Genomic DNA, 57,671 nt, shown 5'->3' on the forward strand with positions numbered 1-57,671 from the left:
ATGAATGGTTTAATTAGGCAATATTTACCTAAAGGGATTGATTTAAATCAGGCAGATCAGCATTATTTAAATCAAGTTGCCATGTCACTGAATACTCGTCCTAGAAAAGCGTTAGATTGGCTTACACCATTAGAGAAATTTGCTCAGCTTGTTGATTATCATAAGACTTTTCAAACTGTCGCACCTCATGTTTGAATTCGCCCTATTTTTAATTCGTTAAATTGATATATATGATTGATTTTATTGGTTTATAAGCTTGAGTATTTTTTGATATTACCTAATTTTAAAAAAGAAAAACATAGGATCTTTTAAAGTATGCATAAAAAATAATTTGTTTGCTGATATTTTTATAAGACATTAATTTACTAAATACTCATTTTATTAGTATTAATTATTAAAATATCTAAAATATTAGAAATAGCGATAAGATAAAAATATAGAACTTATTCAGCTATTTTTAGAGAGTTATGCCAAATTCCAGAAGTGAGTCAAGTAAAGTGACTAAAAATCAGATAGAGAAACGTCCTCTTTATGTACCATACGCAGGATATACGTTACTTGAGCTGCCTCTTCTAAACAAAGGTTCTGCTTTTACCGAAGAAGAAAGAAAGAATTTTAATTTACATGGGCTTATCCCGCATGTCATTGAGTCTATTGAAGAACAAAGTCAGCGTTCTTATCAGCAATACTGTTCTTTTAATGATGATATTAATAAGCACATCTACCTGCGTAACATTCAGGATACCAATGAAACGCTGTTTTATCATTTAATTGAAAATCATTTAAGTGAAATGATGCCCATCATTTATACCCCAACGGTAGGCGAGGCATGTCAGCGCTTTTCAGATATCTATCGTCGGCATCGTGGGATATTTATTTCCTATGCTGACCGTGAGGGCATTGATCAGATTTTACATAACGTCAATCGCAGAAATGTCAAAGTCGTGGTGATTACAGATGGTGAGCGGATTTTAGGTTTGGGTGATCAAGGGATCGGAGGAATGGGCATTCCGATTGGAAAATTAGCCTTATATACTGCATGTGGGGGAATCAGTCCGGCTTATACATTGCCAATTACGCTGGATGTAGGAACCAATAATCAACAGCTCTTAAATGATCCGATCTATATGGGCTGGCGTAAACCGCGTATTAGTGGCGATGAGTATTTCAATTTTGTTGATCAGGTCATTCATGCCGTTCAAAAAAGATGGCCAAATGTCCTGATTCAATTTGAAGATTTTGCTCAACATCATGCGATGCCACTATTAGAAAAATATCGTGATCAAGCATGCTGTTTCAATGATGATATTCAAGGGACGGCTGCAGTTGCAGTGGGTAGCCTGATTGCAGCATCACATGCTTCTAATAAACAACTGAAAGACCAAACCGTAGCTTTCCTCGGAGCAGGTTCTGCAGGATGTGGTATTGCGGAGCAGATTGTTGCCCAGATGGTGGCGGAAGGATTAACAGATGCTCAGGCACGTAAACGTGTTTTCATGGTAGATCGTTTTGGTCTGATTACTGAAAATCAGCCAAATCTTTTAGATTTCCAGCGAAAATTAGCTCAGGATCCAAAAAATATCGCCAAATGGGCAGATGCGGAAAGTACGATTTCATTACTTGATGTAGTGAAATTTGTGAAACCTACAGTTCTTATTGGTGTATCTGGACAGCCGGGCTTATTCAGTAAAGATGTCATTACAGCGATGGCTGAGCACTGTGAGCATCCGATTATTTTCCCATTATCTAATCCAACTTCCAAAGTGGAAGCGGTTCCTTCAGATATTATCCAGTGGACAGATGGGAAAGCATTAATTGCCACAGGTAGCCCATTTACACCCGTCAATTATCAGGGAGAGATTTATAACATTTCGCAATGTAATAACTCCTATATTTTCCCTGGGATTGGATTGGGTGTAATTGCATCTGGAGCGAAGCGAGTGACCAATAATATGTTAATGGCCTCAAGCAATGCATTAGCTGAATGCTCACCAAAATTGAAAGATCCCAAAGCCGATTTGTTGCCTGAATTGGATCAGATTCAGCAAATTTCCAAGGTGATTGCATTAAGAGTTGCGCAAGCGGCAATACAAGATGGGGTGGCTCCTCAGGCAACTATAGAAACGTTGAAAGAAGCAATTGAAGCGAATTTCTGGAAACCTGAATATCGTCGATATGAGCGGGTTACATTTTAATAGGTGATCAGATCACAGGATCTAGGCGCAAGGGTTTATAAGTAATATACTTATAAACCCTTTTTTGAGTAGCTAAGACGATGATCTTCATGAGTAACATTTTCTGGATTTATAACATCTGATACAAAAATGAATCTAGGCGGATTCAAAAGGAATAATTTTACAGTTTAATTGAAACTATTAAAGAATGTTGAATAAACTGGTATATGAAATCATCATAAAAACTTGTTATAAATTAAAGATTACGAAACAACTAAATACTTCTATACCTTTTTAATTGAATATGCAGTTAAAAATCCTCGGAGATGTCCATGTGCGTGCTGCCCGCTATAAAATTCTGATTGTTATATTACTGATCCTAATCGTGGGTTTTGTACTTTTTCGCTGATGGAAAGGACCGGAACTGCCGAGCTATACCTTAAAGGCGATGCCATTAGTACAAAATGTGGTAGCAACAGGACGTGTGGCAACGGTATCCCGTGCTGACATTGGCAGTGAGCTTGCTGGTGTTGTGCTGGAACGACGCGTTCAGGAAGGTGATCAAGTTAAACCAGGCGATCTGCTGGTCGTACTGAAATCAGATGAATTGGCTGCCCAGGTGCGTCAGGCAGAAGTTGCATTAACCGAATTGGCTACAAGCCGACGTCCACAGGCCGCAGCGGAGTTAGCCTCCGCCAAAGCTCAACTTGAGCAGGCCAGCCGTGAAGCCAACCGTCGACGTAATGCCGAACCAGGTATTCTTTCAGCTGAAGAAATTGAACAGGCTGTCGAAGCGGAAAGGGTCGCACGCAATAATTTTGAAACCGCACGACTCAAGGCAGCTGCATTGGCACAAGGACAGGTTGAAGAAGCCTCATTGCGCGAGCAGCTTGCAGTTACTCAGGCTCAACTGGACAAAACCAAAATTCGTGCAACGGTCGCAGGCACAGTACTGACTCGCGATGTAGAGCCGGGTGATCTGGTTCAGCCGGGACAGACCTTATTTACTATTGCCATTAATGGCAATACTGAAATTCGCGTTCCATTGGATGAACGTAATTTATCGCGATTGGCGTTACAGCAAAAAGCAACGGTGATTGCTGATGCCTATCCGGAGTACACTTTCCCTGCATGGATTAGCTTTATTGCCCCAAGTATCGATCCGCAACGTGGCACAGTTGAGCTTAAACTTACTGTAGATCCGGTACCTGATTTTCTACGTCAGGATATGACGGTTTCAGTCAATGTCGAAACGGGTCGTCGCGAGCGAGCTTTAGCCATACCTAATGATGCGCTTACCGGTCTCAAAGGAGATAAAGCGACGGTACTACTGGTACGCAATGGTAAGGTTCAACGTCAACAAGTCACATTAGGCTTGCGTGGTCTGGATCGTGCTGAAGTAATTTCAGGTTTGAAGGAAGGGGATCAGGTACTGGCTAATCCGGACGCTTCTTTAGAAAATGGCGCACGAGTGTGGATAAAACCGCAAAATATCCTAACTGAAAATCCTGCCAATCAAAGCAATACTAAAAACGAAATACCGGTGAAACTCGATTGAAAAACTTTTTCGGACGGCTATGGACCGAATGGACAATTGCGGTCAGTTTCTTACGTGAAGGCCGATCACAATCCATCATGATCACTGTCGGAGTTGCAGTGGGCGTGGCTGTGATTGTATTTATTACAGCATTGATTCAAGGTCTGCAATCCAATCTGATTGACCGGACTTTAGGGACCCAGGCACATATCCGTTTATTGTCTCCAGATGAAGTCAATCAGGTCGCACCGACCAAAAAAAGGTATTATTCAGCTTGTATTGGAAGATAAAAGTGCGCAACGCTTACGTTCCATCAATAACTGGCAGCAAATTGTAACGACACTGGATCAATTGCCCGTTCTGACTGCAGTATCACCTGTTGTTTCTGGACCGGCTCTGGTCCAGCGTGGGGATGCGATCGAATCTGTTGCACTGGTTGGGATTGATCTGGAACGTTATCAGCAGATTATTCCTTTAAAAGAATACTTACAGAGTGGTCAGTTAAGGATTGGTGCGGATGATGTCGTGATTGGCAGTGAATTGGCTAAAGATCTTGGTGTGCAGGAAGGGAGTAAATTACGGCTGGATACCGGGCAGCAAGAAAGTACCTTGGTAAATATTGCCGGGATTTTTGAGCTAGGGGTGCGTGAGCTGGATGCACGCTACGTGTATCTGGATTTGAAACAGGCACAGTCTTTGTTGCTGCTGCCGGGTGGGGTAACAGTGATTGATCTGCGGGTAACGGACCTTTTTCAGGCAGACCAGATTGCGGATCAGGTAGGACGCCTGACGTCCTTGCAGGCTGAAAGCTGGATTGAAACCAATGCTCAGTTGATGAATGCGATTTCATCACAAAGTCTCTCGACCAATATGATTATTATTTTCGTCGCCGTTTCAGTTGCGTTTGGTATTGCCAGTGTCATGTCAGTTAGCGTGGTGCAACGAACCCGGGAAATTGGAATCTTACGCGCGACTGGTGCAACCCAAACACAAATTTTAAGAGTATTCCTGTTTCAGGGGGCGATTTTTGGGCTTATCGGTTCGGCTATTGGAAGCTCTGCCAGTTATGGTCTGGTATGGATTTTTAATAATTTTGGACCAGGTCTGTTTTATATTCCAGTACCTATTGAACTGGTACTTCTCGCGCTGTTATTAGCAACTTTGACCGGTGTACTGGCAGCCGCTATACCAGCACGTCGTGCAGCAGCCTTGGACCCAGTGGAGGCCATACGTCATGTCTGAGCAGTTTCAGAAAGTTTTGCGTTTAGAGGCGCTGCGAAAATCCTATAACATCGGTCAGCCAAATGAAGTGGAAGTTTTGCACGGCATTGATCTGTGTATTGAACGTCAGGATTTTGCTGCGTTGATTGGTCCTTCAGGTTCAGGAAAAAGTACCTTATTGAATATTCTGGGCTTGCTGGATCAACCGAGCAGTGGTGAATTATATCTGCTGGGCCAGCCGACCAGTAAAATGACAGATACACAACGGACTGCATTACGAGGCAACAGTATTGGCTTTGTTTTCCAGTTTCACCATCTGATTCAGGCACTTACTGCACTTAATAATATTTTAATACCATTAATGTTGACCCACGGCAGACCCGATCAACAGTCAATTAATCGGGCACGTGAATTACTGGCAGCAGTTGGACTGGAAAAGTTTGCTGATCGTAAACCGAATGAGCTGTCTGGTGGACAGCAACAGCGTGTTGCGATTGCTCGTGCATTAATTACCAATACAGCTTTATTGCTGGCGGATGAACCCACTGGAAATCTGGATACACAAACTGCGGAAGAAATGTTTGCGCTATTTCGTAAGGTGCATCAGGAACGGGATTGTGCCGTACTTTTAGTCATCCATGATCCGCGTTTATCAGCCACCTGTGATCGTACCATCTGGTCGATGGCCTGATTCAAAGTGATACCAGAATACAAAGGGTTGAGAAAGAAGCGAAGGAATGACTCATTCATCATTATAAGAACATGACTATTCTGATTTTGATCATGTCGCTCATGTTCTAATAAGATTAGTTTTTCAAAAAGTATCCAAAGCAGAGGGACAGACCTGTATTTTCAGGATTTTTCAGGGGGTAGGGTAGTTCAAGCCAAATATAATGCTAAAGGCCTGCAATACCATAAAGATGATTAGCTAGGGATTCTCATCTTCTTCATCCTCATGTCTTTGACGGATCTGGTCGCGTTTAACTTGGGGATCTTTATCTATACCTAATTGACCACGTTGAATTTCCCGATCCTGCTTTTCTTGCGGGTCTAATTCCTCCTCAGGAAATTCTTCGTTCAATGCTTCCTCAAGTTCTTTGTTTTCATCTGGATTTGCCATAAGAGTTTACCTACTTCTTCATGAATCACGTTATTGGATATTTTTTCTATTATAAAAACCCAACCTCCCAAGTCTGTTGTATTTATAGCTCGGCTGATTTAAAAAATTGTTGCCGATGTAAGTGGTTTTAATGACTCGCTAATAACCCTAATAAGTGCTTTATAAATGTTAATGCTTGTTTAGAAGCATTAGTTCACAATTTCTTTTTCTCCTGGACAGATCAATGTATTAATCTAAGTCTAGTACCAAATATCTTTTGACATAGAGAATGATAAATTTTATATAAAAATCAGTTTTTGGTGCCTGTTGCTGGCAAGCAAATTGCAATAACAACATACCGTCAGGTTCTGTGCCAGAAGTGCAGAGCCTAAATTAAACCCTCGGCTTCGCCACAAGCGAAAAAGAGTTTTAAAGGTTAGCGTATATGGCAATTCAATCTAATCCTCGGGTGATTTACCCCACGCGTCATCCTGCACCGCAGGAGACCAGAAAACATACTTTTTTTGAAGACCTACAGGCCTTATTTTCAGGTTCTCTGTTTGTCAGTATCTGTATGACCATGTTTGCTCAGGCGGGCTTATTGACCGGCAGTACCGCAGGGCTTGCCTTTGTGCTGCATTACGCCACAGGCTGGTCTTTCAGTCTAATCTATTTTGTGATCAATATCCCTTTTTACTGGTTCGCCTGGAAATATATTGGCAGGGAATTTACGCTTAAGACTTTTATTTCTGTCGCTTTACTCTCTCTGATTACCTTTATTGCACCTCGGTATTTGCATATTGATTATTTGCATCCAGCTTTTGCCGCGATTGCAGGTGGCTTTCTGATGGGAACCGGTGTGCTGTTCTTGGCCCGACATAAATCCAGTCTCGGTGGTGCAACCATCATTTCCCTATATGCACAGGAAAAGTGGGGTATGAAAGCAGGCAATGTACAGATGGTAATTGACTGTATTGTGGTGCTACTTGCACTCTGGATTGTGCCATTTGATAAAGTGCTTTGGTCAATTCTGGCAGCAGTGATCATGGGAAGTTTTCTGGCGATTAATCATCGACCGGGACGCTATAAAGGGCATTGAATAAAAGACAGGATTGGAAAATAGCCTAAGCATTAACACTGATTCATAAATCTAGAAAAGAGCAATGAATAACAAGGCCTGTTGCTCTTTAATATTGAATCAAACCACGTCCATCAGAACATGATCGCTAGGATGTGTACTGATAGCTAACTATATTTAACTTTACTTGAATTGCTTTAATTTGCTATCTAAATGCCTTTCTTTTACTGACTTCTTTCCACCTTCAGTTTTGTAGCCGACGGCTTTTTTATAACAAATATCTACAATAATTTATTGTGTTAAAAGTAGAGCAACACCCCTTATGAACATCTCAAAATTACAATCCTAGAGTAGATTAGTGATAAATAAAAAAAGTATATTTTTTAACTTAAATTTGCCGATTTATCCATCTAAAACACTATGATCAGAATAAAATTAAAAACAGTAAAATCATCATTTTTGCTAACATATTCAGATTTTGTTTAAATTGACCAAGATGTTTTAAGTAGTCTGTCATTAAGTCCAACACTGAACAAAACTATTCATCGTTTTTTTGTCTCTTTTAATAGTTAAAAACTTTGATCGCCCTGAAATAGTGCTAAAAATGATGATGATGAATAGTCTATTTGGCTTTTTAAAGTAAAGGTATTTATAAAAAAGCTATTTTCTATACGGTGAATAACCTGAGTAAACCTAAGGATTCATTAGAACTTATCAGCTCTAAAAAAACTATATATTAGAAAAACTGCTAAATATTCTTTAGAAATAGGCAGAATAAGAATAATAGATTTTTTGTATATGAAAGATGAGGAAATTGATTGGATTATAATCAATAGAAAATTGCAACAAATTGTATAATTTTTCAGCAAAATCACAACTTGAAATGATATTTCGTTGACTGTAAAGCAAGGAGATACGATACTCTCAAGGTTTAATGCAAACATATCGGTTCACAGGGTCTGAGTCAAAAGCTTGATCCTCAAAACTCTATCAAACGCAAGGGGCTATATATGGCTGGTGGAAAGTCAACAATCATTTACACACTGACCGACGAGGCGCCATTGTTGGCGACCTACTCGCTACTGCCGATCATTGAGACCTTTACTAAGCCTGCTGGCGTTGAGATTGTCAAAACTGACATCTCTGTTGCAGCACGCGTGCTCGCAGAATTCTCAGACTACCTGACTGAAGAACAGAAAGTAGCTGACAACCTTGCTGAGCTAGGCCGTCTTACACAAGATCCAAGCACAAATATTATTAAACTACCTAATATCAGTGCTTCTGTAGCTCAGTTAACAGCATGTATTAAAGAGCTTCAGTCTAAGGGCTATGCAATTCCTGATTACCCAGAAAACCCAACTACTGAAGAAGAAAAAGCACTTAAAGCACGTTTCGGTAAATGCCTCGGTTCTGCTGTAAACCCGGTATTACGTGAAGGTAACTCTGACCGTCGTGCCCCAACTGCCGTTAAAAACTACGCGAAAAAACACCCGCACTCTATGAGCGAGTGGAAACAGTGGTCACAAACTCACGTTTCACATATGGATGAAGGTGACTTCTACCACGGTGAAAAGTCGATGACTTTAGATCGCGCACGTAACGTGAAAATGGAATTGATCACTAAGTCTGGTGAAACCATTGTTCTTAAGCCAAAAGTTGCGCTTCAAGACGGCGAAATCATTGACTCCATGTTCATGAGCAAAAAAGCGCTTTGTGACTTCTATGAAAAAGAATTAGATGACTGTAAAGAAGCAGGCATCCTGTTCTCTCTACACGTTAAAGCGACCATGATGAAAGTGTCACACCCGATCGTATTCGGTCACTGTGTGCGCATTTACTACAAAGAAGCGTTTGAGAAACACGGTAAACTGTTTGATGAGCTAGGCATTAACGTAAACAACGGTATGGCTGGACTTTACGAAAAGATTGAAACACTTCCGACTTCTTTACGTGAAGAAATCATCCGTGACTTACATGCTTGTCAAGAACACCGTCCAGCGCTTGCAATGGTTGATTCTGCGAAAGGTATCACTAACTTCCATTCTCCAAACGACGTTATTGTAGATGCTTCTATGCCTGCAATGATCCGTGGTGGTGGTAAAATGTGGGGTGCTGACGGCAAACCTTACGACTGTAAAGCGGTAATGCCTGAATCTACTTTCGCACGTATTTACCAGGAAATGATCAACTTCTGTAAATGGAATGGTAACTTCGATCCACGTACAATGGGTACTGTACCTAACGTTGGTTTGATGGCGCAAAAAGCTGAAGAATACGGTTCACACGACAAGACTTTCGAAATTCCTGAAGCAGGTATTGCGAACATCACTGATCTGGAAACAGGTGAAGTGTTGATGTCTCAGAACGTGGAAGAAGGCGATATCTGGCGTATGTGTCAGGTGAAAGACGCACCGATCCGCGACTGGGTAAAACTTGCTGTAACGCGTGCACGTAACTCTGGCATGCCTGCAATCTTCTGGCTTGACCCGTACCGTCCACACGAAAACGAACTGATCAAGAAAGTTCAAACTTATTTGAAAGATCATGATACTGACGGTCTAGACATCCAGATCATGTCTCAAGTACGTGCGATGCGTTATACGCTTGAACGTGTTGCTCGTGGCCTGGATACTATTTCAGTAACTGGTAACATCCTGCGTGACTACCTGACTGACTTGTTCCCAATCATGGAACTGGGTACTTCTGCGAAAATGCTTTCTATCGTGCCATTAATGGCGGGTGGCGGCATGTACGAAACTGGTGCGGGCGGTTCTGCACCTAAGCATGTACAACAGCTGGTAGAAGAAAACCACTTACGTTGGGATTCTTTAGGCGAGTTCCTGGCACTTGCTGTTTCTCTAGAAGAAATGGGTATTAAAGAAAATAATCCACGTGCGAAACTACTTGCAAACACACTTGATGCTGCGACTGGTAAATTGCTTGACAATGACAAGTCTCCATCACGTCGTACTGGCGAGTTAGACAACCGTGGTAGCCACTTCTACCTGGCTAAATTCTGGGCTGAAGAGCTTGCTACACAAGATCAAGATGCAGAATTGAAAGCGAAATTCGCGCCTATCGCACAAGCCTTGGCTGAAAACGAAGCGAAAATCGTTGAAGAACTGAATACTGTTCAAGGTAAAACTGTAGACATCGGTGGTTACTACGCAGTTGATCCTGCGAAAGTAAATGCTGTAATGCGTCCAAGTGCGACATTGAACCAGATCATTGAATCACTACAGGCTTAATTAGAAGCTGCACTGACTATCAGCTTAGTGAACTGAAATAAAAACCGGTGCTTAGGCACCGGTTTTTATTTACCATGATGAAAACTAAAGGGATGCTTTATTGTCGAAGCATCAGCCTTTAGAGCTATAGGTGAAATGAATAAACAGCCATTTCATATAGATAAGAAGATGGTTCGTTTTGAACGCCCCAAAAATTTAGCTTGAACACCCGATTAAAGGTATAGACAATATAATGAATATATTGAAAGAATTAGATTAATACTCAGTCTGAGTAATTGCAGGACTCAAATGTCGAGGAGGTGTCTGAATGTCATATCAGTTCATCCAGCCTATTCAGGGAGATCGGTTCGACATTGTGGGTGATATTCATGGTGAGATCGACGCCTTAAACAGTCTCTTACATGTCATGGGCTATAATCTTAAAGGTGAGCATCCAGAACAGCGTAAGCTGATCTTTGTGGGTGATCTTTGTGACCGTGGGCAAAACAGCGTCGCGGTAATTCAGCAAGTGAAGATTCTAATGGAGCGGGGCCATGCCTACTGTGTGCTGGGTAACCATGAGCTGAACCTGCTAAATCAATCCTATCGTGAAGGCAATGGCTGGTATTTTGGCTCACCCCATATGGATGACCATAAATCTTTTTACTCTGTACCTGCTACGCCAGAAGACCAGCAGTGGATTCTACAATTTCTGCAAACTTTACCCATTGCACTGGAATCAGATCAAATTCGGGTTGTGCATGCCTGCTGGGATACACACTCCATTCAACAACTAAAAGCACTGGACAAGCTGCATTTACTTGAAGCCTATGAACATTTTGTCCAGCAGACCCAGCAACACATTAATGATGCAGGTATTACAGAACAGGCATGCCAAGAAGCAGAGCAGTTTCGTGAAGCGCTCACTGATCCGAATAGCGATATTCCCTGGCTGAAATATCTGGCACAAAAGGAATGGATTGAGCAGATGTATAATCCAATCAAAGTATTGACCTCTGGTGCCGAATATATGACAGATAAGCCCATTTATGCCGGCGGCAAATGGCGTATGAAAGACCGTCTGCCTTGGTGGGAGGATTATCAGGAGGATATTCCCGTCATTATTGGTCATTACTGGCGTAAATTTGACTTGGCTGAAGTGAAAGCTGGCCTGTTTCAGCAGATTGATCCGCTACAGTGGTTTGGGCATAAGCAAAATGTGTTCTGTGTGGATTATTCAGTCGGGAAACGCTATCTGGATCGGCAGCAGCAACGAGAATTTTCAAGCAAATTAGCGGCTCTTAGATGGCCTGAAAAGCAGGTGATTTTTGAGGATGGTTCGACTTATTCGACCTCTCAATCTGTCTAAATGGTGTTGGTCTGATATCAAAGAACAGATAAAGAAAAAGCGGTCTGAGGGACCGCTTTTATAACTAGATCAGCCAGATTATTCAGCTTCAATAATTTCAAAATCGTGCGTAATTTCCACACCGCCATCAGACAGCATTCTGCTGGCTGAGCAGTATTTTTCGGCAGAAAGCTCGACAGCCTTAGCCACTTGTTTCTCTTTAATGCCTTTACCTGTCACCACAAAATGCAGGTGAATCTTCGTAAATACTGCAGGAATCGCGTCGGCACGTTCTGCATTGAGTTCACAGCGAACATCAGTAATGTCCTGACGCGCTTTCTTTAAAATGGTGACAATATCAAACGAAGCACAACCACCCAAACCGGTTAATAGAAGTTCCATTGGGCGAGGACCACGGTTCTCACCACCGTATTCTGGCGATCCGTCCATGACGATACTGTGACCACTTTGCGTTTTTGCTTCAAAAGCAACATTCTCTAACCAATGAACGCTTGTTTGCATTGCAACTACCTAAAAAAAGCTATAAATTTACGAAGTAACTGTACACTAACATAAATTGGGTTGATAAGGAATTTCATTCCCACTGTGTGACAAGTTCACATTAGGTCTTGTGCGATCTAAAAATTATCCTTATTTGGAACTGCTAGCATGACTTCAAACTTTTCACAATTAAGCACAGATGCACTTTCTCCGGGACAATTGCCAGAATCCGTGAAGGCATTATTAAAACGTGCATATATCAACCGTTACCCAAAACGTACAACGATCGTTGATGCAGGAACAGAATCTAAATCTTTATATTTGATTCTGAAGGGGTCTGTATCGATCATTCTTCGTGAAGATGATGAGCGTGAAATTGTCGTGGCATATTTGAACGCGGGTGACTTTTTTGGGGAAATGGGCTTATTCGAAGCAAATCCACAACGTACTGCAGAAGTGCGTACGCGTGACGTTTGTGAAATTGCAGAGATTAGCTACGAAAACTTCCATGAACTGAGCAAACAATATCCTGACTTGAGTTATGCGGTCTTTGCCCAACTGGTTCGCCGTCTGAAGAATACGACACGTAAAGTAACTGACCTGGCATTTATTGATGTTTCTGGTCGTATCGCACGTTGTCTGATCGATCTTTCAGCTCAGCCTGAAGCGATGATCTTGCCAAATGGCCGTCAGATCCGTATTACCCGTCAGGAAATTGGCCGTATTGTAGGTTGTTCCCGTGAAATGGTCGGTCGCGTACTGAAAACCCTTGAAGAGCAAGGCATGATCGAAACAGATGGTAAAGCAATTCTGATCTTTGATGCCTCACTGGAACAGAACGAAGTACCAGCTGAAGATGATTCAGAAGAATAAGCTGCAATTTTGAGAAAAGGGCAAACCTTCGGGTTTGCTTTTTTTATAGCTGCGGAAAATCCAACATCACAAATAAGAACAAACTTCTTAGAAAAGATGATTTCAGCCCGTCGCTTTCCTTCTATACTCTATGTGTACTTTATTATGATAAGTCAAACCTAGAATAGACAGGGAATTATTCATGCAATTCAAACCACTTGCAGATACCGGCATTTTACTTCCAGAAATCTGTTTAGGCACCATGACCTTTGGTGAACAAAATACCCAGGAAGAAGCTTTTGAGCAGCTCGATTATGCACGGGATCAAGGACTGTATTTCTGGGATACCGCAGAAATGTACCCGGTACCGCCAAAACTGGAAACTCAAGGTGCGACAGAACGCATTATCGGGAACTGGATTGCATCACGTGGCGGTCGTGACAAACTGTTTTTAGCATCCAAAATCGCTGGTCCATCACAAGGTGGTAGTCATATCCGTGATGGACAGACCCGTTTTGGGGCAGATGAAATTTCAGCGGCCATAGACCAGTCATTGTCACGTCTGCAAACCGATTATATCGACTTATACCAGTTGCACTGGCCGCAACGCCCAACGAATTTCTTTGGTAAACTCGGTTATGGCAATGCTGAAGCGGCCGAAGACCGTGCAGTGACGGATCTCGAAGAAACCCTGACCGCCTTGCAATATGAAATTAAAAATGGCCGTATCCGTTATATCGGTCTGTCGAATGAGACCCCATGGGGGACGATGAAGTTCCTGCATCTGGCCGAGAAACTGGGATTATCAAAATTTGTCAGCGTACAGAATCCATATAACCTGCTGAATCGCACCTATGAAATCGGTATGTCAGAAATTGCCAAATACGAAGGTGTTGGCTTGCTAGCATATTCACCACTGGCATTCGGATATCTGACGGGTAAACTCCGCAATGGTGCACGTCCGGCGAAGGCTCGTGTCACCTTATTCTCGCGTTTTAGCCGTTATAGCAATCCGGAAAGTGAATGGGCGGTGGAGCAATATGCACAACTGGCAGAGCAGCATGGTCTGACCTTGACTCAATTGGCATTGGCATTTATTAAGCAGCAGTTCTTTGTAACCAGCACGATTATTGGTGCAACTAATCTGGATCAGCTAAAAGAAAATATTCAGGCTTTTGAAGTCAACCTGTCTGAAGAAGTACTGAAAGGCATTGAAGCGATTCATCGTCAGCAGCCGAATCCGGCACCATAATTTTTATAATTTATTCCGGAAAAGCCTTTATTGATAAAGGCTTTTTTTATTTCACATAATTAAGTTTGTGGCTGAATAAAAATTCTTCTTTGTTCACTTGAAATATGATTTGACTATACCAATATTATTATTGAAGACTGCCTGATATTTATTTTAAGTTTTTGAAAAATATATATAAATTTATTTGAAATTTATGTGCGTGCTCCCATATATGAATTAAGTTAAAAATTTGTTGTGAGGAAGAACAATAATGCGCTTTGAAAAATTTACAAATCGCCTGCAGCAAACCCTTTCAGATGCACAATCCTTGGCAATGGGTAAGGACCATGCTTCTATCGACGGTATTCACATTCTGGCAACCTTGTTAGATGAGTCATCCAATGTCAGTCTGCTGCAACAGGCAGGTGCGAACTTACGTGATTTGCAGACTAAACTGCAAACCGCGCTGAGTAATGCACCGACTTTAAGCCAGTCCACCGGTGATATTAACCTTAGTCCTGAAGCAGCGAAAGTCCTGCATCTGGCAGATAGTTTTGCCCAAAAAGCAGGGGATGAGTTCCTTTCTACTGACTGGGTATTGTTAGCATTAGCGGAAACAGGCAAAACCAAATCACTTTTAAGTGAAGTAGGTGTTAAAGCCGAGACCTTAAAACAAGTCATTCATCAAATTCGAGGCAATGAAAAAGTCATGAGCAATAATCATGAAGATCAGCGTGACTCTTTAAATAAATACACCATTGACCTGACTGAACGCGCATTACAAGGCAAGCTGGATCCAGTGATTGGTCGTGATGATGAAATTCGCCGTACCATTCAGGTCTTGTCACGCCGTACCAAAAATAACCCGGTACTAATCGGTGAGCCTGGTGTCGGTAAAACTGCGATTGTAGAAGGTCTGGCACAGCGTATAGTGAATGGTGAAGTTCCAGAAGGTCTGAAAGGTAAACGCGTTCTGTCACTGGATTTAGGTTCATTGCTGGCTGGTGCCAAATACCGTGGCGAATTTGAAGAACGTCTAAAAGCTGTTCTGAAAGACCTGGCCAAACATGAAGGCGAAATTATTCTGTTCATCGACGAGCTGCATACCCTGGTGGGCGCAGGTAAGGGCGATGGTGCCATGGATGCCGGTAACATGCTGAAACCAGCATTGGCACGTGGTGAGCTGCGTTGTGTGGGTGCAACGACCCTGGACGAATACCGCCAGTACATCGAAAAAGATGCAGCTTTGGAACGTCGTTTCCAGAAAGTATTGGTGGATGAACCAAGTGTAGAAGATACCATTGCAATTTTGCGTGGTCTGAAAGACCGTTATGCGACTCACCATGGTGTACAGATTCTGGATTCTGCGATTATCGCTGCGGCTAAAATGTCACACCGTTACATCACTGACCGTCAGTTGCCAGACAAAGCGATTGACCTGATTGATGAAGCAGCATCTCGTATCAAAATGGAGCTGGACTCTAAGCCAGAAGCTTTGGATAAACTTGAACGCCGTTTAATTCAGCTGAAAATGCAACTGGAAGCGGTGAAAAAAGATGAAGATTCGGGTGCCAAGTCTGAAGTGAAATATCTGGAAGATCAGATTGCTACAGTTGAGAAAGAGTATAGCGAGCTGGAAGAAATCTGGCGTGCAGACAAAGCGCTGGTTGCGGGCAATAAAGACATTCAGGTGAAACTAGATCAAGCCCGTATTGCGCTAGAAAAAGCGCAGCGTGAGGGTGATCTGGCAGAAGCGGCACGTTATCAGTATGGCGTAATTCCTGAGTTACAGAAGCAACTGGAACGTATTGAAGCAGCTGAAGAAAGTGAAGCGCCAAAACTATTGCGTGACAAAGTTACTGACAATGAGATTGCTGAAGTGGTCAGTGCTGCAACTGGTATTCCAGTGGCAAAAATGCTGCAAGGTGAGCGTGACAAACTGCTACATATGGAAGAATTCCTGCATAAACGTGTCGTCGGTCAGGAAGAAGCTGTCGTGGCAGTGTCGAATGCAGTCCGTCGTTCTCGTGCCGGATTGTCTGATCCAAACCGTCCAAGTGGTTCATTCCTATTCTTGGGTCCAACCGGGGTGGGTAAGACTGAGTTGACCAAAGCTTTGGCGAACTTCCTGTTTGACAGTGATGATGCAATGATCCGTATCGACATGTCGGAATTTATGGAAAAACATTCTGTCAGCCGTCTGGTTGGTGCGCCTCCGGGCTATGTTGGCTATGAAGAAGGTGGTGTGCTGACTGAAGCGGTACGTCGTAAACCCTATAGCGTGGTGCTGTTTGATGAAGTTGAGAAAGCGCATCCGGATGTATTTAATATCTTGCTGCAAGTACTGGATGATGGCCGCTTAACGGATTCACAAGGCCGTGTGGTGGACTTTAAAAATACCGTGATCGTGATGACTTCTAACCTAGGTTCAAGTGATGTGCGTGAACTGGGTGGTGGTGCGACCCGAGATGAGGTACGTAGTGTAGTGATGAATGCAGTGTCGGAACACTTCCGTCCTGAGTTTATTAATCGTATCGATGAGATTGTGGTGTTCCATTCACTGGAAAAAGCCCAGATTCGTGGTATTGCCGATATCCAGTTGAACCGTTTACGTCAACGTCTGGCAGAGCGCGACTTGCGCTTATCCGTGGAAGACAGTGCTTTTGATCAGCTAATTGATGTAGGCTTTGATCCTCTATATGGTGCGCGTCCATTGAAACGTGCAATCCAGCAACGTATAGAAAATGGTCTGGCGCAAAACATTCTTGAAGGAAAATTCAATCCGGGCGATACCATTGTGGTTAGCGCTGAAAATGGTGAACTGGTCTTTGATAAAATGAAGCTCAACTAATCTAAACTGATCGGAAAAGAAAAACCCAGCCTAGGCTGGGTTTTTCTTTATGGCATTTACTTCTTTCATTGCACTACTTTTCATTTCTCCCTCTGCGAGAAAAAGAAAGAGGGTGTAAAGCCTGATGAAAGAAATTAATTCATTATCAAATTACATTTTTGGATGAGTGATTTTCCATGCACGGTGAATTTTCTGATTACGCTTGAAATCAGGGCCGATGGTTTCATGGGTGATTTCTTCCACATCAAAGAATGCCAAGATTTCTGCATCCATTTCAAAGCCACGATAATTATTTGAGAAGTAGAGTGTACCTTCAGTGGTTAAACGATTCATGGCACGTTTAATCAAAGATAAGTGGTCACGTTGTACGTCAAAAGTACCGTAGAATTTCTTCGAGTTAGAGAATGTTGGTGGATCGATAAAGATCAGTTCATATTGCTCATGACCTTCTTTCAGCCATTCGAAACAGTCAGATGCAAAGAACTGATGTTGCTCATCAGCATGATCTACAGTCAGGCCGTTCAAGACGAAGTTTTCTTTCGACCAGTTCAAATAGGTATTGGACAAATCCACGCTCGTCGTACTGGCTGCACCACCCAGTGCTGCATGTAAACTTGCCGTAGAGGTATAGCTATACAGATTCAGGAAATGCTTGCCTTTAGCTTCACGGGCAATGCGTAAACGCATCTGACGGTGATCCAGGAACAGGCCCGTATCCAGATAATCGGTCAGGTTGACCAGAATCTTGGCCTGACCTTCCTGCACGATAAAACGTTTAGACGCCGTACTTTGTTTGGTATACTGGTTTTTGCCTTCCTGACGGGCACGGGTCTTGATAAAGATCGCATCACGACCTAAACCCGTCACAGCACGAATCGCCTGCAAAGCCAGGTTAAAACGTTTTTTAGCTTTTTCAGGATCAATTTTTTTCGGTGGGGCATATTCCTGAACGTGTAGACGCTCGCCATACAGGTCTACCGCCACATTAAAGTCAGGCAGGTCTGCATCATACAAACGTAGACAGTGAATATTTTCTTTCACCGCCCATTTTTTCAGAGTTTGCATATTCTTGGTCAGACGGTTGGCAAATTCCATGGCACCTTCGATTGGCTCGAATTGCTGTGGTTGCCAGCTTTCCAGGAATGGACGTACCACTGCAGCCGGTTTAACTGTACCGAAACGGATATAGATCGGTAATTTACCGTTCATCAGGCGTAGAATTTGCGGATCATTGAACGCCAAGACATCTGCCTGTTCAACTTGGGATGCAATCACTGCTGCTTTCTGATTCGGGAAATTCTTTTGCAGCAGATTAGACACACCTAAGTACAACGCACGGTTAGAAGCCTTGTCACCTAAACGCTCACCATAAGGCGGGTTGGTCACGAAGAATACTTTCTTGCCTTCAGCCTGGAAATCAGGCCAGTCATTTAAGGTACGTTCTTCGATCATAATCTGGTCAAGCGCTGATTCAAAACCTGCCGCAATGATATTTTGCTTGGTGGCTTTTACCGCTTCCCAGTCAGCATCGAAGGCATAAAATTTTGGTAATGGATTTTCCAGCGCAGCTTTATGACGTTCAGCAGCTTCGGCTTTAATACCCATCCACAATTCATGATCATGACCATTCCAGCCGTTAAAGCCGAAACGACGTACCAGGCCTGGTGCACGATCAGTCAGAATCATTAAAGATTCAATAATAAAGGTACCTGAACCACACATAGGATCAACCACGATATCCGGGTTGATGTCTTTCAGGCCACCTTTTTGCAGGATCGCTGCTGCCAGGTTTTCCTTGATTGGTGCTTCAGTCATAAAGCGACGATAGCCACGTTTATGCAGCGAATCACCAGAAAGGTCCAGGCAGTAGGTATGAGCTTTTTTACCAGCCAGAATATACATAGTGATTTCTGGCTGTTTGGTATCAATACTTGGACGTTTACCCACGGCTTCCATAAAGGAATCCACGACACCATCTTTAGCACGCAAAGTGGCAAATTGGGTATTGACTTTGATATCACGTTCGACATGCAGACGAATTGCGAAGGTACTTTGTGGTGCAAAAATTAGTGACCAGTCAAAGCTGATTGCACCTTCATAAAGCTCTTCAGCCACATCACGCGCATCATGGGAGAATTCAATTTCATGTGTGTGGATTGGCATCAGGACACGTGAAGCCAGACGCGACCACATGCAGATGCGGTATGCATTTTCAAGTGTGCCTTTAAAGGTCAGACGCCCCGGGAAACGTTCAATATCCTGAACACCTAAACCTTTGATTTCTTCTTCTAATAAGGTTTCCAGACCATCGGCACAGGTGACCCAATAATTGCTTAAACGTGAAGAGGTATTCATAAAATAGAGAGACCGGAAAAGAATAAATAAAAACTGCGCTCAGTTTACCGTATTTTGCCTTTTAAAGCTTTTGAAATTGTTTCGATTGGCTTTGAAATTTCACCTGAACAAGTGCGCTACAATGAAATAAATATTAAATACATGATAAGTGAATCAAATTGGTATGGAAATTGCTCCTTATACAAAATGAGACTGTAACCACTGGGGAGGGGTTACAGTCTCATTTTTTAAAATAATTGGGAGTTTAAAATGGTAAATGGGGATAGCTTTTCAATTGCAACTTTAATTTATGCGCGTTTAAGACGCGTTTCCGGTCGTGTAATTGATGCAATCTATCTGTCTGAAAATAAAGACTATGCAAAGCATGTGATTGAGCTGGCTATAGCAACTCAAGATGAGGAGTTATCACGACTGGTAGAAAAATTAAGACAGGTTTTCGATCTGTCTATGGATCAGGATGAATCTCTAACAGATACAACTCAGCATGTTCAGGATGACTTGATTGTTGTGGAACCGACACAAGAAGATATTCATCGCGCCCAAGTTGCCCATCGTTATATTGGCGCATTGCGCTAAGCTGGTTATGAGTGCAGATGCTCCAGACTGATGCACTCAGTTTTTGCATGTAAAAACAGCAATCTGAGAAAAAGGTTAAATTATCTTATTGAAAAAATACATAGGAATTTCAAAATCAATTTTTATTATCAAGTCGGTTTTTGTACAAGTAGCCGATTTCCCAAGTGCGAACAGAGGTGAATCTCTGTATAATACGTTGACTTAACGTATAAGGAATCTCTCATGCACTTGGCTGCATTGCATACACCGAGCCAGATTCAACTCAATAAAGAAGGCAATCTAAAACACTTCTTGACTATCGAAGGTCTTTCTAAAGAAACTCTTACAAAAATACTGGACACTGCGGCGTCCTTTTTTAATGACCAAAATCAGCTCATTACCAATAATTTGCTCGAAGGGCGAACGGTAATGAACCTCTTCTTCGAAAACTCTACCCGTACCCGTACCACTTTTGAAGCAGCTGCAAAGCGCCTTTCTGCTAACGTTCTTAATATTGATATCGCACGTTCAAGTACCTCTAAAGGTGAAACGCTGCGCGATACCTTGTGGAACCTTGAAGCAATGGCAGCGGATATTTTCGTGGTGCGTCATTCATCTTCTGGTGCAGCGCATTTTATTGCCAAAGATGTTTGTCCGAATCTGGCTATCATTAATGCGGGGGATGGCCGTCATGCCCATCCAACCCAAGCCATGTTAGATATGCTCACGATTCGCCGTGAGACCAAAAAGAATTTTGAAGATATTTCAATTGCGATTATCGGTGACATCAAGCACTCACGTGTAGCGCGTTCGGATGTCGCAGCTTTGCAAACCTTGGGCTGTAAAGATATTCGTGTTATTGCACCCAATACTTTACTTCCTTATGGCTTCGATGATTACGGTCCAGAAGTTCGTTTGTTCAATAATATGGAAGACGGCATCAAAGACTGCGATGTGATCATTACCTTACGTATTCAGAACGAGCGGATTGATTCACCGGCGCTATCTTCACAGGCTGAATTCTACAAAATGTACGGTCTAAACAAAGAACGTCTGGCCATGGCAAAACCAGATTGCATCGTCATGCACCCGGGTCCAATGAACCGTGGTGTGGAAATTGATTCCAGTATTGCAGATGGTCCACAGTCAGTGATTCTGAATCAGGTGACCAATGGGATTGCAGTACGTATGGCGGTGTTGGCACTTTCAATGCAGGGCCAGCTCCAGGAACAAGGTTTGATTGAAGCGATTGCGGTATAAGGAATAAGTCATGTCTATTGTTAAAATTGAAAATGTTCGAGTTCTAGACCCAATTGCAAACACTGATTCAGTCGAAACTGTTTATCTGCAAAATGGCAAACGTGTCGCAGAAACTGCAAATGTTCCAGAAACTATTGATGGAAAAGGTAAATGGCTGATGCCTACCATGGTCGATCTGTGCGCGCGTTTGCGTGAGCCTGGTCAGCAACAGCATGGTACCTTGAAGTCTGAAGGCAAGGCAGCACGTGAAAATGGTATTCTGCATGTGTTTACGCCACCAGATTCAAAGCCAATCGTGCAGGACAATGGTGCCTTGATTCATGGTCTGGTTGAAAAAGCCATGCTGGATGGCGGCATCTATCTGGAAGTGATTGGTGCGCAGACACAAGGTTTAAATGGACAACAGCCCGCAAATATGGCGGGTCTGAAAAAAGGTGGTTGTAGTGCTGTATCCAATGCCAGCGCGCCGTTTGCCAATGATGATGTGGTGCTTCGTACCCTGGAATATGCAGCAGGTCTTAACCTGACTGTAGTGTTCTATGCAGAAGAACCGCAAATTGCCAAAGACGGCTGTGTGCATGAGGGTTTTATTGCATCACGTCAAGGTTTACCAATGATTCCGGCACTGGCAGAGACAGTCGCGATTGCTAAATATCTGCTGATGATTGAAGCAACTAAAGTGCATGCACACTTTGGTTTGTTGTCTTGTGGTGCCTCTGTTGAGCTGATCCGCATTGCCAAAGAAAAAGGTCTCCCAGTAACATGTGATGTGGCGATGCATCAGTTACATTTAACTGATGCACTGATTGACGGCTTCAACTCACTGGCTCATGTTCGTCCACCATTACGTTCTGAATCAGATAAAGAGTTACTGCGTCAAGGCGTGAAATCTGGAGTGATTGATGCGATCTGTACCCATCACGAACCACTCAGCAGCTCTGCAAAAATGGCGCCGTTTGCAGAAACTCAGCCTGGCTTTACTGCATTTGATACCTTCCTTCCATTTGGCTTGCAACTGATCAAAGAAGGTCTGTTTAGTCCATTGGAATGGGTAGAGAAAGTGACGATTGCACCTGCCAAGGTCGCTAAAATGCAAGAGCGCTGGATGAATGAGGCAGGTTGGGTGCTGCTTGATCCTGAAATGGAATGGACTTTGACGAAAGAGAGCATTGTGTCACAAGGTAAAAATACACCATTGATCAATCAAAAGGTTAAAGGAAAAGTTTTACAAAGCTTTGTGCCAGCATAAATCATTTCCTGATTGTTTTTATTAAAGTCAGCTTCGGCTGGCTTTTTTTATTTTGGTAAACATATCATTAACTAGCACTATTGAAATGTTATGATTTTCATACAACTATTTACATTTTCTAAAAAGATCGGGTTTTAAACTGAATAAATATTAATCATTAAAAAATCAAAAGAATGGTGACTTTATGAATGACGACCTGATTCAACGATTAAAATATCATGTTACTCCGACGGTGCTGCAAGGCGAAACAGAATATGTTGCTACCAAAGAGCAGGCGCTGGCTCAATTTTATCCTATTTTCCTGAGCATATTGCGTGTGCATCCGGAACAGGCAGAAACTCTCAGTCAGCAATTAAATCCAAAGATCAGTGAATTGTTCACAGAAAAACCTGAAATCAAACAACGTCTGCTCGAGCATCTGGCCAGCCTGTCCGATAGCGTGCCACAAGAGCAGCTTGAACAGACCTTAAACCGTTCGATTAAACCAACTATTGAGTATCTAAAAACAGAAGCTGATGCATCTAATCCTGATGCAATTAATTATGTAATTGAAACCAATAATGATTCAATTCAAAAAGCGTTGCCGACCTGGGCATCACAGCTGTTACTTGCTATAGGTGCATCGCCACTGGTTGGCCATCATCCAACGCCCGTACCGGGAATTGATCCTGAACCTGTTGAACCGGCGATTCAAAAAGAAAGAAGATCACGTTTTTTAATTCCGATCATTGCCTTTATTATTGTGGCTGCTTTAATTATGTTCTTCTTCCGAGGCTGTACACGTGATGATGATCCGGATGATATCCGGGATATGCAGAATGCATCTAAAGCAGTCGCAACTGAAACTGCATTTCTAAAATTAAGTACTGGAAGTGAGGGGCAGATTACTAGCTGTCAGGTACAGATTAATGATCCTCAGTATATGGAAATTCTACAAAACGAGATCAAACAGATTTTTAATTATAATATCGGTTGCGGTTCAGAAAATAATGATAATTACCATTCTGAATTCACCGATCAGGATACGATTCCATCTGTATTAAAAGCTATGCAGGGTGTGCCAAATGTCAGCTTGCATTGGGAAGGAAAACAGGTTTCTGTACAAGCCGGGAATTCAGCCGATGCTGAACGTATCGCAGGTGAAATTCGCCAGCTGGCAAAAAATATGACGGTCATTACCCAAAAACCTATTAGTACTGCAAAGGCGATTAATACGCCGAGCAATGAAGCTGAAAAAGTCTTGGCAAGTATGCCGATAGAACAAATCCAAGCTTTAGATGTTGCGACAGCTTTAAATCTGCAAGCAATCAACTTTGCTCCAGGTTCAACTGAAATCCCGACCATAAATCAGTCGATTCTGGATCAGACAGCAGCTTTAATGAAACGTGCGCCACAAGTTCATTTACGAGTGATTGGTCACACAGATGCTCAAGGCGATGCAGAACTAAATAAACAACTTTCTTTACAGCGTGCTCAGGCGATTGTTAACTATCTGGTGAAACAGGGGGTCGATCCTGCCCAGTTGAATGCGATAGGCATGGGGCCAGCTCAACCCAATGCATCAAATGCTAAAGATGTAGACCGTTATAAAAACCGTCGTATTGCCTTTGAAGTCATGAATACCAACACTGGGACTGTACGTGCGGTCGATGACCAAGGTGTAAAACAGAAGGTGTAAATTCAAGACTAAAGAACGGTTTATTTAAATAGCCTATTTAACTAGATTGATCAAAATGAAAAGGACGAATTGCTTCGTCCTTTTTTTATTGGCATGCTGTGCGCAATTGTTCAGGAATATGAGTAAATGCGGATTACTATCATCGGGGCAGGGCGAGTGGCTTATCATCTTGCCTGTGTATTGTCAGTACAGCATGAGATTGTGCAGATCTATAGCCGGACCTTGGAAAAGGCACAACAACTGGCAGATCAATTCCAGGCACAGGTAATTGAAAAGCCTGAGCAACTGGATAATCGTGTGGATCTGGTCATTATTGCGGTTAGTGACCAGTCAATTGCCATGGTTATTGAACAGATTCATCCATATTTACCGAATAACCTGATCGTACATACTTCCGGCAGTACTCATTTAGATGTGCTGAAACAAATCCATGTACGTGCTGGTGTATTCTATCCATTACAAACCTTTAGTCTGGAACGTGAGATTAACTGGGAAAATACACCTTTATTTATCGAAGCACATGATCGCGAAGACCAAAATATCCTTCAAAATTTAGCAAATAGCCTAAGCGGTAGAGTCTATTCGTATAGTTCAGAGCAACGCCTAAGTCTGCATTTAGCTGCAGTCTTTGCATGTAATTTTAGTAACTATTGTTATGACATGGCCAAACAGGTAGTCGATGCACAGCAAGTGGATTTTAGTCTGCTTTATCCATTAATTCTGGAAACAGCAAATAAAGCGACACAGAATGATCCACGCCAGATGCAGACAGGTCCCGCCATGCGAGGAGATGAGAATATTCTGAATATGCATCAATCCATGCTGGAACAGTCACAACGTAGTGATCTGGCAGAAGTATATGCCTTGATGAGTCAGCAGATCCTGCAACGCCATCAAGCTTCCTGAACCTAAAAAATATATAGGTAACTGAATTGCATGCAGATTTCTCGATCAAGCATCGAGTTTAATTCTGAATATCAATTGTTCTATTTTCAGAAAATATCTTAAGTTGAGAAGATAATAATGAAAATGGAACAATAACAATGCAACAGGAATTTAACTACATCATTATTGGTGGAGGGAGCGCAGGATACGTACTGGCCAGCCGTCTCAGTGAAGATCCCAATATTTCTGTCTGTCTTTTGGAAGCAGGTGGGCAGGGCAATGCCTGGACAGTAAATATTCCCGCAGCCTGTGTCATGAGTTTGCCGACCAAAATTAACAACTGGGCTTTTGAAACCGTTCCACAAAAAGGATTGAATGGACGTAAAGGTTATCAGCCACGTGGTAAATGTCTGGGGGGTTCCTCAGCAATTAATGCCATGATTTATATCCGTGGCAATCGTGCCGATTATGATGATTGGGCAGCACAAGGCTGTACCGGCTGGTCTTATGATGAAGTACTGCCATATTTCATCCGATCTGAGAATAACCATCGCATTCAGAATGAATATCATGGTAATGCAGGCCCTTTACATGTATCCGATGTGCAAACAGACAGTATTTTCCATGAGCGATATTTACAGGCAGCACGTGAGCAAGGCTATCCAGTGCTGGATGATTTTAATGGTGCAGAGCAGGAAGGCTTAGGGGTTTACCAGGTAACTCATGATAATGGTGAGCGCTGTAGCGCAGCTCGAGCTTATCTGTTTCCACATTTGAGTCGTCCGAATTTGACCATATGGACTAAAGCCACCACGCATAAAATTATAATCGAACAAAAAGCGGCAGTTGGGGTGCAGGTGCAACATGCGGGTCAATTAAAAACGTTACGAGCGCGACAGGAAGTCTTGCTCTCGGCAGGTGCCATGCAATCTCCACACCTATTGATGCTATCCGGAATTGGTGATGCTGAAGAACTGAAACAACACGGTATCGAGCTCAAGCACCACTTGCCAGGGGTTGGAAAGAATTTTCATGATCACCCCGATTTTATTTTCGGCTATAACGTCAAAGAATTTGCCGGAACTTTCGGGATATCCATGTCAGGTTCACTGGATATGTTTAAGCAGATTAGGCGATATCGCAGTGAACGCCGTGGCATGATTGCGTCTAATTTTGCTGAATGTGGAGGATTCATTAAAAGCTCGCCAGCACTGAAAATTCCCAATCTGCAACTGCATTTCGTGGTGGCATTAGTGGATGATCATGCACGTAAATTCCGTAGAAGCCACGGCATTTCCTGTCATGTCTGTTTATTAAATCCACGCAGCCGTGGTTCAATTAAACTGAGCGGGCCAAACATTCATGATCCGCTATTGATTGATCCAAATTTCTTGAACGATGAACGCGATTTGGATGATCTGGTGCAAGGTTTTAAACTGACGCAAAAATTGATGCAGTCACCATCGCTTTCCAGTCTGTATAAGCAGGATTTATTTACTGCGCATGTAAAAAATGATGAGGATATTCGGGAAATCCTGCGCAATTGGGTAGATACGGTGTATCACCCAGTTGGTAGTTGCAAGATGGGCGTTGATGATATGTCTGTAGTCGATCCTGAATTATGTGTCTATGGCATTCAAAATCTGCGGGTGATTGATGCTTCAGTCATGCCATCGGTCGTGAATGGCAATACCAATGCACCAACAATTATGATTGCAGAAAAAGCTGTGGATCTGATCCGGGCAAGACAACAAACATCGAAAGTTGCTTAAAAATATGAGAATTTCTTTTTACAGAATAAATAGGGACCGTATATGACGTCATGGGAACAAGGTGCAAACCTAGATATTACCAAATACATGCAGGATATTTTCCAGCAGCAGCGCCAGACATGTTTGCAAGCAGCATATCCAGACTATGAGCAGCGTCAACAGCAACTTAAAACACTATACCAAATGGTGGTGGAGCATCAGCATGAGATGGCTGCCGCTATTAGTCGGGATTTCTCGAACCGGAGTCTTGACGAAACCAAGCTGTTTGAAGTGCTGACCAGTTTGAATGGACTGAAACACAGCTTGAAACATCTGAAAAAATGGATGAAGCCGAGTAAACGTCAGGTTGGTATTCTGTTTCAGCCAGCCACGGGTTATGTGATGTATCAGCCGGTAGGCGTGGTCGGTATCGTGGTGCCGTGGAATTATCCGCTTTTCCTCGCCATAGGTCCTTTGGGCCAGGCCTTGGCTGCGGGTAACCGGGTCATGCTGAAAATGAGTGAATATACCCCGGAATTTTCCAGTCTGTTTCAACAGCTGATTGCCCGTTATTTCACAGCTGACCAGATTGCTGTAGTTACGGGGGATGCACAAGTCGCACAGCAATTTACTACTTTGCCATTTGATCATTTGCTCTTTACTGGCGCGACTTCAATTGCACGTCATGTGATGTATGCGGCGGCGGAGAATCTGACCCCAGTCACACTGGAGCTTGGTGGTAAGTCACCTGTTATCGTTGCGAAGGATGCAGATTTACAGGAAAGCGCACGCCGTCTAGCTTTTGGCAAAACCATGAATGCCGGGCAGACCTGTGTAGCACCAGATTATGCATTTGTGCATCAGTCACAAATCCAAGCTTTTATTGAAGCTTACTTCGATGCTATTCGACAATTTTATCCAAATAGTATTTTAAGCAATCCGGATTATACAACCATCATCAATGACCGGCAGCTTGCTCGATTACAGCAATATATTGAGGATGCTCAGGCCAAAGGTGCACAGTTGCATCAGATCGAACAGGGGGTAGATGGGCGCCGTTTGCCGCACCTGGTCCTGACCAATGTTCATGACGATATGCTGATCATGCAGAATGAAATCTTTGGTCCACTTCTGCCCGTCATTGGCTATGAGCAGATGGATGAAGTAATTAACTACATCAACCAGCATGACCGGCCATTGGCACTGTATTACTTTGGTTATAACAAAGCTGAGCAACAAAAAGTCCTGCATACGACACACAGTGGCGGGGTCTGTCTTAATGAAACTTTAATGACGGCTGGTATGGAGGATATGCCCTTTGGCGGGATTGGCCCATCTGGAATGGGGCATTATCACGGACATGAAGGCTTTAAGACCTTTAGTCATGCCAAGTCGGTATTTAGCCGTCCAAAATTCAGTTTGATGAAGCTGATTTATCCACCGTATAGCAGTTCGATTCTGAAACTGATTTATCGTATCTTCTTGCGTTAAAGTGAGTGATACCTAGGAAAATTGCCAGGTATAAAGATGAACATCTATTTTTCTTTCTAAAATTGATTTCAGGTATTCTGATCGCCATCATTCATTAATTCAAAGATAAATTCTTTTTATAAAAAAAGCGCTGAATCATCAGCGCTTTTTGGGGATTCATCTTGGATTAAGAGATTTTCTTAAAGATAAAGTCATTAATCTTGTGACCGGCTTCAATACCACGACGCTCGAATTTGGTTTGAGGACGCCAGTCAGGACGAGGATAACTGTTGCCTTTACCTGCCAGATTTTCCAAACGTGGACGCTCTTCAAGCACTTCCAGCATCCATTCAGCATACGGTTCCCAGTCAGTCGCAGCGTGGAATGTACCGCCGAGCTCTAACTTTTGTTCAACCAATGGCATGCGGTCGTGTGATACGAAACGGCGTTTGAAGTGACGTTTTTTCTGCCATGGATCAGGGAAGTACAATTGCACCGTGTTGATACTGTTATCCGGCATTTCATGCAGGACTTGAATTGCATCGGCATCCAGGACACGCAAGTTGGTTAAGCCTTCCATACCTGCTTCATATACACATTGTGCGATGCCGGGTACGTGCACTTCAATACCGACAAAATTACGTTCAGGATTGGCTTTGGCCATCAATACCAGTGAACGACCCATACCGAAACCGATTTCTACAGTCAATGGACGTTCAGGGTGCTCAAAATGCTGGCGCAAATCACCCGCTGGATATTCCAAAATTAAGTGACCATATTGTTCAAGCGCAGTACGTTGAGAGGTATTTAATGGCGCTGAGCGGCGCATAAACGTCACAATTTCACGGTGCTCGCTTAAATTGTCCAGCTCCACGACTTGCTGGTCTAATTGATCGTTCGACATAACTTTGGCAAATCTAAAAATTCAGAATGCGGTATTTTAAGTCCTGAGCGGAGCAAGTCAAACTTTTCTCAGGAATTCACTACTAAAAACTGGCATTGAGCTTATTCCTCAGAAAAATAAAAGGACCAATTGGCCCTTTTAAATCATATGAATGGTGATCAGGTTTGATAACGGTCGACCAAAGTACTGCTGGCTTCATTCAGTCCAGTCACCTGAACATCAATTCCTTGGGCTTTAAATTTCTGTACGACGTTATTGAACATATTCACAGAAGTGACATCCCAAATATGGGCATGGGTCAGATCCAGTTCAACAACTGCCAGGTTTTCCTTAAAGTCAAAGAACTGATAGAAGCGGTCTGAACTGCTAAAAAAGATCTGCCCGGAAATCACATAACGACGAGAACGTTCATCTAGCAAATGAGTATATACGTGAACCGTATTTTCCAGTTTGTTGATAAAGAACAGGGCAGACAATACCACGCCGATTAACACGCCTAATGCCAGGTTATGGGTCACCAAAACTACCAGCACAACAGTAATCATCACCACATTAAAAGCAAGCGGATGCTTATTAAACTGCTGGATAGCACCCCACTGGAAGGTGGTAAATGATACCATGATCATAATGGCTACCAGTGCTGCCATCGGAATATAAGCCAACCAATCTTTCAGAAATACCACCAGGCAAAGTAAGAAGATGCCTGCCACAAGCGTAGACAGACGGGTACGTGCACCAGAAGAGACATTGATAATCGACTGTCCAATCATGGCACAACCGGCCATTCCACCCATAAAACCGCTGACGATATTGGCCATACCCTGACCACGGCATTCCTGATGGCGGTCACTTTCAGAATCGGTGACTTCATCGACTACAGTGGTGGTCATCATGGTCTCAAGTAAACCGACAGTGGCCAAAGTCGCTGAATAAGGAAAAATAATCTGCAATGTTTCAAAATTCAGCGGAATTTCTGGAATCAAGAAAACTGGTAAGGTATCTGGAAAATGCCCTAAGTCACTCACGGTACGCATATCTGATCCGAGGAAAAGAGCCAGTCCGCTGAGGACGATAATACAGATCAGTGGAGAAGGGATGGCTTTACCAATTTTCGGAAGATAAGGAAATAAATAGATAATTGCCAAACCGATCGCAACAAACAGATAACCGGTCACATCCATTTTTTGCATTTCCGGGATTTGCGCAACAAAAATCAGAATCGCCAAGGCATTTAAGAAGCCATAGACCACTGATTGCGAAACAAAGCGCATCAATTTGGCAACTTTAAATGAACCGGCAATTACCTGAATAATCCCGGTTAATACAGTGGCAGCCAGTAAGTATTGCAGACCATGCTCCTTGACCAAAGTAATCATAAGGAGCGCCATCGCACCAGTTGCTGCCGAGATCATTGCTGGGCGACCACCGAAGAAGGCAATAGATACCGCGATACAGAAAGATGCGTACAGACCGACTTGGGGGTCGACGCCAGCAATGGCAGAAAACGCAATCGATTCTGGAATGAGAGCTAATCCGACCACCAGGCCAGCCAGAACATCAGTGCGGATATTGGAAAACCATTCTTCTTTTTTCAGACTTATCACAGAATTTCATCATTTTACTTTTCACCCAGCGTATCTTAATCGTCCTGGTATAAAAATCCACACAAGAATGACTTGAAAATGTCTGGAATATACTCAATATTGAAGAAGTAAATGTCTTTTGGCGGCAGTTACGCTTTTTTGCAATTTACAGGTTTGATCACTTGAAAGTTTGTTAGAAGCGATTTAAAACATTGAGAAGTAGATAACAAGGATCAGAAATGAAGCTTTACTATGCACCTGGTGCATGCTCGTTGGCAGCACATATTATTTTAAATGAAATTAATGTTGATTTTGATTTGGAACGTGTTGATTTAAAAACACATAAAACTGAGAAAGGCACAGATTATTACGAGATCAATCCAAAAGGCTATGTTCCAGCACTGGAAATTAACCCGGGCCTGATTCTGACTGAGAACGTTGCGATTCTTCCATTTCTGGCACAACACGATCCAAAACAAGATTTAATTCCTCCATCAGGTATGGGACGTGCCAAAGTCCTAGAATGGTTAGGTTACCTAAACTCAGAATTACATGATGCTTATGCAGTGTTCTTTGGTGCGCCAATGGATGAGGAAGCCAAGAAAAAGGCGTATGCAGAAATTGACCGCTTATTAAGTTACATTGATAAAGCCATTGGTGAATCAGACAATGATTACCTGGTGGATGATAACTTTGGACCAGCAGATGCTTATCTGTTTGTACTTACTAACTGGTCAAATCATATCGAACACGATTTGACACCTTATAAAAATATCATTCACATTCGTAATAAGGTCGCAGAGCGTCAGTCAGTACAGATTGCTATGCGTGATGAAGGATTGATTCCTTAATACACCGCAGCAAATCAATAAAGGACTCGATTGAGTCCTTTATTTTTGCACTTAATTTTCTTATCAACGAATTTATTTAAAGAAATAACCTGTCTCAGGCGAGCTGGCATTGGCCATACGCTTACGTGGCATGCGACCCGCTAAGAATGCTTCACGACCAGCTTCTACTGCTTTACGCATGGCAGATGCCATTAAGACTGGATTCTGTGCTGCTGCAATGGCTGTATTCATCAACACGCCATCACAACCGAGTTCCATCGCAATTGCTGCATCACTGGCTATGCCGACACCAGCATCGACCAGTACAGGCACTTTGGCATTTTCCTTAATGATAGAAATGGTATGAGGATTCAGAACTCCCAGACCTGAGCCGATCAAACTTCCCAAAGGCATGATCGCAACACAACCCATGCTTTCCAGTTCCTGCGCCACGATTGGATCATCTGACGTATACACCATAATTTCAAAACCATCATCAATCAGGGTGCGTGCTGCTTTTAAAGTTTCAGTGATATTTGGATATAAGGTTTTTTCATCACCCAGAACTTCCAGTTTTACCAGGTTATGACCATCCAGCAGTTCACGTGCCAGCATACAGGTACGTATAGCACTGTTAGCATCAAAACAGCCAGCGGTGTTGGGCAGAATGGTATATTTTTCGGGTGGAACTACGGATAGCAGATTCGGCTGGTCTGGATGCTGGCCGATATTCACGCGACGGATTGCAACCGTAACAATTTCAGCACCACTAGCCTGAATCGCCTGATCTGTTTCCTGTAAGTCTTTATATTTTCCTGTACCAACCAACAGACGTGACTGGAACTGGCGTGAGCCAATTTGAAGTAAATCTTGCATAGTATTTCTGAACCTTAGCCGCCACCGACAGCGTGAATGATTTCGATTTTGTCTGCCTCATAGATTGGCGTTGCTGCCAGTCTACTTTTGGGAACGATCATTTCATTGACTTCAACGGCATAGCGCTTACCTTCAAGCGCAAGGTGCTGAACCAGTTCCATTAAGGTGGTGCAGTCAGTCTGTTGTTGTTCGCCATTGATATAGATGTTCATTTTGGCACCCTCTGAATGTGATCAGTTCTTACTTGATGTATTTAAAAGCATTCCAGGCCAGGATCAGCCAGCCTGCAATCATCAGTGCGCCTCCGATTGGGGTAATTGCACCTAAACCACGCGGTAAACCAAGTGCCATAATATAAAGTGAACCACTGAACAGTAAAATGCCCAATTGAATCAAAATGAAACTTGGTTTAATCGGCAACTGTGGAATCACTTTTGCCATGATGCCTAATAGCAACAAGCCCAACGCATGATAGAAAAAGTAATCGGTTGCAGTCTGCCACCAGCCAAGCTGTGCTTCAGTTGCACGTGCTTTCAAGCCATGCGCACCAAAAGCACCCAGCATTACTGCAAGGGCCAGGTTAATCGCTGAAATTGCAATCCACATCTGAACTGATCTTCCTGTAAATTTTGCGCTTAACCTTAGCATAAAAGTACGGGCTGAAACACCGTATTAAAAGACAAAAAAGCCTTCACATCTGAAGGCTTTATACAGGACATGAAATCTAGTTGGAAGACATCGCAACTTTAATTTTTTCCATGGCATTCTTTTCCAGCTGACGAATACGTTCGGCAGAAACGTTATATTCTGCGGCAAGCTCATGCAGGGTAGATTTTTCATCATCCAGCCAGCGACGCTGCAAGATGTTACGTGAACGGTCATCTAGTTGTTCCATGGCATCGTGCAGGGCGGCTGTACTTTGTTCTTCATAGTCTTCATTTTCAATCAGACGTGCCGGATCATAACGGTTATCTTCCAGATACAGCGCTGGAGCGACATGACCTGAACCTTCATCGTCATCATCACCTGAAGCTTCAAATGCTGCATCATAGGCAGTCAGTCGCCCTTCCATTTCCAGAACCTGTTCGGGGGTCACATTCAGGTCATTGGCAATTGATCGAGCCTCATCTAATGTCAACTTTTTAGATGACTTTTTCAGACTACGCAGGTTAAAGAACAGTTTGCGCTGAGCTTTAGTTGTCGCAATTTTGACAATACGCCAGTTACGGATTACATATTCGTGGATTTCAGCCTTAATCCAGTGCACGGCAAAGGAAACAAGACGAACACCCATATTCGGGTCAAAGCGTTTAACCGCTTTCATTAAGCCAAGGTTACCTTCCTGAATCAGGTCACCTTGAGGCAGGCCATAACCTGCATAACTACGTGCAATATGGACTACAAAACGCAGGTGAGACATCACCAGCATTTTTGCTGCATCCAGATCTTGGTCATAGAAATATCGGTCTGCCAACTCTTTTTCTTGTTCGGCAGTTAAAATAGGAATCTGATTGACAGTACTAATATAAGCACCGAGATTGACACCTGGCGCCGATAATGACAGGGGCATCAATTGATTGCTGCTGTCACTCATGTGTTCTCCTTGAGGAATAACGGGATCATTCCCAAATCTAAGATTTATGTTAATCCAATCTCCAGTCAAATGATGGATATTTGGGTAGAGATATGTAAACTTTTATACAAATGTGGAGATAAATAGTTTAATTGAAAATTTTTAAGATTCAATTATGTAGTGAAACTCCACGTCGGAAATTCGTTGCATATCATATTTCAGCTGATTTAACTCACAGTAACGCGAAACATCAATCTGGCTGTGTGGATCTGATGATTTCAGCAGAAAGGTTTCGCCGGGATGGCTTTTCAGGGCACGCTTTAACATCAATAACGGCATAGGGCATGGTTTACCCATGGCATCGACGGTGCGAATCTGATCTGCGTTGTCAATCATTTCCGTAATATTCATTTGACTTTAGAAGGGGTCTAAATATTAGCAAATAGGATGCCAAATCCCAACTTTTTTAAAAAAATATAAACGAAATAATAATTAAAAAAACCTTATGCAAATTTCTGAAAAAAATAGCGAAATCAATTAGAACAAACCTAAAAAAAGGCTATTAATTGTTATAAACCCATGTTAAGCTCGATCAGTTAGTGGGATTTTAGATAAACAAATTAATTGTTTTTCGTCCTGCAAATAAATGGATGTAACCGGGATTTTGTTAATAGTTTTACAGAATGATTACAAGCTTAAAAATAATATTTTCAAACTTGTTTGCTCTGCTGTTTGCAACACCGGGTGGTCCTTCTTTTCGGTACAATGAGGATTAACTTATGACAGCTGCTCGCGAACAAGGCGTAGTTAAGTGGTTTAACGATACTAAAGGCTTCGGCTTTATTCAACGTAATGGTGGTGATGACGTATTCGTTCATTTCCGTGCAATCCAAGGTGACGGTCACCGTTCACTTCGTGATGGCCAACGTGTTGAATTCAGTGTTGTAAAAGGCCAAAAAGGCTTCCAGGCTGAAGAAGTTCAACCATTAGACTAATCTTCGGATTAAGCTAATAAAACGCCCCAATATAAATTGGGGCGTTTTTTGTTTATACTGTCTATATCTTAGTGATTATCTATTTAGAGCACCGCTTTATGTCATCTGGTTTTGAAACCTTAAATTTACATCCTAATCTAAAACAAGCGATTGATGCTTTAGGCTTTTCTTCTATGACGCCTATTCAGGAGAAGGTTTTAAAATTCACATTGGCAGGTCACGATGCAATTGGTCGTGCGCAAACGGGTACAGGCAAAACAGCGGCCTTCCTGGTGAGTATCATCAATGATCTATTGAATAATCCTGTTCAGGAACAGCGTTACCGTGGTGAGCCACGTGCACTGATTCTGGCACCGACTCGTGAACTTGCACTACAAATCGAAAGTGACGCGCATGAGCTGACCAAGTTTAGTGACCTGAGTGTCGTGACGCTGCTTGGTGGTGTGGATTTTGACAAGCAAAAAGCACAGCTCGATAAGGCACCTGTGGACATCATGGTTGCTACTCCAGGTCGCTTGATTGACTTTGTTGAACAAAAAGAAGTCTGGTTAGACCAGATTGAATTCCTGGTGATTGATGAAGCAGACCGTCTGCTGGATATGGGCTTTATCCCTTCAGTGAAACGTATCGTACGTTTCTCGCCACGCAAGGAACAACGCCAAACTTTGATGTTCTCGGCAACTTTTAGCTATGACGTTTTGAATCTGGCACAACAGTGGTTATTTGAACCCGTAACGGTTGAAATTGAGCCAGAAAAGAAAACCAATGCGGACGTTGAACAACGTGTATATATGGTTGCCAAGGCAGATAAATATAAACTGCTACAAGACATTTTACGTGATGAACCGATTGAGAAGGTCATGATTTTTGCCAACCGTCGTGATCAGGTGCGTAAACTCTATGATCATCTGAAACGTGACAACTATAAAGTGGTGATGCTGTCTGGTGAAATTGCCCAAGACAAGCGCTTAAAAATGCTGGACCAGTTTAAAAATGGAAAACACAATATCATGATCGCAACTGATGTAGCAGGTCGTGGTATTCATGTGGATGGTGTATCGCATGTAGTGAACTTTACCCTGCCAGAACAATCTGATGACTATGTACACCGTATTGGTCGCACTGGACGGGCCGGGACTCGTGGTGTCAGTATCAGTTTCCTGTCGGAAGACGATGCGTTCTATCTTCCAGAAATTGAAAAAGCGATTGGTCAAAAATTACCATTGACCCGCCTGGAAGGCTATTGCTAATTTCCAGTTCGTAAAAAAACCGCTCATTGAGCGGTTTTTTATCTAGCTAAAAATGCTTTAGTTAGACTGGCAACGGAAAGTCAGGGTAGTTTGGTAATCATCATCTGAATTAATGCTATTGCCTGTACCTGCAATATTACCAAGTACTGTGGCAGCAGCCTGAATAATCTGCCCAGTCTGCTCATCTACCACGCCTTTTAGTGCGCCATCATAGGTGGACTGTTCATCTACAATAATAGCTGTTGATCGTGAACCACAAGTTTTAGAGGCGGCGTTCACGGCATTATTTTTGGCAATGACTTGGGTCTTACCTAATCCGGTGACTTCAAATTGATTATTTTCTTTGCGGATTGCAGTTGTGTTGGTTGGATTAGTACTACACGCAGTCAGAGCGAGTGCAGTGGCAATAGCTGCACCCATTGTTAATATTTTTGTCATGTCTAAAAACCCGTCAAGATCAGATAATCGTATAATTAATCACATAATAATCTTTAGAATTTGTACAGCATGTATAAGTTTGGAAATTTTCAGTATTAGCCATGTCATTATCATAAATGCTGTTTAATGATTTTTGTCAGAAACGAAAACAGTGAGCTAAATATATTTGAGCACGAAGAATAAAAATGAAGGATATAGAGAATCCCAAGATGAATATGCTAATCTTGAATACAGTTTTTAAGTATAGAAATACAAGGCAATGACCGAATCAACGATCGAAATCGTTCATCAGAATATTCATCAACGTCAATCTATTGGTCAGCTGATTGCCCCGGCACCCAATGCTGAACAGCTGGAAATGGCCTTTCAGGCTGCGCTGACTGCGCCAGATCACCACCGTTTAAAACCTACTGAATTTGTAGTTATTCCAGATGATAAGCGTGAAGCTTTTGGTGAGTTATTGTCTCAGGCATTAATCGATCTGGGTCAAACTGAAGCTGCTCAGATTGAGCGGGTAAAACATCATCCTTTCCGTGCACCTTTACTGGTTCTGGCTTTGACCCGTTTAAAAGATCATCCCAAGGTGCCGCATTTTGAGCAGATTTTGAGCTCTGGTGCCGCAATTCAGAATTTCTTATTGTCCCTGCAAGCTCAAGGTTTTTCGACCATGTGGCGTAGTGGTGCTGTAGTAGAATCGTTATACTTTAAACAGGCTTTAGGAATTTCAGGTGATGATCTGGTTTCAGGCATCATTTATATTGGAACGGCGGCAAAAACTATTGCGCCACGTGCAGAAATCCATACAGAAGCATTTGTCAGCCAGTGGAATCCATCACATTAATTTGGCTAGATAAGGATATTACAAACACATGTCAGAATTAAAATTTTCAGATCTGGTTGAACCTGTAGAAATTGATCGTAAGACTGCGTTGCGAATTACAGTGTTGGGTGGTGGCAGTTTTGGTACAGCAATGGCAAATACTGCAGTACGCAATGGCTGTGACACCATGATCTGGATTCGTGATGAAACCACGGCTGCGGATATTAATGCCACGCATATGAACAAGCGTTATCTGCCAGATTTTCAGCTTGAGCCTGCATTATTGGCAGTTTCAGACTTAGAAAAAGCAGTACGTGATCGTGACATTATTCTGGTGGCAATTCCAAGCCATTCTTTCCGTGATGTGCTGAAGCAGATTAGGCCTTTTATTAGCTCTCAGGCCGTGATTTCACTGACCAAAGGTATTGAAGCGAAAACCTTTAGTTTTATGAGTGATATCATCAGGGAAGAATTACCTGAAGTGCCTTATGGGGTCCTTTCAGGCCCGAACCTGGCGAAGGAAATTGTGGCGGGCCAGCCAGCAGGGACTGTGATTGCAAGTGATTCTGAACTGGTGCGTTATGCAGTACAGCAAGCTTTGCACAGTGCTTTATTCCGTGTCTTTGCCAGCGATGATGTACATGGTGTAGAGCTTGGTGGTGCGCTGAAAAATATCTATGCAGTCGCAATGGGTATGGCAGCCGCCTATAACGTCGGTGAAAATACCAAGAGTATGATTCTGACCCGTGCCTTGGCAGAAATGAGCCGTTTTGCGGTGAAGCTTGGTGCGAATCCATTAACCTTCCTGGGGCTGTCGGGTGTAGGTGATTTATTCGCTACCTGTAATAGTCCGTTAAGCCGAAACTATCAGGTTGGTTATGCGCTGGGTAAAGGTAAAACTCTGGAACAGGCAACTACTGAACTGGGTCAGACGGCGGAAGGGATTAATACTATTGTACAGGTAAAAGCACGTTCAGAAGAACTGGATGTATACATGCCAATTACCTGTGCCTTGTATGCTGTGATCTTTGAAGGTGCACCGCCGATGAGTATTGCAGTGTCTTTAATGAAAAATGGTCATCGCAGTGATGTGGAATTTGTCTTGCCACATCATCAAGTCTGATTTATAAGTGATGGAACTGTATGATCAGTCTCATATTATGACTTGATCAGCAGCTTGAATGAACGAATAGGGAAATGTATGCAACTGACACTCGTACGTCATGGCGAAGCAGCTCCACCGGTAAATGGTAACGACACCAAGCGCCCTTTGACCGAACGTGGACATCTACAGGCAGAACAGACTGCTCAATACCTGAAAGACATAGTTAAACCTGAAGTCTTTGTAGTGAGTCCGTTGCTTCGTGCTCAGGAAACTCTGGCACATTTGCAGGCTTTCTATAAAGATGTACCGGTGGTGATCTGTAATGCCATTAAGCCGGATGATGATGCCAAAGTGGCTGTGGAGTGGTTGTCTCAGTTACCGTATGAATCAATTGTCGTGGTTTGCCATATGAATGTGGTGGCACATATTGCTTCCATTCTGACAGCGGAGTCTTTCCATCCTTTTCATTTGTCAGAAGCTCGCATTTATGATCAGGCAGTAATTGCAGCAGGTTTATCGACACAGTTAAAAAGCTTTATTCCAACAGTATAAAAAACTATTAAAACGGCAGAACACAATCGATGTTGTATTTATGGATGCCAGAAGCCAATGGGGTTTGGCAATGGTCAGATGGGGAATTCTGGAAAAGTGCAGATACACTTGAGCAACTGATTCAGGAAATCCAGGGGCAACATGGGGTAGAGGCAACGGTCTTTTTCCCGAGTCGTCATGTGCAGATTTTGCAGCAGAGCATGTCCAAAGTCCAATATAAGAAAATGGGGCAGGAGGCAATCAAGTATCTGCTGGAGGAATATGTCATTCTACCAGTTGATGCGATGAAGGTGCTTCATCATTTTCAGCCGCCCGATCAGCTCAGTGTATTGGGAATTTCCAATTCAACTGTAGAAACCATGCAGCATGTATTGAACCTTCTTCCGGTCAAGGTCACGGCATTATTGCCAGATTTTCTGGTCCTGCCTGTTCCAGAAGAAAATCAACGTGTATTGGCGGAACTTGCTGGGCGACTACTGGTTCGCGAATCGGAATATGTGGGTTATTCGGTGGATGACCTGAGTCTTTATCTGGATTATCAGCCTAAAGATGTAAATTACAAGGTGAGTAACCTGAATGACGCTCAGCTGCGTAGTCTGGAAGCTGTTGTTACCCATGATCAGGTTGAGTCGTTTCAGTACAGCCTTCCCCAGCTGAAAAAAGCCAAACAGCATCCTTTTAATGTCTTGCCTAAAGCCAAGGCAGATACGCCAGTTTCCGGTTACTGGAAAGCCTGTGCTGCTGTGTTTTTGGGTATTCTGGTGCTGCAGTTTAGTTATGATGCTGTGCGCTGGTATCAATATAAAAAGATTGCCAATCAGACTGCTTCTCAAGCAATTGATCAGTTCAAATACTGGTTTGGTCAGAACTATCCTGTAAACGAGCAGAATATCAAAAGCCAGTTTGAAGGGCAGATGCGTTTAAGTCAGGTGGCGAATACTCAGGCTTTTGATCTGATTAGTCGGGTGGGGCCGGTATTAATGCAAAACCAGATTATTGCGCAGCGGGTCAGTTATGATACTTCAAGTCTGAATATGGATCTGCAGGCGAACTCTTCTGATGCATTAAGCACTTTGACCCGTCAGCTGACACAGCAGGGTTTTAAAGTTGAACTGGGTAATGTACAGGCCAATGGTGCAGGTGCGATCGGATCGGTGAGAATACAATAATGAAAATGCTCGACAATATTCAAATCCGGCTGGACCGGCGCATTGAACGCATTACAGATTATCTGGATAGCCTGAGTACTCGTGAACGCTATATGGTGATCTTTACCACGATTTTTGTCATCGTGGCTGCAGTCGGTTCGGCACTATTTTATATGCACAGAGCTGCGGATACCCAGCAAAAGCGCCTGAATACCTTAAAAGATACTTTAGTATGGATGCAGAGTAATGCAGCGACCATGAAGCCAGCAGACGATCTGCAATTAGATGCCTCAGAAAAAGTGCAGCGTGCTGCCCAGCAGCAGGGGTTGTCGGTTTCATCCCAGCAGCAGGAAGGTAAAATTTTACTCAATGTCAGTCATGAAAATTATTCTGTACTGGCTAATTTTCTGACCCAGCTGGCCCAGAGTGGCTTAACTGTTGAAAAAATGGAACTTATCAGTGATGCCGGACAGATTAAATTAACAGCGACTGTCCTATAAACGGTAAAAATAAAGATTTGCAAAGCATGGTTTTTTTACCGGGCTGTGACTATAATATGCCGACTTAAAAAGCAGTAGACTTTTCTGGATATGTTGTATTCTCTAGCCCGCCCTTTGTTGTTTTCTTTAGCACCAGAGCGTGCACATGAGCTGACACTATCACTGTTGAAATCCTCCCATGCCATGGGGATGATGCGTCAAAACGTTGCTTCTAAACCAGTGACCTGTATGGGAATCGAATTTCCGAATCCGGTAGGTCTGGCGGCAGGGTTGGACAAAAATGGTGCCTATATCGATGCCCTTGCAAGTCAAGGCTTTGGTTTTATTGAAATCGGTACTATTACCCCGCGTCCTCAGCCCGGTAATCCGGAACCCCGACTGTTCCGTCTGCCAAAAGCGAAAGCCATTATTAACCGTATGGGTTTTAATAATGAAGGCGTGGACAAACTGATTGAAAATGTTAAAGCTGCAAAATTCAAAGGTGTTCTGGGGATTAATATCGGCAAGAATGCTGTAACTCCGGTTGAAAATGCAGTTGATGATTATTTAATCTGTCTGGAAAAGGTATATAATTACGCTTCCTACATTACTGTTAATATTTCCTCTCCCAACACAAAAAACCTGCGTAGCCTGCAAAGTGGTGATGCGCTCACTGAGCTGCTGGAAACGCTAAAAAACCGTCAGCTTGAGCTTGCTCAAGAAAACCAGCATTATGTACCTCTGGTCTTGAAAGTTGCACCAGACCTAGAAGCTGAAGATATTGCATTTATTGCCCAGCAATTGCTGCAATTCAAGATTGATGGTTTGATTGTGACCAATACGACCTTGTCTCGTGAAGGTGTTGAAGGTCTGGAGTATGCTGAAGAAGCAGGCGGTTTGTCGGGTGCGCCGGTCTTTGAGAAAAGTACGGCATGTTTAAAAGCCTTTGCAGATGTGTTGCAAGGACAAATTCCATTGATTGGTGTGGGTGGTATTCTTTCGGGTGCCGATGCCGCTGCCAAAAAGCAAGCTGGTGCCAGCCTTGTACAAGTTTATAGTGGCCTCATATATACAGGTCCGACACTTGTAAAAGACTGTGTTGAAGCATTCTGAATTCTATGACTGCCATTGACATCTTTTTACTGTTTATACTGCTCATTGGAGGGCTAAACGGTTTGCGTCAAGGATTTATTAAAGCCTTTGCGAACTTAGCTGGCTGGATTTTTGCGCTCATTGTAGCAGCGAAATATTCAACACTACTTGCGCCTTCCATGACTGCTCTCAGTACAGATCCAGTGGTACAAAAAATTGCAGCATTTGCTTTCATCGTCCTCATGATTGTGGTTTTGACCTGGATAGTAACCTTCTTGCTCAACCGTGTGATGAAAACCCTGAAACTGGGACCTTTAAACCGTCTTGCAGGTGGGGTGTTTGGCAGCCTGAAAGGGCTGCTGATTGTCCTGATCACCATGCAGGGAATCGGGCCGTGGGTAGAAAGCTCACCACACTGGAAACAGTCCAAAGTAATTCAGACTTTGCTTCCTTATGCGCCATGGGCGACCCAGATGTCCAAAGATGCTGCAAACGAGGCCCTACAACATATCAAGTCGGAAGATTCCAGAAAATCTTCAGATGTATCAGCTGAGCCTGCTGTAAAGAGCAAATCATCAGCTGAGTCTACGAATAATCCTTTTTATTAATCCTAGCTTGTCTGCGAGGTTGCTATGTGTGGAGTGGTTGGTATTGCTGGTAAATCAGCTGTTAACCAAATGTTGTTTGATGCATTAACGATGTTACAACATCGTGGACAGGATGCAGCTGGGATTGTAACTTGTCATGAAGGTCGCCTGTTCCTTCGTAAAGATGTTGGTATGGTGCGTGATGTATTCCATACCCGTCATATGCGTGCATTACAAGGTAATTACGGTATTGGCCATGTGCGTTATCCAACTGCGGGTACCTCAAGTAGTGCTGAAGCGCAGCCGTTTTATGTGAACTCTCCTTACGGGATTACGCTGGCACATAACGGTAACCTGACCAATGCTGAAGAAATTCATGATGACCTGTTCAAGACTGACTTACGTCATATGAACACCGATTCTGATTCAGAAGTTCTGCTCAACGTATTTGCGCACGAATTGCAGAAGCGTGGCAAACTGGTACCGACCTCTGAAGATATCTTCCATGCGGTAACACGCGTGCATGAGCGCTGCAAAGGTGGTTATGCAGTTGTTGCCATGATTACAGGTCAAGGAGTGGTTGGTTTCCGTGATCCTAATGGTATCCGTCCGTTGATCTACGGTTCGCGTGAAACTGAAAACGGTATGGAATATATCATCGCTTCTGAATCTGTAGCGATTACAGCGTTGGGCTTTAAAGTTGAACGTGATATCGAGCCAGGTGAAGCTGTTTTTATTGACTCTGAAGGGAGCTTCTTTACCAAGCAATGTGCTGCAAAGCCAGAATACCGTCCATGTATCTTTGAATATGTGTACTTTGCGCGTCCAGATGCAATCATTGATGGTATTTCAGTGTATAAAGCCCGTCTGAAAATGGGTGAGAAACTGGCCCATAAAATCCTGCGCGAGTGGGGTGATGAACATGATATCGATGTGGTCATTCCAATTCCGGATACATCACGTACTTCTGCGCTTGAACTGGCAAATACGCTGGGCGTGAAATTCCGTGAAGGTTTCATGAAGAACCGTTATATCGGTCGTACCTTCATTATGCCTGGTCAGCAACTGCGTAAAAAATCAGTACGTCAGAAGCTGAACCCGGTTGAGCTGGAATTCCAGGGTAAAAACGTTCTATTGGTCGATGACTCAATTGTTCGTGGTACCACGTGTAATGAAATCATTCAGATGGCGCGTGATTCCGGTGCGAAAAAAGTATTCTTTGCGTCTGCTGCACCAATGGTGAAATATCCGAACGTGTACGGTATCGATATGCCAGCCAAATCTGAACTGATTGCATCTGAACGTAGTGTTGAAGAAATTCGTGAAATTATTGGTGCTGATCGTCTGATTTTCCAGGATCTGGAAGATCTGAAAGATGCAGTACGTACCAAGATTGTACCGAACCTGCGTGAATTCGACTGTTCTGTATTTGACGGCGTATATGTGGCTGGCGGTATTGATGAAGCATACCTTGACCAGTTACAGCAAAAGCGTAATGATGGCGCCAAAAAAGGTGACAAGTTTATTGATGTAAATATCGATGCAGCATCAGTAGACCTGACTGGCGTGCGCGAAGTCTAAGTCTTTAAAATCATGAAAAAAGCGGGAATTTCCCGCTTTTTTCATTTATGATTGGGCAAAGCTAGAACAATGTGATCAGGGTGAAGCATTGAAAAGCGTAGGATATGCGTTTATCAAGAATAAAAATATGCTATGGCCAGCCAGTGTCTGTCTGATTGCTGTGCTATTGACGATAGCAATTATTAATACTGTCGTTGGTTTACTGGTCTATTATTTTGATCCTGCTCAATCTATTTATTGGCATGTGCTGAGTCCTTATCTGATTGCTCTGGTCGGTTCGATCATGGTGGTGTCAGTACTCTATGAATTTTATGTCTTTCGTGCTGGTGGGTATTCCTTGGCACGGCAGATGGGTGCACGTCGCCTGAGTCTGATTGAAAGCGTACCAGAAGAAAGCGTTGCTCTGAAGATTGCTGAACAATTGGCAGATACTTTTCTGATTGAGCCTCCTGCGGTGTATGTTTTGCCTGATGAGGTCGGGGTCAATGCACTGACTGCTGGTTTTAACCCGGGAAATACTGCCATTATTCTGACTTGGGGAGCATTGCAGAATCTGGATGAAATTGAACTGTATGGTTTATTAAGCCATGAGTTTAACAAGATTCTTTCTGGTGAAGCGGCAGAAAATACCCGGCTCAAGATTCTCTACAGTAGCCTGACTACTTTTAGTCAGTGGGGCAGTAAGATTGCCAAACGGGGATTCTATCGGAATGGTATGCCGGCAGAAAACAAGTTTGAGACTCTGTTTGTGGGTATTGGTGCGGTGATCTGGCTGATTGGTAGCTTAGGCGTGCTGATTACCCGTTTCATTAAATATATTTCGCTCGGTGGCAGAACTTTCAAGAATGATCAGAAAACCCGTCGCCTGATTCAAAATGATGCCAATGTACAGACTTTGCTGCGGATTTATGTGCATCATTCCGGTTCACAGATTCATAGTGAATATGCAGAGTCGATTTCACATATGTGTTTTGCTAACTCACTCAGTCAGCAGAACTGGCTGAATATTCATCCCAGTATTGAGCAGCGAATCTATGAAATGAATCCCTCCCTTATTCAGGATCTGCAGCTTGAAAACCTAAAAAAACTACAAAATCAGCCTTTATTTAGTCTGTTTCGGTCACTCGAAGAAATGGCGGTCACAAGTGCAGCTGCTTGGAGTTCGCCACAGCCATTGCCTTTACTACGTCTGTCTCCAATCAGTTTTGCAATTAAAGATGCGGTTAAACCACTGAATCCGGAGAATCGTGCCAATACGCCACGACCAGAACTGATTGAACGCGCATTACAAACTGCAACTGGGTCACGAGAGGTCATGGTTGCAATTCTGATGATCCGGCAATATCGGGAATTTATTCCCACCGATGCTGAAGTCAGCCGGGCCATTGTAGATTCATTGTTAAATCTGGATGGGCGTGTGCATATCTCGATTTTTCAGCAAGCCTGCAAAAATATTGGTGGCATGCCGACCACGGTAGCACGACAATTCGTGATGAAACTGGCACGGATTATTCAGGAAGATGGTGAAATTGGTCTGCTAGATGCCTTGTTGCTTGAATGTGTGAAATATGAGCTGAATCTACTCCCCGTACATACCCCGACGGCACTGGAAGAAGTTAAACCACAAATCGTACGCCTGATTGATGCATTGCTGCATGTACAGCAGATCAATAGTGATAATCAGCTGGATGTTCGCGAGCGCATTTTAAAACGTATTCTGACTCAAAAAGAACTGGAAATGTATACCGAAATTTCAGATGAGCCGATTGATCTGGCTGAAATTCTGAATGATATTTCTGGCCTGTTGCTGCGTGATCGACTGAGTATATTGGGCATTGCAGAAATCTGTCTCTGGAATGATCGGATCATTACTCAAGATGAATTCGACGTGATGGAATTACTGTACTGGCGTTTGGGTTTTGAAGTAGATGAAATTGTGGATCAGATGCAGAAAAAGAACAGCATCATGATTATCTAATCCAGACTTGAAAGTGTTTGTTAACTCACGCACGATCTTTAAATAATGTTTGAACCTGCATGTAAATAACCCGAAGAGAACGACTAAAATCAGATTCGCTACAAATCAGTTGTAATGTACAGTGAAAAATCCGAAAAAGTTCGGCAAAGGAAGTGGATTCCCGCTAAAATATTCAGCCTGAAATAGGTGATGAAGACATGATGATAGGGCATCAGCGTGACATACTGGCGACACTGGGAATTGATATCTGGATTCCTCGGGCGGAGCCGTGTCAATCGCACCAGCCGGCGCTTTGGCGTGACCAGTCACAACCTGAAGTCCTGAGTGAAATCATCCTTCCTGAGCTCAAAGCTGAAACCTTGGTGATTGAACGTTCTGTTGTATCTGAACCTGTAGAAGTGCCTGCACCAGTTGTTGTAACGCCAACAATGGAAATACAGTCGCAGCCAGAACCGGAGCATGAACTGCGCGAAATTGTTGAGGTCGCGCCTTTTAGTATGCAGGCATTAGGTCTTGCGCACTGTATCATTATCATTGATGCCACAAGCTTAACTGAAGATCAGCAATTACTGTGGTCGAATATCCAACGTGCAATGTTGGGTGAGTTTGCAGAGCTGAACTGGCCATTTCCTTGGGATAATGTGCAGGATGGACGCGGCGTGGAGTCTTATATCCAGGGTTTTCTGGATGGCATGAGTCACGATAAAAATATTATTTTTCTTGGTACTGTTCCACATCTTTCAAACAGTAAAATTACCCAGTTGGCCTCCCTGCAGGAGATGCTGGATCGGCCAATCCTTAAAAAGCGACTCTGGCAGTTTATGCAAAGTAGGCCTGTCAGCATGGAATAAATAAGCATGAAGCAAAAAGTTGTTGTATTTAGTCAAATTCATCCAGAGATTCAAGCCAAACTCGAACAACAATATAATGTGGTATATATCCGGCCCAAGCTGGGTGATGTCAATCAACAGATTTTGCAGCATGCACAAGATGCAGATGGCATGATTGGCGCAGGACGACTGCTCAATCGAAATAATCTGGAAACTGCGACTAAACTAAAAATCATCTCCAGTGTCAGTGTTGGCTACGACAATTACGATCTTGAATATTTAAAAGAAAAGAAAATTTATCTCACTCATACACCACATGTGCTCACTGAAACCACAGCTGATCTTGCATTTACTTTACTCATGGCCGCAGCGCGTAAAGTAACTTATTTAGATCAATGGACCAAGCAAGGACAGTGGCAGCGTACCGCCAGCGAAGCAGAATTCGGGGTAGATATTTTTGGCAAGACTTTAGGAATTATTGGATTAGGTCATATTGGCGCAGCAATCGCGCGACGTGGCTTTCATGGCTTTAATATGAATGTGCTTTATCATAACCGTCGTGAAAAGCTGGAGCTGGCGCAAGGCTTAAATGCAGAATATTGTGATTTAAAATCCTTATTACAGCGTTCTGACTTTGTAGTAGTAGCGGTTGACTTGAATGCAGATTCCAAAGCACTTGTTGGTGCAGAAGAACTGGCATTGATGCAGCGCCATGCAGTCTTTGTGAATATTTCCCGTGGTTCAGTTGTCGATGAGCAGGCACTGATTCAGGCTTTAAAAAATCGTCAGATTTTTGCCGCAGGGCTGGATGTCTATCAAAAAGAGCCATTGCAAGAATCAGAGCTATTTAAACTTGATAATGTGATTACCTTGCCGCACGTAGGTTCGGCAACTGCGCAAACACGTCAGCGTATGGCAGAACTGGCATATCACAACCTGGTGGATGCTTTGCAAGGACGTGTACCACGCTATGTAGTTAACCCGCATTTTAAATAATATTAAATAACATTTCCTTGCGTTTATGCCCTTTTTTCAATGGTATATTCAAGCAGGTTTCGTAATCAGGCTTAGAGATTTATTCATTGAAACGTTTGGTTTTGGCTTGTGGATTAAGCGCATGTATGGTGATAGGGCATACCGCTTCCGATACTTTTAACACCCAGTCTAGTCAGTTTACTGTTCCAGAAATTGGAGCAGGTGTAGGGCTGATAGATCAGCAAAAAGAGCGCATGATTGGTGAAAAGGTTTATCGTCAAGTACAGAAACAATTACCTGTGGTGCAAAATCCCTGGATGGAAGACCAGTTATTTTCAGTGTTTTCACATATTCTCAGCCAGACTCAATTACAGCAACCAATTGGCCTGGTTGTGGTTAATGATCCCCAGATTAATGCTTTTGCTGTGCCTGGTGGCTTATTTGCCTTAAATATGGGATTACTCAATTCAGCGCGTAATATGGATGAAGTGGCCGGTGTGATGGCGCATGAAATTGCACATGTCACACAACGTCATTACAGTCGATCCCAAGAAGCATTTAAAGGACAGGGATTATTAGCACTCGCGGGAATCCTGGTCGGAGCCTTAGTGGCATCGCAAGCAGATGGCGATGCGGGTGCAGCCGTAATGATGGGCTCACAAGCAGCTTTAATGGATCAGCAGCTTTCTTATAGTCGTAATCAGGAACGTGAAGCAGATCGGATCGGTATGCAGTATATGTATGCTTCGGGCTATAACCCGCAGAGCATGGCTGATTTCTTTGAGGTGATGCATCGTTCAACCAGCCGTTTAAGCTTTCTGCCAGATTTCTGGTTTACTCATCCCTTAACGACTGAGCGTATGAGTGAGGCGCGTTTACGCGCCAATCAGATGCCGAAAGTTAAACCAAAGCTGATAGACCAGAATTTTGAGATTATTCGTTGGTATAGCAAAGTACTGTCCCGTCAGACGACTGAGCAGCAATTAAAAATTTTAGCAGGACAAAACAGTTTTGCAGGGCAATTGGCACTCACTGCTTACTATCTGCAACAAGGTGATGAGGATAATGCACAACAGGCATTAGACCAGGCAAAAAAGCATAATCAGATTCATCCTTTGCTGGTGCTGTTTCAGACCGATATTTATCTCGGGAAAAATCAGCTGGAGCCAGCTCTGCGTAGTGTGCGTTCTGCAGCATCCATTATGCCGGAAAACCGGGCACTCAATTATAAATATGCAGAAGTATTGATCCGTATGAAGCAAACCGATCAAGCTAAGATGATCGTGCAACGTTTCCTGAATGCGAATTCACGTGATTTAAGTGCCTGGCGCTTAATGCTGTCAGCAACCAATGCCGAGCCTGTATCTGAGATTAAAACCATTAATGTGCTGCGTTACCGTGCTGAAGTGGAATATTGGACGGGAAATGAGGAGGCAGCTATTAAATCCTTACTACATGCACAGCGAGTTAGTAAGAAGAATCAGTCATTGTCTGCAAGTATTTCACAACGTTTAAAACAGATGCAGCAGGAACGAAAATACAAGATTTAATCTTCTCATAAAAATTACTTACTAAAGCTGTGAACTACATCAACCTCTGTGCTTTATTTCAAGTTTGCCTTGTACTATGCTGAGTTGCAAATGAAAGCACATGAGAAAGCATGAATGAAAAGAACATTGTTGTGCCTGTTTCTGGTTTGGGGAATATCACATAGTTATGCAGCGAGCACTAAGGATTATGTGCGGGCAGTAGAGCGTATCAGCGATGAATATCACCAGCAGTCACGAGATTTTCTGCGCAGTTTAAATCCACAACAACAGAATTTAACTGCAGCACAACAGGTGGAATTTTGTGGGATCGTCAGGCGTTATGTAGATCAGCTTTATCAGGCAACTGATAAAAATCGTGATGCACTAGACTTTCAGCTACAAAAACTGACACGGCAAGATATTGTGGATCAGGTGAAATCTTCAAAAATGATGCAATTACTGCAAAGCAAAAATGTAAATTGTAATTTGTGATTTATTAAAATTAAAAAAAATTTGGATTGCTAAGAACTGGCTAGCAATTAAGTCAGTTCAACGCAAATAGAGATTTAAAGCAGGGGATTATGCCAGTTTAGCTTTGATTTTAGCTGAAACTTGTGCAGGATCGGCGCGCCCGGCTATGAGCGGACGCAGAGAATTCATCACCTTACCCATATCTTTCATGCTAGTAGCTTCTTGCGCTGTAATCGCTTGCGCAATGATGGAATCAAGTTCTTCCTCAGTCATAGCTTCTGGTAGAAATTGAGATAGAACCTCAACTTCGGCTTGTTCCTTACTAGCTAAATCTTCTCGACCGGCACCTTCAAAGGCTTTGATCGATTCTTTACGTTGTTTAATTTGCTTTTCAATGACCGCAAGAACCTGAGCGTCGTCAAGTTCTTTGCGCTCATCGACTTCGATTTGCTTAATTGCTGCCTGAAGACTACGAATTACCGTTAACTTAGCCATTTCTTTAGCACGCATTGTTGCTTTCAAAACTTCAGTTATTTGGTTTTTTAAAGTAGTCATTTATTTAGTCCAGGCAGTCAATCACAAATTAATCTTAGTAAAGGCGAGTCGTACGTACTGATTCACGCGCCAATTTCTTTTGGTAGCGTTTAACAGCAGCAGCTTTTTTGCGCTTACGTTCTTGAGTTGGTTTCTCGTAGAATTCACGCTTACGTACGTCAGCAAGAACACCCGCTTTTTCGCATGAACGTTTGAAACGACGGATAGCTACGTCTACTGGTTCGCCTTCTTTCAATTTAACTTGTGGCATGAAGAATCCTCATATCAGTTAGGGTAAGATCTCGGGCTGAATTGCCCTCAATCACAAGTGAAGGTCAGTATTTTACTCATTTACATCTCATATCACAAGTCTATAATAGTTGTCGCAATTGATTTGATACAGGTTATAGGCAGTTTAATGATCGTTTTAGGCTTAGAAACATCGTGTGATGAGACAGGACTCGCGCTTTATGATAGCGAACTGGGTTTACGCGGCCAGGTTCTGTACAGCCAGATTAAACTGCATGCCGAGTATGGTGGTGTAGTTCCTGAACTGGCTTCGCGTGACCATGTGCGTAAGTTAATTCCGCTCATGAATCAGCTGCTTGAACAGAGTGGTGTGAAAAAATCTGAAATTGATGCAGTGGCATATACCCGTGGACCGGGGCTGATGGGTGCGTTAATGACCGGTGCTTTGTTTGGCCGTACCTTGGCTTTTGCGTTGAATAAACCAGCCATTGGTGTACATCATATGGAAGGTCATATGCTGGCACCATTACTTTCGGCAACGCCACCGGAATTTCCGTTCGTGGCTCTTTTGGTGTCAGGTGGCCACTCGCAATTGATGGCCGCTTATGGCATTGGTCAATATGAGCTCCTTGGCGAGTCGATTGATGATGCGGCTGGTGAAGCTTTTGATAAAGTCGCGAAAATGATGGGCTTGCCATATCCAGGTGGTCCGAATATTTCCAAACTGGCTGAACAGGGCGATCCGAATGCATTTGCTTTTCCACGTCCAATGCTGCATCAAGGTTTAGAATTTTCATTCAGTGGTTTGAAAACTGCGGTTTCTGTGCAAATGAAGAAATTGGGTGATGAAAATCGTGATGCCGATATCGCAGCCAGTTTCCAGGAAGCGATTGTCGATACCTTGGGAAAAAAATCAGTTAAAGCTCTTAAACAAACCGGTTTAAAACGTCTGGTGATTGCGGGTGGTGTCAGCGCCAACAAGCGTTTACGTGAACGCCTAGAGGCTGACTTGGCGAAAATAAAAGCAACTGTGTACTATGCAGAACCGGCTTTATGTACCGACAACGGTGCCATGATTGCCTTTGCCGGTTATCAACGTCTGAAAGCAGGGCAGCAGGATGGATTGGCTGTCACTACGACACCACGTTGGCCGATGACCGAGTTGACGGATCCTCAAGCAGTTTAAAAATATATATAAGAAGGGGCGAAAAGCCTCTTTTGTATGTTCTGATCACCCAAGAAAAAATTAGTTTGAATAAGGCACCCAGACATTTTTCTGCACATTATATTCATATTGAACTAGATCAATATACGTCGATTCAAAAGAGGTATATTTGTCATCTTTTTTGATATGAAAACAATTACGGATATTGCTATAGGTTTGATGCGTACCAGGATGGTCACCGTCATATTGTGAGCCCATAAGACATACTCTTGAATCATTTAATGAAAAAGTATAGGAAGGCTTTTTTTTAAGATTGCCGTTATTATCTTCCCAACCCGTAAATTGATAGTTGAGCGGATAGCCAATACCTGTCTGAGTATCCAACGCAATCAGTTCTAAAGAATCAAGCGTGCCGGTATTTAACAAAATAAATTTGTGATCAAAATTTGCCTTTGATGTTTTTAATACATCTTTGTATCTTGAAATATTGCTTTTAGAGCAAAAATTTCCATTAAACAGATCAGAATCACAATCTGAAACTTCCCGAAAATTTGCATTAGGTTGTGCTTGAATCGAACTATATGAGATCAGTATTGAGCTGAAAAGTATTATTTTTTTAATCATAATTATATAAATAGATAAGTACTATAAGTAAGAGAATACAAGCTATTATAAAAAAAGTGGATAGCTTAAATCACATTATAAAGATCCATATTACTACAATTCAATCTAATATTTAAAAATCTGATTATTGGTGCAAGTAAGAAATATAGATATTAAATATTGAAATAAAAACCTCACCACCATTTGATGAGGTTTTTTATAGTTATTTACCAATAATATTGGACCAAAGAATATCATCTACTTTTTCATTAGCGAGATACACTCCAGCTTTTAATGATTGCGGGGAGTCTTGGCTAATCCTGGTGATTAGCCGCGAGTTAAATAAGCCTTTTTGATGTGTTATGCCGACACTCCCTTGCTCAGGCAAATGATGATAATTATTTGCCACTGTTTCCTTCATGATAAATGGAGTAGAACCTGTATCGAAACTAAAGGTATATCTGAAAGTGGCGTCTAAAGGTTGACCGATCACAGTACCCTTTGAATTTAAGGTTCGTATACCATGACTATCGTTGCCAAAGTCATCAACTAAACTAAAGGAATAATCTTTTAATTGTAGATATTCTCGGCTTTCAGCATTATAAACATCACCTTCTGGCAACTTATTGCTATCTGTTTTTACACGCTGGAAGCTCAGGTTGGAAATATCATAATTACGCTCTCGACCTGTGTCTGATTTAGAAGACGTATATTGAATCGAGCCAGAGATCAAGTATTGATCTTTCAAACTAAAATCCAAGTTATGGCCATAGCGTACATTGTCAAAAGAAACGGTGGTTGTATTGCCATTAGTAATTTGTGTGATTTTAGAACCTGCTACAAATGTTTTATCCAGAACAATACAAGTTGCTTTGTTCGGCTTTAAGGTTAGTGTCTTGGTATTACCATTTGTTGTAACTTCAGCACATGTTAAATTACCAATCTTGATACTGCTTACTCCAAGATTATAAATCTGCACAGCACGTCCTGTACGACCAAGGGGATAATCAGCAAAAATTTCTCCCACTATATGGGCTAAGGCTTCATTATAGTTGTGTGCAAGTTCGCTGGTACCTTCCTGGCCGGTAAGTTTATCTTTGATTTTATCAAGTAAGTCATATTCAGTGAAAGGAACAAAGTCATCAGGTATTTCTGGTGAAATTGCTTCTGGTAAATTTTCTGGCAAGTTGGCTGCTGGTGTCTTGCTGCTACTGCTTCCACCGCCGCCACATGCAATTAATAGAGTACTTAACAGTGCTACGCCACTCACTTTGAATCGAAGTGTCATGATTATTCCCTCAATATCTATTTTAAAATTTATGTAAATAGATGGTATTTTTCTTGATATCTCACTTTTAAGACATAGTGGTTTTTTAAATTCTAAAGTAACAACTACATCTCAAATTCATGGAAATTATGCATGATTATTGTAGGTTTACAATTTTGGATAATTAGGATGAAAAGAGTTAATCTTTTGATTATTAATAAGATTAACTTTATGAAATAATTTTTTTATTTAGAGTAAATACTCTAAATATTTTTAATAAACAATTACCTAAGTGCTCATATCCACTTTAGAAGTAAAATGAATTTATTAATAATTTGAAAAAGTTAGTGGAGAAATAATGGTAAAATTCAATGTATTTATTTTGTATTTATTTGTTTTATTGTGTAAGTTTATAAAGTGTGTTTAAAAGATAAAAAATCATAAAATTATTTTATATTTGAATGATTTTTGTAATTATTTTAAAGCTCAGTTTTGTTGAAAATATTTACATAGTGAAACAAAACCGAGCTGATATTTTTTTTAATTAAGTCAATTAATTTAAAGTTTTAAGCTGCTGCGAACCAATCCAGTGCTTTGAAAACTGATAAGCGGAACGACCTGAACGTTGACCTCGACCCTGGCACCAACGCAAAGCTTCAGCACGGGCTTCTGTAGTCAATTCCATTTCTGCCTTCTCAAGGTAATGCTCTACAATTTCCAGATAAAGATTTTGATCCATCGGATAGAAAGATAGCCACATACCAAAACGGTCTGATAAAGAAATTTTCTCTTCGATCGCTTCTTGAGGATGTAATTCGGTATATTGTGGAACATCTACTTTAGTAACGGGCGTATTTTCATGCATAAACTCTGGCAGTAAATGACGACGGTTACTGGTTGCATAAATCACAAAATTACTGGAACCGGATTGCAATGAACCATCTAATACACTTTTTAAACTACGGTAATTTTCATCTTCGGCATTAGAGGCCAGGTCATCACAATAAACAATGAACTTTTCCGGACGGTCGGCAATGAGTTTCTGGATTTCGGGCAAATCTGATAAATCATCACGTTCAATTTCAATCAGACGTAAGCCTTGATCAGCATATTCAGTGAGCAGGGCACGAACAATAGAGGACTTACCTGTACCACGCGAACCGGTGAGCAGTACATCATTGGCAGGCAGGTTATTTAGAAACTGTAAGGTATTCTGAATTACTTTCTCTTTTTGCTTTTCAATTCCTTTCAAATCAGCCAGTTGAATCACTCTCAGCTTATGAATTGGTTTGAGTTGGCCATCTTGCCATTTGTAGGCATAAGCAGAGAAATCCGGTACGGTTTTAACTTCCGGCAGGCTTTGCTGAAGCTGCTGAAGGACAGTAGAAAGGGCATTTAAAATATGGTCGGGTAAATCAATTGTAGCCATGATCTCAGATTACGCATTTAAATTATGCTCATGATACTACCATTGCAAAAAAAGCAGTCAAAGCTAGAAAAATGTTATAATTTGCCCAAGAAAGGAGATTTTTCGCTATTGTCCCGCACGTATGATCTGCCTAATTTAAGTATGTGACAGATCTTGTAGCAGCAAAAATAAACATAAGGATCACGCATAGCATGTTGTTAACAGATTTTACTCATCAGATTAATCCTCATCAGGCTTATCGCATCAAGAAATTAAAGCAACAATTGCAGACTGCGGAAACTTATGAGGAGTGGAAATGCATTGCGTTAAAACTGGATGAAGAATCAGGTGCGCAGGAATGGAAGCTTGATAACTCTTCCGATTATTTTGATGCAGAAGTGATTTCTCATCGTCTGGGCAAACTTCGACGATACCGCCTGCAAAAGCGTACTCGTGATCTGATGCATATCTTGCGAGAAGGGCTCAGTTATGACATTGCCAATATCGCGCATCCTTTATTATTTATAGAAACATATGTTGGCACTAAAAAAATTATTGAAGATTATGTTGAAGAAGTAAGTAAAGGACTGGCTTATATCGCTTCGCAAGAATGTGAATGTCTGACGCTCGAAGAAAAAATAGAATATTTCGAACGTTGCCAGCGTGCTTATGGTCAGCCAGCGCTGATGTTTTCTGGCGGTTCAACGCTGGGACTATTTCATACTGGTGTGTGTAAGGCGTTAATGGAACAGGATTTGATGCCGAAAGTGGTATCGGGTTCGAGTGCTGGTGCCATCATGACAGCCATGTTGGGGGTATCCAAGCCATCTGAATATCCAGATATTCTTCAGGGACACAATTTCTTTAATGAAGCCTTTCATTTTCGAAATTTTCGTGAGTTGATGAAGGGTAATGGCGGTCTGGCAGATGTGAAATACCTAAAAAAATTCCTGATTGAAAATTTAGGTAATCTCACTTTTGATGAAGCCCTTAAAAAATCAGGCTTACATATTAATGTCGCCGTTGCACCTTATGATGCGACTCAAGATGCACGGATTATGAATGCTTATACTGCACCAGATCTATTGGTTTGGAGTGCAGTACTCGCATCCTGTGCTGTACCGATTCTATTTCCACCTGTGCGTCTGACCAGTAAGCGGAATGATGGCAAATTTACACCCTATATGTCCTCGACACGTTGGGTCGATGGTAGTGTACGCAGTGATTTCCCACAGGAGAAAATGGCACGGCTGTACAATATTAACTATACCATCGCCAGTCAGGTGAACCCGCATATTGTACCTTTCATGCAGGACGATGCAGCCCGATTCCGTAAGGACATGCTGAGCTGGCCGCAACGAATTGCACGACGCCAAGGTAAGGTGTTTGCTAAAGGCATGATGGATTTTACCCGTGAGCGTGTAGGAAGTGTGCCGCCTGTACGCCGTTTGCTGGATCATGGTTATGGTGTAGTCGATCAGCGTTATTATGGTGATGTGAATATTGTCGGCAAATATGGTCTGCGTCATTATACTTATATGTTGCAAAACCCACGGCCACACCTGTTTAAAATCCTGCAACGTGAAGGTGAACGTGCCACCTGGCCGAAAATTTCCATGATTGAAACCCAAGAGCGAGTAGGGAAAACCATACAACATTGCCTGGAACTTTTAACCTATCAACATGCACCTGAACAGCAGAAAGAAGAATATATTCCAGTTGATATCTAGTCATGATCTAAACCAGATAAAATTTGAGCTAAACACAAAGCCACGAAGTCTGGCTTTTGGCCGTCGGCTCTATAAAGGCAGCTTGGATGGAGAAATTTACTGGCTTAAGGTGCAGCAGCAACATTCGACTGTATATAGTCAGCGTGGTTTTAAAAATGAATTCGGTTTTTATCAAAATTTATCTAATAATTTACTAGCCAAATTTCTGGCGCCGCATTTACTGATTAATTCAGAGATCACTATTGGTGGTGAAACTTTTCAACAGGGCATCTTGCTACAGGATTGTCCTTCTCATTTTGCGATTGATCCGGCTAATTTAAGCGTGTCTGATATTCAGAAACATTTGCTTGCAGCCTTGGATGCTGTGATGCAACTATATCAATGTGGCTATCTCCATCATGATTTAAAAGCAGAACATTTTGTCCAGTGCAAAGGGCAGGTCTGTCTGATTGATTTTGAACAGGCACATCGAATCTCGGATGAATCACCTCGAACATTAGATGCAACACCACGTTATATGGCGCCAGAATTATTTCACACCGAAGTAAAAACGATTCAATCGGATATTTATGCATTAGGAATCATCTGGCTGGAATGGTTAAGTCAGACACGACTTAATGCTGGAAATTATGAGGATTGGGCTTATCTACACTGTCAACGATTGGAAATTAATCTTCCAGAAAAATTTAGGTCTTTTCAAACTGTGTTAAAAGGCATGCTTGCTCGGCATAAGTCGGCCAGGGTTGCTGATTTTGAAGAGATCAAATCTGCTTTGTTAATTATAATCGACTGATAAA

At 42.5% G+C, this 57,671-nt stretch carries 49 protein-coding genes and 4 pseudogenes; 37 read left to right on the forward strand and 16 right to left on the reverse strand.

What is annotated here, in order from left to right:
- From ACS72_RS10205 to ACS72_RS10225, 5 genes and pseudogenes are all read left to right on the forward strand, one after another.
- Positions 1–195, forward strand: a pseudogene (locus ACS72_RS10205) (IS30 family transposase); the annotation flags it as partial.
- Positions 196–467: 272 nt separating this feature from the next.
- Positions 468–2,195 (forward strand): NAD-dependent malic enzyme, encoded by a 1,728-nt coding sequence (locus ACS72_RS10210; RefSeq protein ID WP_048882048.1) that lies wholly within the window; start codon positions 468–470, stop codon positions 2,193–2,195.
- 313 nt (positions 2,196–2,508) lie between these two features.
- Positions 2,509–3,732 (forward strand): annotated as a pseudogene (locus ACS72_RS10215) (efflux RND transporter periplasmic adaptor subunit).
- Positions 3,729–4,953: pseudogene (locus ACS72_RS10220) on the forward strand (ABC transporter permease). Before ACS72_RS10215 ends, ACS72_RS10220 begins: the two co-directional pseudogenes overlap by 4 nt.
- Positions 4,946–5,673 (forward strand): annotated as a pseudogene (locus ACS72_RS10225) (ABC transporter ATP-binding protein). Before ACS72_RS10220 ends, ACS72_RS10225 begins: the two co-directional pseudogenes overlap by 8 nt.
- Before the next feature lie 187 nt (positions 5,674–5,860).
- On the opposite strand, the gene ACS72_RS10230 reads toward ACS72_RS10225, so the two are convergent.
- Positions 5,861–6,052: a hypothetical protein gene (locus ACS72_RS10230; RefSeq protein ID WP_008306574.1), complete on the reverse strand. Its 192-nt coding sequence runs from the start codon at positions 6,050–6,052 to the stop codon at positions 5,861–5,863.
- Between the two features lie 424 nt (positions 6,053–6,476).
- On the opposite strand from ACS72_RS10230, the gene ACS72_RS10235 reads away from it, so the two are divergent.
- From ACS72_RS10235 to ACS72_RS10245, 3 genes are all read left to right on the forward strand, one after another.
- Positions 6,477–7,130, forward strand: a complete 654-nt coding sequence (locus tag ACS72_RS10235) for a YitT family protein (RefSeq protein WP_008306573.1) — start codon at positions 6,477–6,479, stop codon at positions 7,128–7,130.
- A 989-nt stretch (positions 7,131–8,119) separates the two neighbouring features.
- The gene (locus ACS72_RS10240; RefSeq protein WP_004894125.1) at positions 8,120–10,357 is read left to right on the forward strand and encodes an NADP-dependent isocitrate dehydrogenase; all 2,238 of its coding nucleotides are present in this window, start codon (positions 8,120–8,122) and stop codon (positions 10,355–10,357) included.
- Positions 10,358–10,664: 307 nt separating this feature from the next.
- Positions 10,665–11,705, forward strand: a complete 1,041-nt coding sequence (locus tag ACS72_RS10245; protein ID WP_008306569.1) for a metallophosphoesterase — start codon at positions 10,665–10,667, stop codon at positions 11,703–11,705.
- Between the two features lie 78 nt (positions 11,706–11,783).
- On the opposite strand, the gene ACS72_RS10250 is transcribed toward ACS72_RS10245, so the two are convergent.
- Entirely contained in the window at positions 11,784–12,206 is a 423-nt protein-coding gene (locus tag ACS72_RS10250) for an OsmC family protein (RefSeq protein WP_008306567.1), read from the reverse strand.
- Positions 12,207–12,353: 147 nt separating this feature from the next.
- Between ACS72_RS10250 and crp the strand changes: the two genes are divergently transcribed.
- The 3 genes from crp (at position 12,354) to clpB (ending at position 17,119) form a co-directional block, all read left to right on the forward strand.
- A complete protein-coding gene (gene crp / locus ACS72_RS10255) occupies positions 12,354–13,058 on the forward strand; it encodes a cAMP-activated global transcriptional regulator CRP (protein ID WP_004894131.1) in 705 nt (234 codons plus the stop codon).
- Between the two features lie 181 nt (positions 13,059–13,239).
- Positions 13,240–14,289 carry an NADP(H)-dependent aldo-keto reductase gene (locus tag ACS72_RS10260; RefSeq protein WP_048882049.1) on the forward strand — a complete coding sequence of 350 codons (1,050 nt, stop codon included), beginning with the start codon at positions 13,240–13,242 and terminating at the stop codon, positions 14,287–14,289.
- A gap of 250 nt (positions 14,290–14,539) precedes the next feature.
- Entirely contained in the window at positions 14,540–17,119 is a 2,580-nt protein-coding gene (gene clpB / locus ACS72_RS10265) for an ATP-dependent chaperone ClpB (protein ID WP_048882050.1), read from the forward strand.
- Between the two features lie 150 nt (positions 17,120–17,269).
- Here clpB and rlmKL read toward each other — a convergent pair whose 3' ends face one another.
- The gene (gene rlmKL / locus ACS72_RS10270; RefSeq protein ID WP_048882051.1) at positions 17,270–19,474 is read right to left on the reverse strand and encodes a bifunctional 23S rRNA (guanine(2069)-N(7))-methyltransferase RlmK/23S rRNA (guanine(2445)-N(2))-methyltransferase RlmL; all 2,205 of its coding nucleotides are present in this window, start codon (positions 19,472–19,474) and stop codon (positions 17,270–17,272) included.
- Positions 19,475–19,723: 249 nt separating this feature from the next.
- Here rlmKL and ACS72_RS10275 point away from each other — a divergent pair, with 249 nt between their 5' ends.
- The 7 genes from ACS72_RS10275 to ACS72_RS10305 all read left to right on the forward strand — a co-directional run bounded on the left by ACS72_RS10275 (position 19,724) and on the right by ACS72_RS10305 (position 28,343).
- A complete protein-coding gene (locus ACS72_RS10275) occupies positions 19,724–20,050 on the forward strand; it encodes a hypothetical protein (protein ID WP_008306560.1) in 327 nt (108 codons plus the stop codon).
- Positions 20,051–20,272: 222 nt separating this feature from the next.
- Positions 20,273–21,289, forward strand: a complete 1,017-nt coding sequence (locus tag ACS72_RS10280) for an aspartate carbamoyltransferase catalytic subunit (RefSeq protein WP_004812299.1) — start codon at positions 20,273–20,275, stop codon at positions 21,287–21,289.
- 10 nt (positions 21,290–21,299) lie between these two features.
- Positions 21,300–22,538, forward strand: coding sequence for a dihydroorotase (locus ACS72_RS10285; protein ID WP_008306557.1), 1,239 nt, complete (start codon positions 21,300–21,302; stop codon positions 22,536–22,538).
- Between the two features lie 184 nt (positions 22,539–22,722).
- Complete coding sequence (locus tag ACS72_RS10290; RefSeq protein ID WP_048882052.1) at positions 22,723–24,216, forward strand: OmpA family protein; 1,494 nt, start codon at positions 22,723–22,725, stop codon at positions 24,214–24,216.
- A 126-nt stretch (positions 24,217–24,342) separates the two neighbouring features.
- On the forward strand, positions 24,343–25,122 hold the full coding sequence (locus ACS72_RS10295) for a Rossmann-like and DUF2520 domain-containing protein (protein ID WP_048882053.1): 780 nt from the start codon (positions 24,343–24,345) through the stop codon (positions 25,120–25,122).
- A 137-nt stretch (positions 25,123–25,259) separates the two neighbouring features.
- Positions 25,260–26,873 (forward strand): GMC family oxidoreductase, encoded by a 1,614-nt coding sequence (locus ACS72_RS10300; protein WP_048882054.1) that lies wholly within the window; start codon positions 25,260–25,262, stop codon positions 26,871–26,873.
- 42 nt (positions 26,874–26,915) lie between these two features.
- Positions 26,916–28,343, forward strand: coding sequence for a coniferyl aldehyde dehydrogenase (locus tag ACS72_RS10305; RefSeq protein ID WP_048882055.1), 1,428 nt, complete (start codon positions 26,916–26,918; stop codon positions 28,341–28,343).
- Positions 28,344–28,509: 166 nt separating this feature from the next.
- On the opposite strand, the gene trmB is transcribed toward ACS72_RS10305, so the two are convergent.
- Together trmB and ACS72_RS10315 are read right to left on the reverse strand one after the other, a co-directional pair.
- Positions 28,510–29,226: a tRNA (guanosine(46)-N7)-methyltransferase TrmB gene (gene trmB / locus ACS72_RS10310; protein WP_048882056.1), complete on the reverse strand. Its 717-nt coding sequence runs from the start codon at positions 29,224–29,226 to the stop codon at positions 28,510–28,512.
- Between the two features lie 158 nt (positions 29,227–29,384).
- Positions 29,385–30,830, reverse strand: a complete 1,446-nt coding sequence (locus tag ACS72_RS10315; RefSeq protein WP_004812312.1) for a SulP family inorganic anion transporter — start codon at positions 30,828–30,830, stop codon at positions 29,385–29,387.
- A 218-nt stretch (positions 30,831–31,048) separates the two neighbouring features.
- Between ACS72_RS10315 and ACS72_RS10320 the strand changes: the two genes are divergently transcribed.
- On the forward strand, positions 31,049–31,660 hold the full coding sequence (locus tag ACS72_RS10320) for a glutathione binding-like protein (RefSeq protein WP_004812313.1): 612 nt from the start codon (positions 31,049–31,051) through the stop codon (positions 31,658–31,660).
- A 72-nt stretch (positions 31,661–31,732) separates the two neighbouring features.
- Here the strand turns inward: ACS72_RS10320 and ACS72_RS10325 are convergent, their stop codons facing one another.
- The 5 genes from ACS72_RS10325 to ACS72_RS10345 all read right to left on the reverse strand — a co-directional run bounded on the left by ACS72_RS10325 (position 31,733) and on the right by ACS72_RS10345 (position 34,484).
- Positions 31,733–32,515: a thiazole synthase gene (locus tag ACS72_RS10325; protein WP_048882057.1), complete on the reverse strand. Its 783-nt coding sequence runs from the start codon at positions 32,513–32,515 to the stop codon at positions 31,733–31,735.
- Positions 32,516–32,529: 14 nt separating this feature from the next.
- On the reverse strand, positions 32,530–32,727 hold the full coding sequence (gene thiS, locus ACS72_RS10330) for a sulfur carrier protein ThiS (RefSeq protein ID WP_048882058.1): 198 nt from the start codon (positions 32,725–32,727) through the stop codon (positions 32,530–32,532).
- A gap of 28 nt (positions 32,728–32,755) precedes the next feature.
- Positions 32,756–33,121, reverse strand: a complete 366-nt coding sequence (locus ACS72_RS10335) for a DUF423 domain-containing protein (RefSeq protein WP_048882059.1) — start codon at positions 33,119–33,121, stop codon at positions 32,756–32,758.
- Between the two features lie 118 nt (positions 33,122–33,239).
- On the reverse strand, positions 33,240–34,109 hold the full coding sequence (gene rpoH, locus ACS72_RS10340; RefSeq protein ID WP_004894167.1) for an RNA polymerase sigma factor RpoH: 870 nt from the start codon (positions 34,107–34,109) through the stop codon (positions 33,240–33,242).
- 141 nt (positions 34,110–34,250) lie between these two features.
- Complete coding sequence (locus ACS72_RS10345) at positions 34,251–34,484, reverse strand: sulfurtransferase TusA family protein (RefSeq protein WP_184104865.1); 234 nt, start codon at positions 34,482–34,484, stop codon at positions 34,251–34,253.
- A gap of 383 nt (positions 34,485–34,867) precedes the next feature.
- On the opposite strand from ACS72_RS10345, the gene ACS72_RS10350 reads away from it, so the two are divergent.
- Together ACS72_RS10350 and rhlB are read left to right on the forward strand one after the other, a co-directional pair.
- A complete protein-coding gene (locus ACS72_RS10350) occupies positions 34,868–35,083 on the forward strand; it encodes a cold-shock protein (protein ID WP_004280099.1) in 216 nt (71 codons plus the stop codon).
- 98 nt (positions 35,084–35,181) lie between these two features.
- Complete coding sequence (gene rhlB / locus ACS72_RS10355) at positions 35,182–36,333, forward strand: ATP-dependent RNA helicase RhlB (protein ID WP_048882060.1); 1,152 nt, start codon at positions 35,182–35,184, stop codon at positions 36,331–36,333.
- A 57-nt stretch (positions 36,334–36,390) separates the two neighbouring features.
- Here the strand turns inward: rhlB and ACS72_RS10360 are convergent, their stop codons facing one another.
- Positions 36,391–36,771, reverse strand: a complete 381-nt coding sequence (locus ACS72_RS10360) for a hypothetical protein (protein WP_004812322.1) — start codon at positions 36,769–36,771, stop codon at positions 36,391–36,393.
- Between the two features lie 259 nt (positions 36,772–37,030).
- On the opposite strand from ACS72_RS10360, the gene ACS72_RS10365 reads away from it, so the two are divergent.
- The 13 genes from ACS72_RS10365 (at position 37,031) to ACS72_RS10425 (ending at position 49,939) form a co-directional block, all read left to right on the forward strand.
- Positions 37,031–37,612, forward strand: coding sequence for a nitroreductase family protein (locus ACS72_RS10365; protein WP_048882061.1), 582 nt, complete (start codon positions 37,031–37,033; stop codon positions 37,610–37,612).
- 28 nt (positions 37,613–37,640) lie between these two features.
- Positions 37,641–38,714, forward strand: a complete 1,074-nt coding sequence (locus ACS72_RS10370; RefSeq protein ID WP_048882062.1) for an NAD(P)H-dependent glycerol-3-phosphate dehydrogenase — start codon at positions 37,641–37,643, stop codon at positions 38,712–38,714.
- Positions 38,715–38,792: 78 nt separating this feature from the next.
- On the forward strand, positions 38,793–39,248 hold the full coding sequence (locus ACS72_RS10375) for a phosphoglycerate mutase family protein (RefSeq protein ID WP_004894181.1): 456 nt from the start codon (positions 38,793–38,795) through the stop codon (positions 39,246–39,248).
- Between the two features lie 29 nt (positions 39,249–39,277).
- Entirely contained in the window at positions 39,278–40,417 is a 1,140-nt protein-coding gene (gene gspL / locus ACS72_RS10380) for a type II secretion system protein GspL (protein ID WP_048882063.1), read from the forward strand.
- A complete protein-coding gene (gene gspM, locus ACS72_RS10385; protein WP_048882064.1) occupies positions 40,417–40,896 on the forward strand; it encodes a type II secretion system protein GspM in 480 nt (159 codons plus the stop codon). Before gspL ends, gspM begins: the two co-directional genes overlap by 1 nt.
- A 90-nt stretch (positions 40,897–40,986) precedes the next feature.
- Positions 40,987–41,988 (forward strand): quinone-dependent dihydroorotate dehydrogenase, encoded by a 1,002-nt coding sequence (locus tag ACS72_RS10390; protein WP_048882065.1) that lies wholly within the window; start codon positions 40,987–40,989, stop codon positions 41,986–41,988.
- A 5-nt stretch (positions 41,989–41,993) separates the two neighbouring features.
- Entirely contained in the window at positions 41,994–42,575 is a 582-nt protein-coding gene (locus tag ACS72_RS10395) for a CvpA family protein (RefSeq protein ID WP_004812336.1), read from the forward strand.
- 24 nt (positions 42,576–42,599) lie between these two features.
- Entirely contained in the window at positions 42,600–44,135 is a 1,536-nt protein-coding gene (purF, locus tag ACS72_RS10400) for an amidophosphoribosyltransferase (RefSeq protein WP_048882066.1), read from the forward strand.
- Positions 44,136–44,223: 88 nt separating this feature from the next.
- Positions 44,224–46,113, forward strand: a complete 1,890-nt coding sequence (locus ACS72_RS10405) for a M48 family metalloprotease (protein WP_171249861.1) — start codon at positions 44,224–44,226, stop codon at positions 46,111–46,113.
- A 200-nt stretch (positions 46,114–46,313) separates the two neighbouring features.
- Positions 46,314–46,964 carry a hypothetical protein gene (locus tag ACS72_RS10410; RefSeq protein ID WP_048882093.1) on the forward strand — a complete coding sequence of 217 codons (651 nt, stop codon included), beginning with the start codon at positions 46,314–46,316 and terminating at the stop codon, positions 46,962–46,964.
- 6 nt (positions 46,965–46,970) lie between these two features.
- A complete protein-coding gene (locus ACS72_RS10415) occupies positions 46,971–47,939 on the forward strand; it encodes a D-glycerate dehydrogenase (protein ID WP_048882068.1) in 969 nt (322 codons plus the stop codon).
- Between the two features lie 86 nt (positions 47,940–48,025).
- Complete coding sequence (locus tag ACS72_RS10420; RefSeq protein ID WP_212749365.1) at positions 48,026–49,468, forward strand: M48 family metalloprotease; 1,443 nt, start codon at positions 48,026–48,028, stop codon at positions 49,466–49,468.
- 114 nt (positions 49,469–49,582) lie between these two features.
- A complete protein-coding gene (locus tag ACS72_RS10425) occupies positions 49,583–49,939 on the forward strand; it encodes a hypothetical protein (RefSeq protein ID WP_004894196.1) in 357 nt (118 codons plus the stop codon).
- A gap of 87 nt (positions 49,940–50,026) precedes the next feature.
- Here ACS72_RS10425 and ACS72_RS10430 read toward each other — a convergent pair whose 3' ends face one another.
- Together ACS72_RS10430 and rpsU are read right to left on the reverse strand one after the other, a co-directional pair.
- The gene (locus tag ACS72_RS10430) at positions 50,027–50,473 is read right to left on the reverse strand and encodes a GatB/YqeY domain-containing protein (RefSeq protein ID WP_004812350.1); all 447 of its coding nucleotides are present in this window, start codon (positions 50,471–50,473) and stop codon (positions 50,027–50,029) included.
- A gap of 34 nt (positions 50,474–50,507) precedes the next feature.
- A complete protein-coding gene (rpsU, locus tag ACS72_RS10435; RefSeq protein ID WP_001136722.1) occupies positions 50,508–50,723 on the reverse strand; it encodes a 30S ribosomal protein S21 in 216 nt (71 codons plus the stop codon).
- Between the two features lie 147 nt (positions 50,724–50,870).
- Between rpsU and tsaD the strand changes: the two genes are divergently transcribed.
- On the forward strand, positions 50,871–51,887 hold the full coding sequence (gene tsaD, locus ACS72_RS10440) for a tRNA (adenosine(37)-N6)-threonylcarbamoyltransferase complex transferase subunit TsaD (protein WP_048882069.1): 1,017 nt from the start codon (positions 50,871–50,873) through the stop codon (positions 51,885–51,887).
- 60 nt (positions 51,888–51,947) lie between these two features.
- Here tsaD and ACS72_RS10445 read toward each other — a convergent pair whose 3' ends face one another.
- The 3 genes from ACS72_RS10445 to ACS72_RS10455 all read right to left on the reverse strand — a co-directional run bounded on the left by ACS72_RS10445 (position 51,948) and on the right by ACS72_RS10455 (position 55,165).
- Positions 51,948–52,490 (reverse strand): hypothetical protein, encoded by a 543-nt coding sequence (locus tag ACS72_RS10445; protein ID WP_048882070.1) that lies wholly within the window; start codon positions 52,488–52,490, stop codon positions 51,948–51,950.
- A gap of 202 nt (positions 52,491–52,692) precedes the next feature.
- Positions 52,693–53,757, reverse strand: coding sequence for a hypothetical protein (locus ACS72_RS10450; protein ID WP_048882071.1), 1,065 nt, complete (start codon positions 53,755–53,757; stop codon positions 52,693–52,695).
- Positions 53,758–54,289: 532 nt separating this feature from the next.
- On the reverse strand, positions 54,290–55,165 hold the full coding sequence (locus tag ACS72_RS10455) for an ATP-binding protein (protein WP_048882072.1): 876 nt from the start codon (positions 55,163–55,165) through the stop codon (positions 54,290–54,292).
- Between the two features lie 191 nt (positions 55,166–55,356).
- Here ACS72_RS10455 and ACS72_RS10460 point away from each other — a divergent pair, with 191 nt between their 5' ends.
- Positions 55,357–56,874 carry a DUF3336 domain-containing protein gene (locus ACS72_RS10460; protein WP_004812363.1) on the forward strand — a complete coding sequence of 506 codons (1,518 nt, stop codon included), beginning with the start codon at positions 55,357–55,359 and terminating at the stop codon, positions 56,872–56,874.
- A 109-nt stretch (positions 56,875–56,983) separates the two neighbouring features.
- On the forward strand, positions 56,984–57,667 hold the full coding sequence (locus ACS72_RS10465; RefSeq protein ID WP_249888275.1) for a protein kinase: 684 nt from the start codon (positions 56,984–56,986) through the stop codon (positions 57,665–57,667).
- Positions 57,668–57,671 lie beyond the last annotated feature (4 nt).

Source organism: Acinetobacter sp. VT 511, assembly GCF_001077515.1.
In the GTDB taxonomy this organism is placed as follows: Bacteria; Pseudomonadota; Gammaproteobacteria; order Pseudomonadales; family Moraxellaceae; genus Acinetobacter; species Acinetobacter schindleri.

Coding starts and splice junctions, on each gene's coding strand:
- ACS72_RS10210 (WP_048882048.1), top strand. CDS start 468: ATGCCAAATTCCAGAAGTGAGTCAAGTAAAGTGACTAAAAATCAGATA.
- ACS72_RS10230 (WP_008306574.1), bottom strand. CDS start 6,052: ATGGCAAATCCAGATGAAAACAAAGAACTTGAGGAAGCATTGAACGAA.
- ACS72_RS10235 (WP_008306573.1), top strand. CDS start 6,477: ATGGCAATTCAATCTAATCCTCGGGTGATTTACCCCACGCGTCATCCT.
- ACS72_RS10240 (WP_004894125.1), top strand. CDS start 8,120: ATGGCTGGTGGAAAGTCAACAATCATTTACACACTGACCGACGAGGCG.
- ACS72_RS10245 (WP_008306569.1), top strand. CDS start 10,665: ATGTCATATCAGTTCATCCAGCCTATTCAGGGAGATCGGTTCGACATT.
- ACS72_RS10250 (WP_008306567.1), bottom strand. CDS start 12,206: ATGCAAACAAGCGTTCATTGGTTAGAGAATGTTGCTTTTGAAGCAAAA.
- crp (WP_004894131.1), top strand. CDS start 12,354: ATGACTTCAAACTTTTCACAATTAAGCACAGATGCACTTTCTCCGGGA.
- ACS72_RS10260 (WP_048882049.1), top strand. CDS start 13,240: ATGCAATTCAAACCACTTGCAGATACCGGCATTTTACTTCCAGAAATC.
- clpB (WP_048882050.1), top strand. CDS start 14,540: ATGCGCTTTGAAAAATTTACAAATCGCCTGCAGCAAACCCTTTCAGAT.
- rlmKL (WP_048882051.1), bottom strand. CDS start 19,474: ATGAATACCTCTTCACGTTTAAGCAATTATTGGGTCACCTGTGCCGAT.
- ACS72_RS10275 (WP_008306560.1), top strand. CDS start 19,724: ATGGTAAATGGGGATAGCTTTTCAATTGCAACTTTAATTTATGCGCGT.
- ACS72_RS10280 (WP_004812299.1), top strand. CDS start 20,273: ATGCACTTGGCTGCATTGCATACACCGAGCCAGATTCAACTCAATAAA.
- ACS72_RS10285 (WP_008306557.1), top strand. CDS start 21,300: ATGTCTATTGTTAAAATTGAAAATGTTCGAGTTCTAGACCCAATTGCA.
- ACS72_RS10290 (WP_048882052.1), top strand. CDS start 22,723: ATGAATGACGACCTGATTCAACGATTAAAATATCATGTTACTCCGACG.
- ACS72_RS10295 (WP_048882053.1), top strand. CDS start 24,343: ATGCGGATTACTATCATCGGGGCAGGGCGAGTGGCTTATCATCTTGCC.
- ACS72_RS10300 (WP_048882054.1), top strand. CDS start 25,260: ATGCAACAGGAATTTAACTACATCATTATTGGTGGAGGGAGCGCAGGA.
- ACS72_RS10305 (WP_048882055.1), top strand. CDS start 26,916: ATGACGTCATGGGAACAAGGTGCAAACCTAGATATTACCAAATACATG.
- trmB (WP_048882056.1), bottom strand. CDS start 29,226: ATGTCGAACGATCAATTAGACCAGCAAGTCGTGGAGCTGGACAATTTA.
- ACS72_RS10320 (WP_004812313.1), top strand. CDS start 31,049: ATGAAGCTTTACTATGCACCTGGTGCATGCTCGTTGGCAGCACATATT.
- ACS72_RS10325 (WP_048882057.1), bottom strand. CDS start 32,515: ATGCAAGATTTACTTCAAATTGGCTCACGCCAGTTCCAGTCACGTCTG.
- thiS (WP_048882058.1), bottom strand. CDS start 32,727: ATGAACATCTATATCAATGGCGAACAACAACAGACTGACTGCACCACC.
- ACS72_RS10335 (WP_048882059.1), bottom strand. CDS start 33,121: ATGTGGATTGCAATTTCAGCGATTAACCTGGCCCTTGCAGTAATGCTG.
- rpoH (WP_004894167.1), bottom strand. CDS start 34,109: ATGAGTGACAGCAGCAATCAATTGATGCCCCTGTCATTATCGGCGCCA.
- ACS72_RS10345 (WP_184104865.1), bottom strand. CDS start 34,484: ATGATTGACAACGCAGATCAGATTCGCACCGTCGATGCCATGGGTAAA.
- ACS72_RS10350 (WP_004280099.1), top strand. CDS start 34,868: ATGACAGCTGCTCGCGAACAAGGCGTAGTTAAGTGGTTTAACGATACT.
- rhlB (WP_048882060.1), top strand. CDS start 35,182: ATGTCATCTGGTTTTGAAACCTTAAATTTACATCCTAATCTAAAACAA.
- ACS72_RS10360 (WP_004812322.1), bottom strand. CDS start 36,771: ATGACAAAAATATTAACAATGGGTGCAGCTATTGCCACTGCACTCGCT.
- ACS72_RS10365 (WP_048882061.1), top strand. CDS start 37,031: ATGACCGAATCAACGATCGAAATCGTTCATCAGAATATTCATCAACGT.
- ACS72_RS10370 (WP_048882062.1), top strand. CDS start 37,641: ATGTCAGAATTAAAATTTTCAGATCTGGTTGAACCTGTAGAAATTGAT.
- ACS72_RS10375 (WP_004894181.1), top strand. CDS start 38,793: ATGCAACTGACACTCGTACGTCATGGCGAAGCAGCTCCACCGGTAAAT.
- gspL (WP_048882063.1), top strand. CDS start 39,278: ATGTTGTATTTATGGATGCCAGAAGCCAATGGGGTTTGGCAATGGTCA.
- gspM (WP_048882064.1), top strand. CDS start 40,417: ATGAAAATGCTCGACAATATTCAAATCCGGCTGGACCGGCGCATTGAA.
- ACS72_RS10390 (WP_048882065.1), top strand. CDS start 40,987: ATGTTGTATTCTCTAGCCCGCCCTTTGTTGTTTTCTTTAGCACCAGAG.
- ACS72_RS10395 (WP_004812336.1), top strand. CDS start 41,994: ATGACTGCCATTGACATCTTTTTACTGTTTATACTGCTCATTGGAGGG.
- purF (WP_048882066.1), top strand. CDS start 42,600: ATGTGTGGAGTGGTTGGTATTGCTGGTAAATCAGCTGTTAACCAAATG.
- ACS72_RS10410 (WP_048882093.1), top strand. CDS start 46,314: ATGATAGGGCATCAGCGTGACATACTGGCGACACTGGGAATTGATATC.
- ACS72_RS10415 (WP_048882068.1), top strand. CDS start 46,971: ATGAAGCAAAAAGTTGTTGTATTTAGTCAAATTCATCCAGAGATTCAA.
- ACS72_RS10425 (WP_004894196.1), top strand. CDS start 49,583: ATGAAAAGAACATTGTTGTGCCTGTTTCTGGTTTGGGGAATATCACAT.
- ACS72_RS10430 (WP_004812350.1), bottom strand. CDS start 50,473: ATGACTACTTTAAAAAACCAAATAACTGAAGTTTTGAAAGCAACAATG.
- rpsU (WP_001136722.1), bottom strand. CDS start 50,723: ATGCCACAAGTTAAATTGAAAGAAGGCGAACCAGTAGACGTAGCTATC.
- tsaD (WP_048882069.1), top strand. CDS start 50,871: ATGATCGTTTTAGGCTTAGAAACATCGTGTGATGAGACAGGACTCGCG.
- ACS72_RS10445 (WP_048882070.1), bottom strand. CDS start 52,490: ATGATTAAAAAAATAATACTTTTCAGCTCAATACTGATCTCATATAGT.
- ACS72_RS10450 (WP_048882071.1), bottom strand. CDS start 53,757: ATGACACTTCGATTCAAAGTGAGTGGCGTAGCACTGTTAAGTACTCTA.
- ACS72_RS10455 (WP_048882072.1), bottom strand. CDS start 55,165: ATGGCTACAATTGATTTACCCGACCATATTTTAAATGCCCTTTCTACT.
- ACS72_RS10460 (WP_004812363.1), top strand. CDS start 55,357: ATGTTGTTAACAGATTTTACTCATCAGATTAATCCTCATCAGGCTTAT.